Raw genomic sequence first — 50,998 nt, 5'->3', positions numbered from 1 at the left:
GGGGTGGGCGCGACCTGCGCGTTCGTCAGCCAGGAGGATCCCATGGCCACACTCGACAACGCCCAGTTGCTCGCCGTCCTCGAGCCGACGGTCGAGGAGAACCTCAATCGTCATTTGGCGGCTGCCCAGGAGTGGATGCCGCACGAGTACGTCCCGTGGTCGATGGGCCGCGACTTCGCCGAGCTGGGGGGCGAGGCGTGGTCGCCAGATCAGTCGCAGCTCTCACCGATCGCCCGGACTGCGCTGGAGGTTCACCTCCTTCCTTCCGTCTAGCAAGGCGGAGCCGACATCAACGACTCGATCGAGCCCGACGCCGACCACCGTCACCACATCGAGGACTGACCCCAGCAACGCAGCCTCGATGAGCCGAACGAGCCGAAAGCATGGCCCGGGATCCGTTCTTTCGGGGGGGTCAACGCGAGTCCGCGGGCTGATGTGCCGGCCGCTGAGCTCAGTCATCGTGGTCGCACCGATCATCCGACTGAGGCGAAGGACCAACGACATGACAACCCAGAGACCAGAACTCACCGCGCTGAAGGACCCGCAAGTCCCCGTGCAGGCGAAGCTCGCCGCAGCGTGGACCAGCTTCATGTTCCTCTACATCTACGTCGACTACCTCCACCTGTACAAGCCCGGCGTCGTCGAAGACATCCTGAAGGGCGTCGTCTGGGAGTTCGACATCAGCCAGACCTTCGCGGTGAGTGCGCTCGCGAGCGTGGCCATCCCGACCTTCATGATCCTGCTCTCCACGACGCTGCCCGCCCGAGCGAACCGCACGGTCAACCTCGTCGTGGCCTCCCTCTACATCCCCTACTCGGCGTTCAACCTGGCCGGCGGGTCCTGGCTGTACTACTACGGTCTCGGCCTCGCGCTCGAAGTGATCATCCTCGCGTTCATCCTGCGCTCTGTCTGGACCTGGCGGCGCACGCCATCGGCGTCGATGCCAGACCACGCCGCACCTCACCGGGCGTCGATCCAGACGGGACGGTAGACCCTTGTCGGTCAGCCCCCGATGGCTGGCGATCGGGTCGTTCCTTCGGCGGGTGCGCCGATCAGTCCCGATCCCTACCCTTGAGCAGTGACTGCTGTCTGGCGCTCCATCTGGCGAGAGCCACGGCCCGGCCACCCCTCGCCGGTGGGTCGGCTCGACTGGCTGCTCGTCGGCGGGTTCGAAGCCGCCGCGCTGGTGGAGGGCATCGCGCGTCCGGGCCTGAGCTGGCGGCCGTTCGTCACGGTGCTCGCCATGACCCTGATGCCCGTCCTCCTCTGGCGCCGGAGTCGTCCACTGCTGGCCTGCGTGGTCGGCTTCGGCGTCGCCGGGCTGCTTTCCGTCCTCCAGGTGTCCACACACAGCGGAGACCTTGGCCTCTACTCCATGATGGCCGTCCTGATCCTGCTCTACTCCCTGGTGCGTTGGGGCTCGGGGCGAGAGGTGGCCATAGGGATTCTCTTCGTCACGGCGATCGTCGTGCTGGGTATGTACGTCGCCTCGGCAGGCCTGGCCGACCTCGTGGGCGGGAGCCTGTTCCTGCTGCTGTTCGTCGCCCTCGCGGCAGTGTTCCGCTATCGCGCCGACCTCTGGCAGCGCCACCAGCTCGAGGTCCGCAACCAGGAGCGCCTCTCGTTGGCCCGCGAGCTGCACGACACCGTGGCGCACCATGTCTCAGCCATCGCGGTGCAGGCGCAAGCCGGCGGTGTGGTTGTTGGCACGCAGCCCAAGCAGGCGGCCGAGATCCTCGCCGCGATCGAGTCCGAGGCGTCGCGCACCTTGGCGGAGATGAGGGGCATGGTGCGGGTGCTCCGTGAGGACGGCTGGGACGCCTACGCACCCCAGCCCGGCGTCGCCAGCCTGTCAGCGCTGGCGCGCGACGACGCCAGCCCCGCGGTCGAGGTCTCGCTCGCCGGTTCCTTGACCCAGCTGCCTCCACCCGTGGACGCCGCGGTCTACCGGCTCGCGCAGGAGGCCCTGACCAACGCCATACGGCATGCACGCAGCGCGACCCGCGTCGGCATCGAGGTGCGCCGAGTCGGCGACGTGGTCAGGCTGCGTGTCGCCGATGATGGACTGACCCATCCCCGCCAGGGTGTGGACCCTGGCTTCGGCCTGACCGGCATGGCCGAACGCGCCCAGCTCCTCGGCGGGTCCTTCTCCGCCGGGCCCGGGCCCGAGGGTGGCTGGGTGGTCGAAGCCGTGCTCCCTGTCGGTGGACCGACGTGACCATCCGCGTCGTGGTGGCCGACGACCAGGACCTGGTCCGGGCCGGACTCGTGATGATCCTCGATGCCCAACCCGGCCTCGAAGTGGTGGGGGAGGCAGCTGACGGGCCAGGGGCGCTCGACGTGGCGACCCGGCTGCGTCCCGATGTCCTCCTCGTGGACATCCGGATGCCCGGGCTCGATGGCGTGGAGGTGACGCGGCGCCTGGCCGGGCCGGGCGTCGCCGACCCGATGGCGGTCGTGGTCATCACGACCTTCGATCTCGACGAGTACGTCCTCGGCGCCCTTCGCGCAGGTGCTCGCGGGTTCCTGCTCAAGGACGCCGGGCCGGAACTCCTCGTCCAGGCCATCCACGCCGCAGCCAACGGGGACGCGCTGATCGCCCCCAACGTCACCCGACGGCTGTTGGAGACCTTCGTCGACCGAGCGCCGGAGACGCTGACCCAGCCCATCGAGCCGCTGACCGAGCGCGAGGAGGAGGTGCTCATGCTGGTCGCCCGCGGCCGCACCAATGCCGAGATCGCCGCTGAGCTCTTCATCGGCTTGAGCACGGTCAAGAGCCACGTCGCGTCCTTGATGGCCAAGCTCGAGGTCCGCAACCGGGTCGAGGTCGCCATCTGGGCCTACCACACCAAACGCGTGTGACCCTGCCAGGTGAGTCCGGTGAGCGCCCCGAAGATTACGCGTGGAGGACGAGACGCAACGTCTCGAAGGTGACCGGACTCATGGCGCGTCCGCCTGCCCCGCCGTCGTCGAGCTACCCGCGGCGGCCTACGCCTGCACCACGGTGACGGGCATCGAAGAGTCCGCGGGGAGGTCGAGCTCGGACGGCGCGCGTCCCTTGAGCACCATCTGCGCGCCCAGCGAGGCGACCATCGCGCCGTTGTCGGTGCACAGCCCCGGCCGCGGCACGCGCAGGGTGATGCCGGCGGCGTCACAGCGCTCCTGCGCCATCGCCCTCAGCCGGCTGTTGGCGGCGACGCCACCGCCGATCTGGAGGTTCATCACGCCGTGCTCCTTGCAGGCCAGGACGGCCTTGCGGGTGAGCACGTCGGTGACCGCCTCCTGGAACGACGCGGCGACATCGGCAACCGGCACCGGCTCCCCCGACGCCTCACGCGCCTGCACCCACCGGGCCACCGCGGTCTTGAGCCCGGAGAACGAGAAGTCGAACCGGTAACGCTCCATGTCGCGCCCGGTGGTGAGCCCGCGCGGGAAGTCGATGGCCACGCGGTCGCCCTCGCGCGCCATCCGGTCGATGTGCGGCCCACCGGGGAACGGCAGCCCCAGCACGCGCGCCACCTTGTCGAAGGCCTCACCCGCGGCGTCGTCGATCGTCGACCCCAGCGACCGGATGTCGTGGGTGACGTCGGGCACCAGCAGCAGGGACGAGTGGCCGCCGGAGACGAGCATCGCCAGGGTCGGCTCGGGCAGCGGTCCGTGCTCCACGATGTCGACGGCGACGTGCGACGCGAGGTGGTTCACGCCATACAAGGGGACGCCGAGGGCGACGGCGAGCGACTTGGCCGCCGCGACCCCCACCATCAGCGCCCCGGCCAGCCCGGGTCCGGAGGTCACGGCGATCGCGTCGAGGTCCGAGAGCTTCACCCCGGCGTCTCGCGTGGCCCGCTCGATGGTCGGCACCATGGCCTCGAGGTGCGCCCGGCTGGCCACCTCGGGCACCACGCCACCGAACCTGGCGTGTTCGTCGACGCTGCTCGCGATGGCGTCGACCAACAGGGTCTCGCCCCTGACGATGCCAACGCCGGTCTCGTCGCACGACGTCTCGAGCCCGAGGACGAGCGGCTGGTCGGTGGTCTTCGGTGCGACGCTCATGACGCCACCTCCTGCAGCGACAGCCGCATCACGTGGGCGTCCACGTCACCGGGCTGGTAGTAGCGGCGGCGAATCGTCAAGGTCTCGAATCCCCTTGCCCCATAGAGCTTCCGGGCCGGTTCGTTGTCGGCACGCACCTCGAGCATGAGGTATGCCGCGTGGTCGGCCGCCGCGCGGCCGACCAGCTCCTCGAGGAGCCGGCGACCGAGTCCCTGTCCCTGCGCAGCCGGTGCGACCGCCATGGTCATGATGTCGGCGACCTCACCGCCGAGGTCGACGCCGCCGTAGCCCGCGAGCCTGCCGTCGGGCTCCTGCGCGACGACGTACGAGCGGCGCGGGCGGGCAGCCAGCTCGGCCCACAGGGAGGCGGGCGTCCAGGCGTCGTCGGGAAACAGCTCGCTCTCGAGCGCGGCCACGTCGTCGATGTCGGTCCAGTGCAGGTCCCGCAGGGTCGCTGTCACGGCTTGGCCCGCTCTGCGGTCGTGAGGGCGTCGGGCCGCCGCAGGTAGAGCGGCTCCACCGGCAGGTCGAGCCCCGCCTCGAGGCGTTGCAGCGCAACGTCGCACAGCACCCCGGCGGACACGTCGAGGACGCCGATGGGCTGCGGGAAGACCTCGGGATACAGCACTGGGCCGCGACCCGCGGTGGGCAGCGACCGGACCGCCTCGGGCAGGTCCGCCGGGCGGGCGACCGCTGGGTCCGTGAGCCGCACGGCCCGGTCTCGCTCGGGACGGTCGGGGTCGATCCGGTAGCGGGCCCAGTAGACCTCCTTGCGCCGCGCATCGGTCGCCACCAGGAACTCTCCCTCGCGGACGTGCTCCACCGCCTGCTGCGCGAGGGCGTCGAGGCTGCACACGCCGTGGACGGGCACACCACGGGCGTGCGCGAAGACCAGCCCACTGACGATGCCGACCCGCAGGCCGGTGAAGGGACCCGGGCCGTTGCCCACGACCACGTCGGTGACGTCAGCCGGGGTGACCCCCGCCCTGGCCAGGAGGTCGTGGATGAGGGGCGCCACGCTCTCGGTGTGGCCGCGCGGGTCGTCGGACCCGCCCATGGCCCAGTCAGGGCCGGCCGAGACGGCGACACTCACGGACGTGGACGTGTCGATGGCCAGGACGACACGGCTCATGCCAGCACCTCCAGCTCGCTGAGGTCGGCGGCGGCCCACCGAAGGCCGTGGGTCTGGACGCTGGCCCGGCGGGTGTCCTCGCCCGACAGCGTGACCTCGAGCCGGTCCTCGGCGAGGTCCTCCGCGAGGCCGTGTCCCCATTCCACGACGGTCACGGACTCCTCCAGCGAGGTGTCGAGGTCGAGGTCGTCGAGCTCCGCGAAGCCGCCGAGCCGGTAGGCGTCGACGTGCACGAGAGCCGGCCCGCCGACCAGCGACGGGTGGACCCGCGCGATCACGAACGTCGGCGAGGTGATCGGCCCACGCACCCCGACCCCCTCGGCCAGTCCCTGGGTGAGCGTGGTCTTGCCCGCACCGAGACCGCCGGTGAGGACGACGAGGTCACCCGCGGACAGCAGGCGACCCAGGCGGACGCCCCAGGCCCTGGTGTCCTCTGCCGTGGGCAGGTCTGGGCTGGTCAGCTCAGGCACGGCCTTCTCCGCGCCGCGCCCTGGCGACCTTGCGACGCTTGGCGAGGTCGGTGACCGTGCGCCGGACGCGCGGCTTGCGCGCGACCTTGACGCCCTCGGCGGCGGCCCGCATGGCGCGGTCGATGAGCGCCTCGAACTGCTCGTTGAGCACCTCGGGGTGCTCCAGCATGATGATGTGCCCCGCCTCCTCGATCACCACGTGCTCGGCGCCGGGGACGAGCCGGACGATCTCCTCGCTGTGCTCGGGAGGGGTGAGGACGTCGTGGACTCCGTTGAGCACCAACACCTCCACGCCGTGGAAGTGCACGAGCGCATCGCGCTTGTCGTGACGGTCGAACGTCGGGAGGAAGTCGGCCATCACGTCGAGCGGGGTGCCGAAGATCATGTCGCCGGTGAGCCGGACCGCCGCCGGAGGCACCGGCGAGGCGAAGCTCCAGCGCTCCACGAGGAACTCCTCGATGTCACGACCTGCCCGCAGCGCCGTGCGCACCAGACCCGGTCGCGCCGAGAGCCGGTCGAGCACGGAGGGACCGAAGCGTCCGACGAGCTTGCCGAAGTACTGCCCGAAGCCGAGCGACACCAGCTGGGCGCCACCGGCACTGGTCGCCACGAAAGCGGTGGCCACGACCCGGTCACGCACCAGGTCGGGGTGCTGGTCGGCGAGGGCCATCGTCGTCATGCCCCCCATGGAGTGGCCCACGAGGACGAGCTGTCCCTCCGGCGCCGCCTCCTCGATGACGCGGTGGAGGTCGCGTCCGAGCTGGTCGATGTCACACGAGGCCTCGCTGCCGCGGCCGGAGCGGCCGTGCCCGCGTTGGTCCCAGGCCACGACGCGGAAGCCGTCCCTGACCAGCGCCTTGCGCTGCAGCACCCAGCTGTCGAGCGTCAGGCAGAAACCGTGGGAGAACACGACAGTGGGCTTGCCCGCGGACGCCGAGTCGGCGGAGGGCTCGTCGATCTCGACGTGCAGGGGCACCCCGTCGTCGGCGACGACCACGAACTCCTTGTCAGGGGTGTGGGCGTATGCGCCAGCGGGCGCCAGCACCGAGAGGCGGGCGTGCCGTTCCTTGCTGACCCGCCCGGCGGCGATGCCCGCGGCGGTCGCCACCCCGGCCGCGGCCAGCCCGATGCCGAGGCCCGCGAGGCTCCGGTTGGTCGGGCTCACTGGTCGCCCCCGACGTGGATGCGCGGCACCCGTGCGCCGATCCGGGTGACGATCTCGTAGTTGATGGTGTCGATGGCCGCCGCCCAGTCCTGCGCGGTCGGCTCACCGGCCGCTCCGACGCCGAACAGCACGACCTCGTCGCCGGCCTCGGCGGTCGAGTCGGCACCGAGGTCGAGCACGAACTGGTCCATGCAGACCCGGCCGGCGACGGCATACCGACGGCCACCCACCTGCACCGGTCCGACACTGGTGGCGTGCCGCGGCACTCCGTCGCTGTAGCCCATCGGCACGAGGCCGAGCTTGGTCGGCGCGGTGGTGGTGTAGACGTGACCGTACGAAACCCCTTGTCCCGCAGGGGAGTTCTTCACACTTGAGAGTCGCGAGAGCAACCGCATCGCCTCACGGAGCCCGAAGTCCTCAGGCGCGCCGAGGTCGGGGACGGGCGACAGGCCGTAGACGGAGACGCCTGGCCGAACGAGGTCGTAGTGCGCCGAGGGGTTGGTCAGGGTGGCCGCGGAGTTGGCGAGGTGCCGCACCTGCGGCTGGACGCCCGCGCGGGCGGCCTGCTCAAGGATGCCCTCGAACCGCTCCTGCTGCGCGCGCACCGTGGGGTGCTGCGGGGCGTCGGCGTAGGCGAAGTGGCTGAAGATCCCGATGACCTCGACCGCGCCGTCGGCCTGCGCGGTGCCCAGCGTCGCGAGCAGGTCAGCGAGATCGGCGTCCCAGGCGCCGTTGCGGCCGAGACCGGTGTCGACCTTGAGGTGCACCCTGGCCGTGCGACCCATCGCCGCAGCGGCGTCGAGCACCTGGTCGAGCGACCACGTCGTGGAGACGCCGAGGTCGATGCCCAGCTCGAGCGCCTCGGCGAAGTCCTGACCGGGCACGTGCAACCACGAGAGCAGCGGAGCCTCGACCCCGGCTCGCCGCAGCTCGACGGCCTCGGGCAGCTGGGCCACCCCCAGCCAGGTCGCCCCACCGCGCAGGGCGGCCTGGGCGCTCGGCACGAGGCCGTGGCCGTAGGCGTCGGCCTTGACGACGGCCATCACCTCGGCGTTCCCGGCCCGCTCCTTGAGCGCGGCGACGTTGCTGCTGATGGCCGAGAGGTCGACCTGGGCACACGCGGGCAGCCCCGGCGGGGCCGGGGCTGGGGTGGTGCTGGTCGTGGTGGTGCTCATCGTCGTCCAGTCTTTCACGAGCGTTCAGGTCAGCGAGCGAGCAGGTGGGCCACAGCCCCTGGTATGCCGTGTGCCACCGCCAGGGCGCGCACCGGCCCACCCGGGTTGRCCAGGTCGGCGGCGACCCCGTGCACCAGCGCGCCGAGGCTCCCGGCGTCGAGGGGGCCCAGCCCGGTGGCGAGCAGTGCCCCGCAGACCCCAGCGAGCACGTCACCGGCCCCTGCCGTCGCGAGCCACGGCGGGGCGTCGTTCTGTGAGCGCACCGGCCCACCGTCGTCGGTCGGGGGGACGACCAGGGTCGTGGCGCCCTTGAGCAGCACCGTGGCCCCCGTCCGGTCGGCGGCCCGCCGGGCGAGGCCGACCGGGTCGCGGTGCACCTCCTCGCGACCGACCTCGTCGCCGGTGAGCCGCGTGAGCAGGCGTGCCAGCTCGCCGGCGTGGGGGGTCAGCAGGGTGGGCCCGCCGCGCGTTCCGTCGACGAGGTCGAGCCCCCCGGCGTCGACCAGCACGGGGAGGTCGGACGCGAGCGCAGCGCGGGCGGTGTCGAGCTGGGCCTTGGCGCCCTTGTGCCGGGAACGGATGTCAAGACCGGGTCCGACGACCCAGGCCTGCACCCGGCCCTCGCCGTGGACCGCCTCGGGGACGGCGGCGCGCAGCAGGGCGGTCGGCGTGGGGGTCCCGACGTAGCGGAGCATGCCGACCCCGGCCCCGACCGCAGCCGTGCAGCACAGGAGCGCGGCCCCGGTGTAGTCCTCTCCCCCGGCCACCACTCCCAGCACGCCGCGCGAGTACTTGTCGTCCCCGGCACCCGGCACCGGCCAGAGCGTGGCGACGTCGGCGAAGTCGAGCCGCTCCACGTCCGCGGGACCCTCGAGGGAGATCCCGATGTCGATGATCGTCAGCCGGCCCACCGCCGCCTCACTGGCCGGCAGCAGGTGCACGGGCTTGGCCACCCCGAAGGTCACCGTCTCGTCGGCGAAGACCCCGTCCTCGGCACTGGTGCGACCCGCGGGATCCTGCCCCGAGGGCAGGTCGACCGCCACGACGTACGCCGACTCCGGGATCGCGTCGACCCAGGCCCTGGCGACCTCGGGTAGTCCCGGCCGTCCCCCGATCCCGAGCACGCCGTCGACGACCAGGTCGGCGTCGGCCAGTCGTCCCGCCCACTCCCCACTCGGAGCAATGACCTCGACGCCCTCCGCTTCCCAAGACGCCGCGTCACCGATGGCCAGGGGCCAGTCTCCTTGCAGCGCAACGCAGTCGWAGCCCTCGCCCGCGAGGTGCACCGCGGCATACAACGCATCTGCGCCGTTGTTGCCCGCCCCTGCGAGGACGACGACCCGGTGGCCACCGGACGCCCTGAGGCGCGCGCTGCAGACCGCGGCGAGGCCCTCGGCTGCACGCGCCATGAGCTCGCCCTCGGCGAGGTCGGCCATCAGCGTCTCCTCGGCGGCGCGTACCCGCTCTGCGGACCAGGCGCGGAGCACCGCTCAGCCCTCGGCGATGACGACGGCCGAGGCGATGCCGGCGTCGTGCGAGAGGGAGACGTGCATCTGGTGGACGCCCAGCGCCTCGGCCCGGGCCTCCACCGTGCCGGTGACCTGGAGGTGGGGGCGGCCGTCCTCACCTCGGCGCACGGTGGCGTCCTGCCAGTGCAGGCCGACCGGTGCACCCAGCGCCTTCGCCAGCGCCTCCTTGGCGGCGAACCGCGCGGCGAGGGAGTTGAGGGGCAGCGAGCGCTCCTCGGCGGTGAAGAGGCGCTCCAGCAGGCCGGGGGTGCGTTCGAGCGACTGCCCGAAACGCTCCACGTCGACCACGTCGATCCCGACCCCGACGATCACCGGATGTCAGCGATCACTCGACGGTGACGCTCTTGGCCAGGTTGCGCGGCTGGTCGACGTCGAGGCCCTTGGCCGTGGACAGGTGCAGGGCGAAGACCTGCAGCGGCACCACGGTGAGCAGCGGCGCGAGCAGCGGCGACGTCGCGGGCACGCGGATCACCTCGTCGGCGAACGGCAGCACGTCCTCGTCGCCGTCCTCGGCGACCACGATGGTGCGAGCGCCACGGGCCCGGATCTCCTGGATGTTGGAGACGACCTTCTTGTGCAGCTCGTGGGGGGTGCCCGGACCGGGCACGACGATGAAGACCGGCTGGCCCGCGTCGATGAGCGCGATGGGGCCGTGCTTGAGCTCGCCGGCCGCGAAGCCCTCGGCGTGGATGTAGGCGAGCTCCTTGAGCTTGAGCGCACCCTCCATGGCCACGGGGTAGCCGACGTTGCGACCGAGGAAGAGCACCGAGCGGGTGTCGGCCATGAACCGCGCGATCTCCTTGACGCGGTCCATCCGGCCGAGCAGCTCCTCGAGCTTGGCGGGGACCTCGTGCAGCTCCTTCATCACCGACTGCGCGTCGTCGGCGAAGGTGCCACCCCGCAGCTGGGCGAGGTAGAGGCCGAGGATGTAGCAGGCGGTGATCTGGGCGAGGAACGCCTTGGTCGAGGCGACTGCGATCTCGGGTCCGGCGTGGGTGTAGAGGACGGCGTCGGACTCCCGCGGGATGGTCGACCCGTGGGTGTTGCAGATGCTCAGTGTGAGCGCGCCGAGCTCGTGGGCGTGCTTGACGGCCATGAGGGTGTCCATGGTCTCGCCCGACTGGCTGATCGAGACGACCAGCGTGCGCTCCGTGGCGATCGGGTCGCTGTAGCGGAACTCGTGGGCGAGCGCGACCTCGACCGGGATGCGGGTCCAGTGCTCGATGGCGTACTTGGCGACCATGCCGGCGTAGGCCGCGGTGCCGCACGCCACGATGATGATGCGGTCGACGTTGCGGAGCTGGTCCTCGGTGATCGACATGTCGTCGAGCACGAGCCGGCCGTCGACGTCGGTGCGCCCCAGGAGGGTGTCGCCGACCGCGTGCGGCTGTTCGTAGATCTCCTTCTCCATGAAGGTCGCGTAGCCGCCCTTCTCCGCGGCGGCAGCGTCCCAGGTCACCTCGTAGCGCTTGCCATCGGCCGGGCTTCCGTCGAAGTTGATGACCTCGTAGGAGTCGGGCGTGATGGTGACGATCTGGTCCTGGCCGAGCTCGAGCGCGTGGCGGGTGTGCCCGATGAACGCTGCGACGTCGGACCCGAGGAAGTTCTCGCCCTCGCCCAGGCCCACGACGAGCGGGCTGTTGCGACGGGCACCGACGACGACCCCGGGGCTGTCGGCGTGCACGGCGAGCAGGGTGAAGGCTCCCTCGAGGCGGTTGACGACGTTCAGCATCGCCTTCGTGAGGTCGCCGGTCTTGTCGTACTCGCGGGCCACGAGGTGGGCGGCCACCTCGGTGTCGGTCTCGCTGGAGAAGGTCGCGCCGTCGGCGAGGAGGGCGTTCTTCAGCTGGTGGAAGTTCTCGATGATGCCGTTGTGGATGAGGGCGAGCTTGCCGTCCTCACCGGCACGGTGCGGGTGGGCGTTCTGGTCGGTCGGCCCGCCGTGGGTGGCCCAGCGGGTGTGACCGATGCCGGTGGTCGCGCCCGGCAGGTGGTCGGCGTCGAGGGCGTCCTGGAGGTTGACCAGCTTGCCGGCGCGCTTCTCGCTCGCCACGCCGTCCCCGGTCACCAGCGCGACCCCCGCGGAGTCGTACCCCCGGTACTCGAGGCGGGCCAGGCCCTCCATGACGACGTCCAGCGCTTTGCCATCGGCGTTCGGGCCGACGTATCCGACGATTCCGCACATGGGAGGCAGCCTAACGGCCGAACGCCCCGGGGACGGCATCCGAGGTCGCGCGGGCGGGTGAGCAAGAATGGCGCCCGTGAGCCACCCCGCGAACGGCAACGGCGCCCTCCCCTCGCCCTACGTCGAGCTGGACCGAGCCGCGTGGGCGCGCCTGCGGGAGAACCAGCCGCTGAGCCTCGACGCCGCCGACCTCGCCCGGCTCCAGGGCCTCGGCGAGCGGATCGACCTGACGGAGGTCGAGGAGGTCTACCTGCCGCTGTCGCGACTGCTCAACTTCTACGTGGGGGCCACGGCCGGGCTGCACCGCGTCACCGGCGAGTTCCTCGGGGAGAGCCCGGCCAAGACACCGTTCGTCATCGGCGTGGCCGGCTCCGTGGCCGTCGGCAAGTCGACGACCGCGCGACTCCTCAAGGAGCTGCTCTCGCGCTGGCCCGGCACACCGGAGGTCGAGCTGGTCACCACCGACGGGTTTCTCTACCCCAACGCCGAGCTAGAGCGCCGCAACCTGTTGCAGCGCAAGGGTTTTCCCGAGTCCTACAACCGCCGGGCGTTGCTGCGGTTCGTCGCCGAGGTGAAGTCCGGCAAGGCCGAGGTCAGCGCGCCGGTCTACTCGCACCTCACCTACGACATCGTGCCCGGCGAGCAGATCGTCGTGCGCCAGCCCGACGTGCTGATCGTGGAGGGCCTCAACGTCCTGCAGGCCCCGCGGCTGCAGGAAGACGGCCGCACCGGCCTCGCCGTCAGCGACTTCTTCGACTTCTCGGTCTACGTCGACGCCCACCTCGACGACATCCGCCACTGGTACGTCGAGCGGTTCCTGCGCCTGCGCGAGACCGCGTTCGCCGATCCCGACTCCTACTTCCACCGGTACGCCGCGCTGTCCGACGAGCAGGCGCGCGACACCGCCGCCCGGATCTGGCGCGAGATCAACGAGGTCAACCTCCGCGAGAACGTGCTCCCCACCCGGAGCAGGGCGACCCTGGTGCTGGCGAAGGGCAAGGACCACAGCGTCCGCCGGATCCGCCTCCGCAAGCTCTGAGCCGCCCCGTGTGGCTGGCCCCGCGGCATACCCCGCCCCACCCCCCGCCCCACCCCGTCCCATCCCCCGCAAAACGTTGGTTGCTCGACGAAACGGGATCTGTGGCGCCCGTTTCGCCGAGCAACCACCGTTTTGCGCGAGGGTGCGCGGGCATGATGGGGGTATGCCGTCTGCTTCCGACCGCGCGCACGCCACCACCCCTGCCACCCGCACCGAGCACGACTCGATGGGAGACGTGGAGGTGCCGGCCGACGCGTTGTGGGGCGCCCAGACCGCCCGAGCCGTCGAGAACTTCCCGATCTCGGGGCAGCCGGTGCCCGTCGGGGTGGTGCACGCCCTGGCCCTGCTCAAGGCAGCCGCGGCCGAGGTGAACGCCGAGCTCGAGGTCCTGAAGAGACCGATGGCCGCCGCAGTCGCGACCGCCGCGACCGAGGTGGCGGAAGGTCGGCACGACGACCAGTTCCCGATCGACGTGTTCCAGACCGGCTCGGGCACCTCCACGAACATGAACGTCAACGAGGTAGTCGCGCGGATCGCCCACCTGGCGACCGGGGAGGCGGTCCACCCCAACGACCACGTGAACGCCGGTCAGTCGAGCAACGACACGTTCCCGAGCGCCCTGCGGATCGCCGCGACCCTGGCGGTCCACCGCGACCTCGCGCCGAGCCTGCTCCACCTGGCCAAGGCCTTGCGCGCCAAGGAGACGGAGTTCGCCGACGTGGTCAAGGCGGGACGCACCCACCTCATGGACGCCGTGCCGGTGACGCTCGGGCAGGAGTTCGGCGGCTACGCCCGGCAGGTGGAGCTCGGCGCCGAGCGGGTGCTGGTGGCCGCCCAGGCCACCGCGGAGCTGCCGCTGGGCGGCACCGCGGCAGGCACCGGCCTCAACGCGGCTCCCGGGTTCGCAGCGGCCGTCATCGAGCGAGTCAGCGCCCGGACCGGCGTGACCTTCCGCGAGGCCGTCGACCACTTCGAGGCGCAGTCGGCCCAGGACGCCGTCGTCGAGCTCAGTGGGGCGCTCAAGGTGGTCGCCGTCAGCCTCACCAAGATCTGCAACGACCTGCGGTGGATGTCGTCGGGCCCGCGTTCGGGGCTGGGCGAGATCCACCTGCCCGACCTCCAGCCCGGGTCGAGCATCATGCCCGGCAAGGTCAACCCCGTCCTGCCCGAGGCCACGCTCATGGTGTGCGCCCAGGTCATCGGCAACGACACGGCCATCACGGTGGCGGGGGCGTCGGGCGCGTTCGAGCTCAACGTGATGCTGCCCGTCATGGCCCGCAACATCCTCGAGTCGGCGACGCTGCTGTCGGCGGCCACCCGGCTGCTGGCCGACCGCTGCGTCGCCGGCATCGAGGCCGACGCGGAGCGGTCGCGCGAGCTGGCCGAGGGCTCCCCGTCGATCGTCACCCCGCTGAACCGGTACATCGGCTACGAGGCGGCCGCCGCGGTCGCCAAGCAGTCGATCAAGGAGCGTCGCCCGATCCGCGATGTCGTCATCGAGCGCGGGCACGTCGCCAGTGGCGAGCTCACCGAGCAACAGCTCGACGAAGCCCTCGACGTGCTGGCCATGACCCGCCCGCCTCGCTGACCCGCCCGCCTCGCCGACCCGCCCGCCTCGCCGACCCGCCCGCCTCGCCGACCCGCCCGCCTCGCTGCGGCGCAAACGCGAGATCCCAGCTCTCGGCGTGTTCCCGGGGGCGGGAAGGCCGAGAGCTGGGATCTCAGAGTCAGCGGCGGGTCTGGCGGCTCAGTACCAGTGCGGTGAGCGGCTCTGCCACGCGTCCCAGGCGCCACACGGGGTGCCATAGGAGCTCTTGATGTACTGCAGACCCCAGCGGATCTGCGTCACCGGGTTGGTACGCCAGTCGGAGGCGACCGTGGCCATCTTGGAGCCGGGCAGCGACTGCGGGATGCCATAGGCGCCGGACGAGGAGTTCTCGGCGGTGTAGCGCCAGCCGCTCTCGCCCATCCAGAGCTTGTCGAGGCAGCCCCACTGTCCGTCGCCGAACCCGAACTCGGGCAGCAACGCCTGGGCCGCGGCCCGCGGGTCGGCCTGCGCGTTGGCCAGGATGGCCTGCTTCTTGGCGGCGAGCGCCTTGCGGGCCTTGTCGCGGGCGACCTGCAGCGCGAGCTCGCGACGGGCCTGGGCGGCGGCCTCAGCAGCGGCGACGGCGGCGACGCGGTCCTTCTCCTGCGCCGCGGCGATGCTGGCGTTGGTGTTGTTGCGGTCGGCGGCCAGCCGGGCGGTGTCCTCGATCTGGGCGTCGGCCAGCTCGTTGGCCTGCGCGATCGCCTCGGTGCTCACGGTGAACGCGGCGGCTCCGGTCTGGCGGGCGTCAGAGGCTTGGTAGCCAGCGGCCGTGGTCGCGATGACCGCGAGCAGCACGCTGGAGGTGACGGCAGGGCGACGGATCGCCTTGGTGAGACCGGAGGAGCGAGAGGCTTTCCTGCCGTGGCGCGACACATTGCGGTGTCGACCCTGGTAGGGCTGACTCATACGGGTTCCTCCAAAGGAAAGGCCACCGCGCGTGTGGTGGCCTCAATCGGTGCCGGGGGGATGTATTTGGCCGAAGTCGCCCAACAGGCTTGAACAGCCCAACAGAACAGCGTCCCGGCACGTTATGAATTCGAGACCTTACCCGACGGAGGAAGGCGAACTCCAATCGTCAAGGACTTTCTGGGGCTGGTGTGACGGATGTGACGACAGAGTCATCCTTTCGGTGGAGGCGCCGCCGTGGTCCAGGGGGAAAATGCGCGCGTTTCCGCGCCCTCGCCCGGCCCGACCACAGCGGCGCCGCCGCCCGAAGGAACGAGCGTCACACCTCGAGTCCCTCCAGCAGGTCGGTGACCAGGGCCGCGATGGGGCTGCGCTCGCTGCGGGTGAGCGTGACGTGGGCGAACAGCGGGTGACCCTTGAGCGCCTCGATCACCGCGGCCACCCCGTCGTGCCGACCCACCCGGAGGTTGTCGCGCTGGGCGACGTCGTGGGTGAGCACCACGCGGGAGTTCTGGCCCACGCGCGACAGGACGGTCAGCAGCACGTTGCGCTCGAGGCTCTGCGCCTCGTCGACGATGACGAACGCGTCGTGCAGGGAGCGTCCGCGGATGTGCGTCAGCGGCAGGACCTCGAGCATGCCGCGGTCCATGATCTCCTCGACCACCTCGTGCGACACGAGGGCTCCGAGGGTGTCGAAGACCGCCTGCGCCCAGGGGCCCATCTTCTCGGACTCGCTGCCCGGCAGGTAGCCCAGCTCCTGGCCGCCCACGGCATACAGGGGTCGGAAGACGACGACCTTGCGGTGCTGGCGACGCTCCATGACGGCCTCGATGCCGGCGCACAGCGCGAGCGCCGACTTGCCGGTGCCGGCCCGCCCGCCGAGCGACACGATGCCCACATCGGGGTCGAGCAGGATGTCGAGCGCGATCCGCTGCTCGGCGCTGCGGCCGTGCAGGCCGAACGCGTCACGGTCGCCGCGCACCAGGCGCACCTGCTTGTCGGAGCCGACCCGCCCGAGACCGCTTCCCCGCGGCGAGAGCAGGACGACACCCGTGTGGCACGGCATCTCGGCCGCGGTGGCGTTCTCGATGCGCCCGTGCTCGTAGAGGGCGTCCATCTCCTCGACGGTCACGTCGAGCTCGGCCATGCCGGTCCAGCCGCTGTCGACCGCGAGCTCGGCGCGGTACTCCTCGGCCTCCAGGCCGACCGCCGAGGCCTTGACCCGCATGGGCAGGTCCTTGCTGACGACGGTGACGGCGAAGCCCTCCTCGGCCAGGTTCTTCGCGACCGACAGGATGCGCGTGTCGTTGTCCCCCAGCCGGAAGCCGGCGGGCAGCGAGCTCGGATCCGTGTGGTTGAGCTCCACCCGGAGGGTGCCGCCGTCGTCGCCGACGGACACCGGCGCATCGAGCCGACCTTCACTGATCCGCAGGTCGTCGAGCAGCCGCAGCGCCTGCCGCGCGAAGTACCCCAGCTCGGGGTGGTGCCGCTTGGCCTCGAGYTCGGTGACGACGACCACCGGCAGGACCACCTCGTGCTCCTTGAACCGCAGCATGGCTCGCGGGTCGGACAGGAGGACGGACGTGTCGAGGACGAACGTCCGGAAGGCGGGGGCCTTGGTCTTGCCCTTGGCCTTCGGAACCGGCATGGCGCGTGACGCGACCGCAGTGCTGGAGGAGGTACGACGGGTGGTGTCGTGGTTCGAGGCCAATGTCTCTCCTTGGCACAGCGCGCGCTTCGGCGCAGTGCGCCTACTCGCGAACGAGGTGCCGGGACCAGGCCTTCCCACCGCGGGTGAGCCGGTTCCGGCCCTCCGCTCGGAGCTGGATCTGCTCCATAGGTTGGCCTCCCCGAACGCGGGACGGGTGCCCCGCGTCACTACGGACGGTACGACTCACCCGACCGCGCGGAAGGCAGGCTCGCGGCGTGTCACCCAGAGTTAACCCGTTGGCCCGATGCGCCACTCAGACGTTGGTATGCCGCGTGCCCCGGTTCGCTGCCGACTTCGGGCCACCCGTGCGGCACGACCCGCTGCCAAGGGCCCGCGCGTGCGGCACGGGTGGCCAGAAGTCGCGGTGACTCGCGGTGACTAGCTGCCGAACCTGCGGTTGCGCTCGGCGTAGGCGCGCAGCGCGCGGAGGAAGTCGACGTGCCGGAAGTCGGGCCAGTAGGCCTCGCAGAAGTAGAACTCGCTGTGCGCGCTCTGCCAGAGCAGGAACCCCGACAACCGCTGTTCCCCCGACGTGCGGATCACGAGATCTGGGTCGGGCTGGCCCTTGGTGTAGAGGTGCTCGGCGATGTGCTCCACCTGGAGGGTCTCGGCCAGCTCCTCGATGGTCGTGCCGTTCGCGGCGTGTGACATCAGCATCGACCGGACGGCATCGGTGATCTCCTGGCGTCCGCCATAGCCGACCGCGACGTTGACCGTCATCCCCTGGACGCCCTCGGTGAGGTCGGCGGCCTCCTTGAGCCGTCGGGCGGTCTCGGCCGGCAGCAGGTCGAGCGACCCGACCGGGTTGATCACCCAGCGCTTGGTCTGGGCCAGGTCGCTGACCGCGGTCTCGATGATGGACAGGAGGGGGACCACCTCGGCGGCCGGCCGGTTGAGGTTGTCGGTGGAGAGCAGCCACAGGGTGACGACCTCGACCCGCGCCTCCTCGCACCAGTCCAGGAACCCCGCGATGTTGTCGGCGCCGGCCTGGTGGCCTTCCTTGGTCCCGTGCCCGCGGGCCTTGGCCCAGCGGCGGTTGCCGTCCAGCATCACGCCGACGTGTCGCGGGAGGGTCTCCTTGGAGAGGCGACGGCTGAGCCGCCGCTCGTAGGCGGCATACAGGAGGTCGGACAGCGCCACGGCTACCACGCTACCCCCGTCGGGTGGGTGCGGTCCGGCAGGATGGCGACCATGTCGCGCTCCCCCGACGCCTTCTACGTGCTCGACGACACCGCGGCCGGGGCGAGCACCATGAGCTCCACCGGCCACACCGCCGGGCCGTGGTCGCCGGACGCCCAGCACGGCGGCCCACCGATGGCCCTGATGGCCCGCGAGGTGCACCGGCTCGGCGACGGCAGCCGCGTGGTCGCCCGACTCACGTGCGACCTGCTCGGGCCGGTGCCGGTGGGCCGCCTGCGTGTCGAGGCGCGGGTGGCGAGGCCGGGTCGCAGTGTCGAGCTCGTCGAGTGCGAGCTCACCGACATCGGCTCCGGGCGCGTCACGGCGCGGGCCAGCGCCTGGCTGGTGCCCCGCGTGGACTCCGGCCCGGTCGCGGGGCTCCCGACGCCGCCCCCAGGCCATCGCCAGGGACACGAGCGGACGGTGCCACAGGGCTGGCACCCGGGCTACCTCGACGCGATCGAGTGGTCGTGGGTGGCGGGGTCGCTCGAGGAGACCGGCCCGGCGACGGTCTGGATGCGGCCCCGCGTCAGGCTCGTGGAGGGCGAACCGATGGCGCCCCTCGAGCGGCTGATGACCTGCGTCGACTCGGCGTCGGGCGCGAGCGCGGCCCTCGCCATCAGGGACTGGCAGTTCATGAACACCGAGCTCACCGCCCACCTCGTCCGTGAGCCCACCGGCGAGTGGGTGGGGCTGCGCGCGGTGACGACGCTCGGGGGTGGCGCCGCCGGCCTGGCCCAGGCCGAAGTGTTCGACGAGGGCGGGTTCGTGGGTCGGACCGCCCAGGCGCTGCTGGTCCGTCCGACGCCCAGTGGGTGACGGCCGGTGACGGCCGGTGACGGACGGTGACGGCCGTGACCCCTGGTGCGGCTGTCCGGGTTCCCGGCCGTCGTGAGGCGATCCTCACAGCCTACGCTCAAGTAACCTACGCAACCGTAGGTTACAGTGGTGCCATGACCACAGCACCCGATCCCCGTCCGACGCAGGGACCCCTCGAGTCTGTCGTTTCGGCCATGAAGCCCCACCTGCGCGGCTGGCTGCACGCGGGCATGGTCCCGCTCGCCCTCGCGGCAGGCATCGTCCTGATCGCGCTGGCCCCCACCACGTCGTCGCGGATCGCGGCCACCGTCTTCAGCATCACCGCCTGGCTGCTCTTCGGCACGTCCGCCGTGTATCACCGCGGCAACTGGTCGCCCCGGGTGGCCGGGATCCTGAAGCGGATGGACCACTCCAACATCTTCCTCATCATCGCCGGCACCTACACGCCCTTCGCCCTGCTGCTGCCGAAGCACGACGCCCGCACGATGCTGCTCATCGTCTGGATCGGCGCGATCGCCGGCGTGCTCTTCCGCGTGTTCTGGGTCAGCGCGCCGCGCTGGCTCTACACCCCGGTCTACGTCGCCCTCGGCTGGGTCGCGGTGTTCTACCTCGGCCCGTTGCTCAAGTTCGGCGGACCCGTCATCGTCACCCTGATCGCCGTGGGCGGCCTGCTCTACACCGTGGGCGCCCTGGTCTACGGCATCAAGCGCCCGAACCCCTCCCCGCGCTGGTTCGGGTTCCACGAGATCTTCCACACCCTGACGGTCGCGGCCTTCACGGTGCACTACATCGCGGCGTCGATGTCGGTCTACGGAGCCGGGTCGCCGTCCTGAGGCTTCGCCTCACCCTGCTCGTCCCGCGGACCATCGCGCTCGGCGTCACCCCGGGCGGTCAGCTCCTCGGCCTCCCGCTGGCGTTCCTCGGCGCGGTAGGACATCCGACGCATCCGTGCGTTCATGTTGCGCATCAAGAGGTAGAGCGCCAGGGCCAGCACGAAGAATGCCACGAAGCCCCAGAGCCCGGGCGAGACCATCGCCGAGGGCGCGCCGTTCACGCCTTCGCCTCCTTGCGTCCGTCGTAGGCGATCGCCAGGTCACGACTGGTGGCCAGCTCGTCGCCGGTCGCCGCGTCGGGGATGCCGGCGAACAGGTCGTCCTCCACGGGTTCGACGGGCACGTACGACAGCGCCGCCTCGAAGTCCTCGGTCGGCCAGACGCTGACCTGCATCTCGCGCGGCACCTGGAACCACGCGCCGTCCGGGTCGATCTGGGTGGCGTGGGCGAGCAGGGCCTGGTCACGCTGGTCGAAGAAGTCGGCGCAGTGCACGCGGGTGGTGATCGTGCGGGCCGCGGCCGGGTCCCAGTCCTTCAGCCAGTCGGCATACGGGCTCTCGACGCCCTGCGCGAGCAGCGCCTCGTGGAACGCGGCGTACTTCGCCCGGTTGTGCGAGTTGTAGTAGATCTTCAGCGGCTGCCACGGCTCACCCGCATGGGGGTATGCCGCGGCGTCACCCGCCGCCGCGAAAGCGGCCATCGACACGGTGTGGGTCATGATGTGGTCGGGGTGGGGGTAGCCACCGTTCTCGTCATAGGTCGTCATGACATGGGGACGAAAGCGCCGGATCTCGCGGACCAGCGCCTCGGTCGTGACCTCGATCGGCTCGAGGGCGAAGCAGCCCTCGGGCAGCGGGGGCAGCGGGTCGCCCTCCGGCAGCCCCGAGTCGACGAACCCCAGCCAGGTGTGGTCGACGCCGAGGATCTCCTGGGCGCGCTTCATCTCCTCGCGTCGCACCTGCGCCAGGTCACGCTCGATGTGGGGGTCACCCTTGAGCCGCGGGTTGAGCACGTCTCCGCGCTCGCCACCCGTGCACGAGACGACGAGCACGTCGTAGCCCGTGCCGGCGTACTTCGCCATCGTCGCCGCGCCCTTGCTCGACTCGTCGTCGGGGTGCGCGTGCACCGCCATGAGCCGCAACCGGTCAGCCACCTGCACAACCTCACTCGTCCATCGTCGACAATCATTGTCCAGAGTCGTCAGACACTCGGACCGCCAGCCATCCTCTCACCCGCAGAAGGTCACTCATGCCGCTCCCCCGTCCCGCCCCCGGCACCGGCCGCTGGTGGGTCATCGGCACGATCGGCTGCACGATCGGGATCGCGCTGGCGGTGTGGCTCGGGCTGGCCAACAGCCTGGGCGCGATCACCTGGACCGACACCGACTACAAGGTGATCGACGACACCAGCGTCCAGGTCGGCTTCGACGTCCACCGCTCCCCGGACCAGGCCGTGACCTGCACGGTGCAGGCGCAGGACACCGCGCACGGCGTCGTCGGGCTGCTGCAGGTCACCGTGCCGCCATCGGCCGAGCGCTCAGTGCACCAGCAGGTCGTCGTCCGCACTGCCTCCCGCGCGGTCGGTGGAAGCGTGCGCAGCTGCGCCGCCGCGTCGACCCCTGGTTCGAGGTGAAACCCGACCGGAATCCGGTCGGGTTTCACCTCGAACGGGAGGGGGTGACGGCCACCGCGCGCCGGATGGCCAGCACGCCGACCGTGCTCGTGACGGCCAGCAGGAAGTACTGGTAGGCCGCCAGCGCAGGGGTCAGCTCGTCGTTGCCGAGGCCTCCGTCGAAGAACCCGGACACGACGCTGACGAGGCAGGCAGCCGCCAGCAGCCCGGCGGCCACCAGCGCAGCCCGGCCGGCGCGGCGGGTGGCCAGCCAGACCAGCAGGAGCTGCGCCGCGATCATCGGCACCGGGGCAGCCAGCAGGGCCTCGGGACCCCAGGCCTCCCCCCAGGTGTTCACGCCGGCCCGGACCGCGAGCACGCCGCCCACGACGTCGGTGGCAACCAGCACGCCCATCGCGAGCCGGAGCGCTCCGGTCGCGCTGCGGTCGGTCACCGCAAGGGCCGTGGGCGTCGAGGCACCGGTGGGGCGGTCAGGGGTGGTGGCGGACATGCTGGGCTCTCCTCGGGTGGTCGTGTGGGCTCCCGCGCCCTGGGGTGGCCGTCTGGGCCGCCAGGCGCTCGGGTGGTCGTGTGGGTCGAGGATGCCTCCCCCGACTTGGGACTGACTTGGGGCGTCGAGGCACCCCGCGTCAGCCGGCCACGCGGCATACCTGAGGGGTGGTCCAGGTGCTCGCAGCGGCGTTCTCCCAAGGCCCAAGGGGACCCCGAGGCGCTGCGGGAGGTAGGCTTGTCCTTTCACCGAGCGGTCTGGACCAGCCACTGCGACGTCACACGCGGACGTGGTCGGGGTCCGGGCCGCTGCGCGTACCACCCTCTCCGAGACGCAGCCGCGTCCGACGGGGACCCGAGCAAGGAGTATCACCGTGAGCGAGACCGCGACCCCCACCGCGAGCTACCTGACCCAGGAGGCCTTCGACCGTCTGAAGGCCGAGCTGGACCAGCTCTCCGGCGAAGGCCGTACGGAGATCGCCAAGAAGATCGAGGCGGCCCGCGACGAAGGCGACCTCAAGGAGAACGGCGGCTACCACGCAGCCAAGGAGGAGCAGGGCAAGATGGAGGCCCGCATCCGCCAGCTGACGCAGCTGCTCGAGAACGCCACCGTGGGCGCCAAGCCCGCGGACGACGGCATCGTCGAGCCCGGCATGGTCGTCACCGTCGACATGTTCGGCGACGACGTGACGTTCCTCCTCGGCTCCCGTGAGATCGCCGGCGACAGCGAGATCGACGTCTACAGCGAGAAGTCCCCGCTCGGCGCCGCGATCAACGGCAAGAAGATCGGCGACAAGGCCTCCTACAAGGCTCCGAACGGCAAGACCATCGAGGTGTCCGTGAAGGCCGCCACGCCGCACGGCGGCTGAGCGACCAGCACCACGACAAGGGCCGCCCCTCGGGGCGGCCCTTTGTCGTCTGGGTCGGCCGAGCGTGCCCCGTGACCGAGCGGCGGGCGGCAGGGCGCGTCGGCGGTATGCCGGTCAGCCGAACTTGAGCTGGTAGCCCTTGGCTCGCAGGGTCCGCAGGACCTCTTCGCAGTGCTGCTTGCCGCGCGTCTCCAGCTGGAGCCCGATCTCGACCTCGTCCACGGTGATCGTCGTGCCGGTGCGGATGTGCTCGACCTCCAACACGTTGGCATCGACGGCCGCGCAGTCGGCGAGCAGCCGGGCCAGGTGGCCGGGGCGGTCGGAGATCCGCACCCGGAACTGCAGGTAGCGTCCGGCCGCCGCCATGCCGTGCCGGATGATGCGCAGCAGCAGGAGGGGGTCGATGTTGCCGCCGGAGAGCACCGCGACGACGGGGCCGTCGAGCTGTTGCTGGCCGGCTCGCTCGAGCAGGTGGGCCACCGCTGCTGCGCCAGCCGGCTCGACGACGAGCTTGGCGCGTTCGAGCACGAAGAGCAGCGCCCGGGACAGCTCCTCCTCGCTGACCGTCTCGATCGCGTCGACCAGGTCGCGCACCAGCGCGTAGGGCACGTCGCCGGGCATCCCGACGGCGATGCCGTCGGCCATGGTCTGCATGTTCTCGAACGCGACCGGCTTGCCCGCCGCCAGCGACAACGGGTAGGCCGCGGCCTGCTCGGCCTGCACGCCGATGATCCGCACGTCAGGCCGCGCCGCGCGGACGGCCACGGCGATGCCGGCGAGGAGCCCGCCTCCGCCGGTGCTGACCACGATGGTCCTGACGTCCGGGCACTGGTCGAGGATCTCGAGACCGGCAGTCCCCTGCCCCGCGACGATGTCGCGGTGGTCGAACGGGTGGATGAGGACGGCGCCGTTGCTCGACTCCCACTCGCGGGCCTTGACCAGGCACTCATCGATGGTTGTCCCGACCTGTTCGATGGTCGCGCCGTAGGCCTGCGTCGCCAGCAGCTTGGGCATCGGGGCGCCAAACGGCATGTAGACCTTGACGTCGATCCCGAGCAGCTGACCGGCCAGCGCCACCCCTTGGGCGTGGTTGCCGGCGCTCGCCGCGACGACACCACGGGCCTTCTCCTCGTCGGAGAGGCGAGCCATGCGGGTGTAGGCGCCACGGATCTTGAACGAGCCCGCCCGCTGGAGGTTCTCGCACTTGAGGAACACCTCGGCACCGACCCGGTCGGTCAGGGCCCGGCTGTACTCCAAGGGGGTGGGACGGACGACACCGCTGAGCAGCTCCTGCGCAGCGCGCACGTCGGCGAGGGTGACAGACAGCGTCGGTGATGCCATGGCCGGAAGGCTAGTCCCTCCGGACGAGCCCCGGAGACGCCCCTGCCCTACCCCTCGGTGCGTCTGGCGAACGCCCGGATCGCCAGCGGGGCCACGACCAGCGTGAGGCCGAGCGTCCAGATCAGGGTCGTGATGATCGGGTGGTGGAGCGGCAGCTGCGCGTCCGCCGGCACGGGCAGGTCGTTGCCCCACAGCTGGCGGACTGCCTGCACGAGCGACGAGATGGGGTTCCACTCGGCGATGACCCGCAGCACGTGCGGCATGCGGTCGGTGGGGGCGAACGTGTTGGCCAGGAACGTGATCGGGAACATGGTCGTGAACATCAAGCCGTTGACGGCCTCCACCGAGCGCATCGCCGACCCCACGAGGATGCCGATCCAGATCATCGCGAAGCCCCACAGCAGGAGCAGGGCGTACGCCAGCACCGCCTCGGCGAAGCTGCCCCGGATGCGCCAGCCCACGAACAGTCCGGTCACCGACATGACGAGGATGCCGATGCTGGAGTGCATGAGGCTGGAGATGCTGCGGCCCACGAGCACAGCCGAGGGGTTGATCGGCAGCGACCGCATGCGGTCGACGATGCCCTTGTCGATGTCGGCCGTCAGCCCCACCGCGACGATGAAGGACGCGAAGGCGATGGTCTGCCCCATGATCCCGCCCATGAGCCACTCGCGGTAACCCGCCGGTGAGCCCTTGACGGCGATCGACCCGCCGAAGACGTAGGCGAAGAGCAGCACGAACATCACCGGCTGGATGGTGACGTCCATCAGCATCTCGGGCATCCGCTTGATGTGGATGAGGTTGCGCCGGGTGATGGCCAGCGACTGACGCAGCAGACCGGTCGGCTTGATCTCGGGTCGGGCGATCCCGCTGGCCGACCGCCGGGTCGTGGTGTCGGTGGTCATGACGCCTGCTCCTGCTCGGTCTCGGTGGCGGTGCTGGTGTTGCCGGGGTGGTCCTCGGCGCGGTGGCCGGTCAGGTGGAGGAACACGTCGTCGAGGCTCGGGCGCTTGAGCCCGAGGTCGTCGAGCTCGATGGCGCTGTCCTCGAAGACCGCCGCGATGCGGGTCATGTCACGCAAGCCCTCGGCCGGCGCCGTCAACTGGCGCGCCGCCTCGTCGACGTGCACCTCGGAGACCCGCTGGCGGAGCATGTCGGCTGCGGTCTGCAGGTCCTCGGCCCGCGACACGGTCAGCACCAGGCTGGCCTTGCCGCTGCGGTCCTTGAGCTCGAGCGGGGTCCCCTCGGCGATGATCTGGCCGCGGTCGATCACGACGATGCGGTCGGCGAGCTGGTCGGCCTCCTCGAGGTACTGGGTCGTGAGGAGCAACGTCGTGCCGTCCTTGACCAGGCCACGCAGCACCTCCCACAGCTCCACGCGACTGCGCGGGTCGAGACCGGTGGTCGGCTCGTCGAGGAACAGCACGGGCGGGGTGGCGATGAGGCTGACCGCGAGGTCGAGCCGGCGGCGCATGCCACCGGAGTAGGTCTTCACGGTGCGGTCGGCGGCCTCGGTGAGGGAGAACCGCTCCAGCAGGTCTGCCCCGGCGGCCTTCACGTACCTGCTGGACAGGCCGTAGAGCGACCCGATGAGCCGGAGGTTCTCCCGCCCGGTGAGCAGCTCGTCCACGGTGGCGGCCTGACCCGTCAGTCCCATCGACCTGCGCACGGCGTCGGGCTCGCGCAGGACGTCGTGCCCGGCCACCCGGGCGGTGCCGCTCGTCGGCTTGGCCAGGGTGGTCATCATCCGCACCGTCGTGGTCTTGCCGGCGCCGTTGGGGCCCAGCAGGCCCAGGACCGACCCCTCGGGCACGGAGAAGCTGACATCGTCGACCGCGAGCTGGTCACCGAACTTCTTGACGAGGTGCTCGGCTTCGATCGCGAGGGAGGTCATGCCTCGAACCTAGGTCGCCGGCCGGTCGCCGATCCATCCATTTTCGCCACTTCCAATCACGTTATATCGCGTCTGCCAGAACACGTTGTATCGCGTTTCGCCCGGGCAGCACAAGCCCTCGGGGTCAGGGGCGACCGACGAGGCAGAACGGGTGGCCGGCGGGGTCGAGGTGCAGCTGCTGCGGGTCGAGGACCACCAGGTCGAGCCTGGGCTTCGGGACGGCGTCGTCACTCATGACCCACGCTACGGTCGACCACCGACAGCCGCACCGACCCCGCCTTGAGGCCTGCTTAGGGTCGCCTTGAGGTCACGACCGCCCGGGCGGTCCTACAGTCCCTGTCGTCGCCCCCCACGACCAAGGAGCCCGCGTGGCCTTCCCGATCCGGGGCCGACGTCCCGGAGCCTGGAGGGGTGGAGCCACTCGACGCCGGCTCGCCCCCACGGTGTGGTTGCTCGTCATCGCCGCCGCGCTGGTCGTCCCGTGGTGGATCCTGCTGACCATCCAACGCGCCGAGGAGCAGGGCGCTTGGCGGGTGCTCTCCCTGGCGACGGCTCTCGCGGCAACCTCGCTGCTGGCCGCCGCCTTCGTGCTGCCCTCGCGGTTGCGTTCGCTCACGTCGCACCTGGGGGTCGAGCGACTCCTGCGGCAACACCGTGCGCTCGCCGTGATCGCGGTGGGTCTCGTCGCAGCCCATGTCCTCTTCGTCCTGGCCCACTCCGAGAAGGGGGTCGGGGTGTTCGACCTCCGCACCGCCCCTCCCCGGGTGTGGGCCGCCAGCGTCTCGACGCTTGCCCTGCTCGCGCTGGTCGGCCTCGCCATCAGTCGCCGGAACCGCGGCCCACGCTACGAGGGCTGGCGACTCGTGCACGTCCTGCTCGCCAACACGGTTGTGTTGGCGACGACCTTGCACGTGGTGTGGCTGCACGACCTGACCCGCCACGACCTGGGCCGGCTCTGGTTCGAGGGTCTGGGCGCCGTCGTGCTCGCCGTCATCGTCTACCGGTGGGTGTGGCGCCCGCTGCGGGCCCAGCGGAACGCGTACGTCGTGGACCAGGTCATCGACGGGCCCGGCGCCACCTCGGTCGTGCTGCACGCCTCGGGACACACCGGTGTGCCCTTCCGCCCCGGTCAGTTCGCGTGGCTCAAGATCGGCGCGTCGCCCTTCGTCTTCGAAGAGCACCCGTTCACCATCGCCTCGGCAGCCACCGAGCCGTGGCGCAAGGAGTTCGCGATCAAGCCCCTGGGCGACTTCACCGAGATCCTCGCCGGCTTGCGACCCGGTCGCCGGGTCTACCTCGACGGCCCCCACGGCTCGTTCACGCTCGACGGCCTGCGCTCGTCGTCCTTCGTGTTCATCGCCGGTGGGGTCGGGGTCACCCCGATGCTGAGCATGCTCCGGACCCTGGCCGACCGCGGCGACCCGCGCAGGGCCGTGCTCATCGTCGCCGGACGCACCGCGGACGACCTGCTCCACCGCGCCGACCACGAGCACCTCGAGGCGCGGCTCGACCTGCACGTGGTCGAGATCCTCGAGGAGCCCCCGCAGGACTGGCAGGGCGAGGTGGGATGGCTGACCCAGGCGGTCCTCGAGGCGGCGATCCCCCAGCACCGTTCCCCCGGAAGGGTCGACTTCTTCATCTGCGGCCCGGCGCCCATGGTGGCCGCGTCGGTCCACATCCTCGACGGGCTGGGGATCGCCCCACGCCGGGTCCACACCGAGCTCTTCGACGTGGTCTGAGCCCTCAGGCCCGGTCGAGGGACCGGTCGGGGGACCGCTCGGGGGCCTGGTCGACGGACGGGTCGCCGACCACCGTGCGGGCCAACGCCCGCGCCACGTCGGGATGCGCGTCCCGCAGCAGCCCCACCGCGAACAGCAGGTATGCCGTGTCCGTCACCAGTGCGCCGTCACGGGGGACCTTCCAGCCACCGGCGTGGTCGGTCGCGACTGCGCGGAGCACCTCGTCTCGGCCCGGGACGCTCGCGTGGCGCAGCACCCCGCCCGAGCCCACCACGACCTGCACGTCGGCCAGCGGCCTCGCCCCGGCCCCCGGCGCGGGCGGGCGCGCGTGCCGACGGACGGCCACGACGGCGGCGGCCCGCGCCAGCGCGAGGTCGAACCCCCACTCGGCCTCGTCGACCGGGAGGTGACCGGTGTCGCGGACGACGCGGGCGGCATACGCGGCAGTGCCGTCCGGAAGGGGCACGTGCTCACGGCCGGCCGCCTCGACGATCCCCTCGGCGTTCCAGCGCATGCCGAGGTCGGCCTCGACGGTGCGCGCGTGCCACAGGGGCGCCACGACGTCCTTGGCCAGGCCGGAGTCCTCGCCCTGGGGTCGCAGCGCCGAGTAGACGTCGGTCGTCGCCCCGCCGATGTCGACCACCATCACATCGCCGTCGAGGTGCTCGGCCAGCACGGCCACCCCGTCGAGCACTGCATCGGGGGTCGGCGCCTGCACCATGGCACCGAACTCCGGCCCCCGGGAGAGTCCCTTGCCACCGATCACGTGCTCGAGGAAGACACGGCGGATGGCGGCCCGCGCCGACTCGGGGGCGATCACCCCGATCGACGGCAGGACGTTGTCGGCGACGGTGAACGACCGCCCGGTGGCGGCCAGGGCCGCGGTCGCCCCCGCGCGTGCGTCGAGGTTTCCGGCGACCACCACGGGCGCGCCGATGCGGGCCTTCGCGAGGCGAGCTGCGTTGTGCAGCAACACGTCTGCGTTCCCGCCATCGGTGCCGCCCACGAGGAGCACGAGGTCGGGCCGACTGTCGCGCAGGGCCTTCACGTCAGCACCGGAGAGCGGCCCGGAGGTCACGTGGGCGACCCGCGCGCCGGCACTGAGGCCGACCCGGAAGCCGGCCTGGGCCGTGACGTCGCGCTCGTAGCCGACGACCGCGAGCCGCAGCCCTCCGCCGGCGCTGGAGCAGGCCAGCACCTCGTCGACCGCACCGTGGTGGCGCAGCTCGTCACGCAGCGCGTGGTAGCCGTCGAGGACGTCGGTGGTGACGGTGGTCGGTGTGGAGGCCGTCGCCACCACCGCGCCATCGCCGTCGACGAGCACCGCCTTGGTGAAGGTCGACCCGAAGTCGACGCAGAGCAGCCGCACCTGGGGTCGCTCGGCTCAGCCGAGCCGGTCGAGGGCCTGCGCGAGGTCGGCGATGAGGTCCTCGACGTCCTCGATGCCGACGGACAGGCGGATGAGGTCAGCGGGCACCTCGAGCTCCGTGCCGGCGACCGAGGCGTGGGTCATCCGCGCGGGGTGTTCGATGAGCGACTCCACGCCACCGAGCGACTCCCCGAGGGTCCAGAGCTGCGTCTCGCCGCACACCTTGACCGCGACGTCCTCGCCGGCGCGCACCTGGAACGAGATCATCCCGCCGAACCGCTTCATCTGGCGCTTGGCGACCGCGTGGCCGGGGTGGCTCTCCAGCCCGGGGTAGTGCACGGCGCTGACGGCCGGGTGTGCCGTGAGGAACTCGACCACCCGCTCGGCGTTGTCGCTGTGCTTCTCCATGCGCAGGGCCAGGGTCTTCAGCCCGCGCAGGACCAGCCAGGCGTCCATCGGCCCGGCGACCGCACCCATCGAGTTCTGGTGGAAGGCAACACGATCCACGGCGTCCTCGAAGCCCGGCACGGTGATGTCGTGGCCCACGACGACGGCCCCGCCGACGACGTCGGAGTGGCCACCGCAGTACTTCGTCGTCGAGTGCGTGACGATGTCGGCGCCGAGGGCGAGGGGCTGCTGGAGGTACGGCGAAGCGAAGGTGTTGTCGACGACGAGCAGCGCGCCCGCCTCGTGCGCCAGCTCGGACAGCGCGGCGATGTCGGCGATCCCGAGCAGCGGGTTGGTCGGCGTCTCGACCCACAGGATCTTGGTGCTGCCGGGGCGGATCGCGGCCCGCACGGCGTCGAGGTCGCCCATCGGTGCGATGGTGTGCTCCACGCCCCAGGTGGTCAGCACCTTGTTGAACAGCCGGTAGGTGCCGCCATACGCGTCGCTGGGGACCACCACGTGGTCACCCGGCGCCAGCAGCGCCCGGAGCACGGTGTCCTGACCGGCCAGGCCCGACGAGAACGCGAACCCGCGCGCGCCACCCTCGAGGGCAGCGAAGCACTCCTCCAGCGCGGTGCGGGTCGGGTTGGCCGAGCGGCTGTACTCGTAGCCACCGCGGAAGCCGCCGATGCCGTCCTGCTTGTAGGTGGACACCTGGAAGATGGGGGTGATCACGGCCCCGGTGCCCGCGTCGGGCTCCTGCCCCGCGTGGATCGCACGCGTCGAGAAGCCAGGTGTGGACAGGCCCGGGTCGCTGCTGTGCTGGTCGCTCATGGCGGCAAGGCTAGCCCCCGCTCAGGAGCCCTCCCGCACCACCGGGTCGCCCACCCGGATGACTCCGCCCTCGAGGATCCGGAAGACCGTGCCGCCCCGCGCGTGGAGCGCCTTCATGGCCCCGGGGCCGATGAGGTCGTCCATCAGCCGACAGGGTGCAGCGGGTCGCACGACCTCGAGCAGCGCCTCCCCCATCCGCACCCTGGTGCCCGGCCTGCCGGGGACCGGCCCGCCCGAGATCGTGACGTTGCGGCGGGTGGCGCCGGCCTCGACCTCCGCCCCGAGGGCTCGACCTGCGTCCACCAGCGAGGGGGCTGACTGCACCGTGACGTGCCGGTGCTTGGAGCCGTGGTAGCGGTCACCCACCAGCCCGGCACCGGCCTCGGCGACGACCGACTCGACCGGACGCATGGGCAGCTTGGTGGCCTTCGCGACGTGGATCGAGAGCACCGTGCCGAGGTCAACCTCGAGCGGGTCGTCCATCACGGCGACGCCACCTTCTGCCACTCGCGCATCATCCCGTCGTTGACGTAGCCGAGGGCGCGGTTGACGGCGAGCATCGCCGCGTTGTCGTCCGCGTTCCAGGTGCGGACGCTCGTCGTGGCTGGCGACTCCTGCATGAGGGCCAGTGTCCCAGCCGCCTTCATCCGCAGGCCGAGCCGGTGACCGCGGTGCTCGCGCATCACCAGGGTGTCCTGCTGGAAGGCCACCTGCGGCTTGGCCCGTGGCACCTGCACCTGGGTGTAGCCGACCAGCTCCCCCGTGGCCTCGTGCACGGCGAACGTGTCGACGACCCGGCGGCCGAGCGCCGCGATCCTCTCGTAGTCCGCCTGCACCCGCGCCTGGTCCCAGACCTCCTCCTCGAGGACGAGGTCTCCCATCGGGATGTCCGTGCTCATCCGTCGGCTCAGCTCCGCGCGCCCCGCCAACCACGCCCCCGGTATGCCGTCCCAGCAGGTCCGCACGACGTAGCCGTCCGCTGCGTCCCCGTCCACCGCCGCCTCCAGCGCCTCCCGGTCCGCAGGCAGGGGCAGTGAGCTGCGCAGCACCGTCTGCGCACCGGCATACCCGTGGAGCGCCGCGAAGCCCTCGCCGCTCTCGTCGCGACCGCCGACACGCCACTGCGTCTCCCCGAGGAGGATGCTGCGGCCGTGCTCGGTGGCAGCCGCCTCGGTGTGCTGGAGGAGCGCCGTGCCCACCCCTCGGCGGCGGTGGTCGGGGTGGACGATGACCAGGACCAAGGCCTGCGAGAGGTTGTCGTGCTGCGGCATCATCAGGGCTGCGGCGCCGACCACGCTGCCGCCGGGGTCCACGGCCGCCCACGCGATGCGGCGCCGGGCAGTGCTGCGCCCCAGCTCGCGCAGCTCGTCGACCGAGTGGGCCGAGTGGTCCGGGCCGAAGAGGTCTCGACCGTCCGCCGCGAAGACCTCTGCCCAGTCGTCGAAGAGCTGCCGCTGGGCGTCGTCCGGGTCGTCGATCAGGGTGATGGTGACCATGCCCCCACCCTGCCGGGACCGGCACCGCCCGCGCCAACGGTTTGGCATGGGCGGGGACCGACATCCTGGTCGCGGCGCGGAACAGTCGTGGGGCGAGCCGCGTTGGACCACTCGTGATATTCGGATCGCGCGCCAAGACCACCCTGCCCACCGCCGAGAACGCCCTGCGCGGACGCGAGACGCGTCCGTTCCACATCGCTGACGAGCACGTCGTCCTGCACACGCCGCTGGAGGGCCCATGGCCCGACGGCACCGAGGTGCTCTACATCGCGATGGGCTGCTTCTGGGGCGCGGAGCGCATCTTCTGGCGGCTTCCGGGTGTCGTCACGACCGCAGCGGGCTACATGGGCGGGCTCACCCCGAACCCCACGTACGAGGAGACCTGCACCGGGCTGACCGGTCACGCCGAGGCGGTGCTCGTCGCCTACGACCCGGAGCAGACCAGCCCCGAGCTGCTGCTCAAGGAGTTCTGGGAGAACCACGACCCGACCCAGGGCAACCGGCAGGGCAACGACATCGGCACGGCCTACCGCTCGGCCATCTACTGGACCACGCCCGACCAGCAGCGTGCGGCCGAGGCGACGCGCGAGGCGTTCCAGAAGGTGTTGACCGACAACGGTTTCGGCACCATCACCACCGAGCTGCGCTCAGCCGAGGACGCCGGCCCGTTCTACTACGCCGAGGACTACCACCAGCAGTACCTCTACAAGAACCCCGGCGGCTACTGCAACCACGGTCCCAACGGCATGACCTGCCCGGTGGGGATCGTCAAGCAGGACCAGCTTCCCTCGCAGGAGAGCGTGCTGCGCGTCAACGACTCCAGCGACCTGGGCGGCTGACCCGCGGTCACGCTACTGACCGGCGCCGGTTCCTGACCGGCGCCGAAGCAGGCGACCCAGCCACGACGACCCGTGTCGGTAGGCGGCCTGCGGGTCGGCGGGGAGTGTCACCGCCTCGGCTGCCTTCGCGGCCTCGCGGAGCTCGCGCCACTGCTCGACCATGGCATCGACGTCGACCAGGGGCGCCCAGATCGGGAAGCTCGCGCCGACACCAGGACGAAGCCGGTCCATCTTGACGCGGTGGTTGTAGTCCTCGAGCACCGCACGGACGCTCGCCTCGGTGCGCAGGTCGAGTAGCGAGCCCGGGAAGGTGGCCGCCTCCTTGCGCAGCGCCAGCGGCGGCGACAACGCGCCGGACAGGTCGAGGTGCTCCCGCTCGGCGAACCGCTTCACCCACCAGTCGGGGTCCTCCCGCTCCGGGTCGCCGAGGCTGCGCAACGGCTTCCCCGCCCCGGGCAGGTTGTCGAACTCCCCGCGCTCCTGCGCCTCGCGGATCGCGCGCTCCACCGGAGATTCCCAGTTCTCCATGGTGCCAACCTAACCCGCGCCCCGGCGGTGACGGTATGCCGCGTCGCCGGCCACGCGGCATACCGTCTCTGGGTGGTTCGGGGTGGCTCAGTCCCGGGCGACCGGCGCGCCCGGCCGCCTCGGTGACGTTGCGCGGCCGCCGAGGCCATCGCGGGGCCACCTGCGTAAGGTCTGGGCATGCGCATCGTCTCCTTGCTGCCCTCGACGACGGAGATCCTCTTCGCCCTCGGAGCCGGTGACCAGGTGGTCGGCGTGACCTTCGAGTGCGACACCCCGGCCGAGGCCCGCGAGCGCACCATCGTCTCGACGACGGCGATCCCCGAGGGACTCTCGGCCAGCGACATCGACGCCTTCGTCAGCAGGGCCATGGCCGCCGGGGAGGACCTCTACCACCTGGACGCCGGAGCCCTCGGCGCTCTCGACGCCGACCTCGTGGTCACCCAGGACCTGTGCGCTGTCTGCGCCGTGGACGTCTCCGTCGTCGACGACGCCCTGGCCTACCTCGGCTGCCGGGCCGAGGTCCTCACCATCGACCCGCACACCCTCGACGAGGTGCTCGGCTCCATCACCACCCTGGGGTCCGCGACGGGCACCGTCGAGCGGGCAGCGGCCCTCGTGGCCGACCTCCACGACCGCCTGTATGCCGTGGAGTCGGCGGTGCGCGCCGCTCCCCGTCCGCGGGCGCTGGTGCTCGAGTGGACCGACCCGGCGTTCGCGCCCGGGCACTGGGTGCCGGAGATGGTCACCCGGGCCGGCGGCACCAACGCACTCGGGGAGGCAGGCGAGAAGTCGGTGCGCGTCACGTGGGAGGCGGTTCGCGACAGCACTCCCGACGTCATCGTGTGCGCCCCCTGCGGCTACGACCTCGAGGGGTCGACTGCGTTGGCCCACAAGGCGATCGCCGCCGGGCAGCTACCACCCGGCATACCCGTCTGGGCGGTCGACGCGAACGCCAGCTTCGCGCGCCCAGGTCCTCGCCTCGTCGACGGCGTCGAGGCGCTGGCCGGCATCCTGCACCCGGACGCGACGCAGCCGCCGCGCCCGGACATGGCGCGACGGCTGCGTTGAGCGGCGCGGTGCGCCGGCCGGGGCCTGGCGGCCCGATCTCCTAGTCCACCAAGGCGATCAGCAGATCGGCGCGGGTCAGCACCCCGACCGGCTTGCCGTCCTCGACGACCATGATCGCGTCGTGCTTCTCCAGCTCGTGCCGCGCAGACGTCACCGGCTCACCGGCACCGACCAGCGGCAGCGACGGCTCCATGTGCTTGTCGACCGAGTCGGTGAGGTGCGCGGTGCCGTTGAACAGCGCCTCGAGCAGGGCGCGCTCGCTGACCGACCCCGCGACCTCGCCGGCCATCACCGGCGGCTCGGCCTTGACGACGGGCATCTGCGAGACGGAGTACTCGTGGAGGATCTCGATCGCGTCGCGGACGGTCTCCGTGGGGTGGGTGTGCACGAGGGCCGGGATGTCGCCGGCCTTCTTGTGCAGCACCTCGCCGACGGTGGTCTCGGTGTGGGTGTGCATGAAGCCGTAGGAGTTCATCCAGTCGTCGTTGAAGATCTTCGACATGTACCCGCGGCCGCCGTCGGGCAGCAGCACGACGACCACCGCGTCGGCCGGGAGGTCCTTCGCCGCGCGCAGGGCCGCCACGACCGCCATGCCGCAGGAGCCGCCCACGAGCAGGCCCTCCTCCTTGGCCAGGCGTCGCGTCATCTCGAACGAGTCGGCGTCACTGACGGCGATGACCTGGTCGACGACGTCGGGGTCGTAGGCCGTCGGCCAGAAGTCCTCGCCGACACCCTCGACGAGGTAGGGGCGGCCGGTGCCGCCGGAGTAGACCGAACCCTCGGGGTCGGCGCCGATGATCTGCACCCGCCCACCCTCGCGGGCCTCCGAGACCTCGCGCAGGTAGCGCCCGGTGCCGGTGATGGTGCCACCGGTACCGACCCCCGCCACGAAGTGCGTGATCGTGCCGTCGGTGTCGTCCCACACCTCGGGGCCGGTCGACTCGTAGTGCGACGCGGGCCCGTTCTGGTTGGCGTACTGGTTGGGCTTCCACGCGCCATCGATCTCGCGCACCAGCCGGTCGGACGTCTCGTAGTAGGAGTCCGGGTGGTCGGGCGCGACGGCGGTCGGGCAGACCACCACCTCGGCGCCGTAGGCCTTGAGCACGTCGCGCTTGTCCTGGCTCACCTTGTCGGGGCAGACGAAGACGCACTTGTAGCCCTTGCGCTGGGCCACCAGGGCCAGTCCCACGCCGGTGTTGCCGGACGTCGGCTCGACGATCGTGCCGCCGGGCTTGAGCTCGCCGGAGGCCTCGGCCGCCTCGATCATCTTCAGCGCGATGCGGTCCTTCACCGACCCGCCGGGGTTGAGGTACTCGACCTTCGCGAGGATCGTCGCAGCGATCCCGTCGGTGACCGAGTTGAGCTTGACGAGGGGCGTGTTCCCGACGAGGTCGGCGATGTGCTCTGCGTACTTCACCGCGCCATCCTCTCAGATCGTGGACGCCCCCTCGGACGCCCCGGCGGCCCCTCTGGAGCCTCTCCGCCAACTGGGGGATGCCAAGAACGGGGGGCCGGTCGCACCATCGAGGGGAGGGGGGCACACCATGTCTGCATCGGGCGTTACCGTCAGAGGAGCCACGGACGAGAGGGGATGGCCCATGAGCCGGGCACGACGAGCCCGCAAGATCGCCGCCACCGCCGCGTACGGTGGGGGCGGGCTCGCTGCTGGGATCGGTGCGCTGGGCGCTCTCGGCTACGGCGTGCTCAAGGCGGAGGCGATGGTGGCCCGCCGGATCGTGGGCCAGCCCTTCGACGGCTCCCCCGACGACAACGGCCTGTATGGCGCGGGCGTGGGCGACCCGGTCGAGCTCGTCGTCCTGGGCGACTCGTCCGCCGCGGGCATGGGCGCCGACCACCGCTACCAGACCGTCGGCGCCATCATCGCCAACGGCGTCTCGGCCCTGACCGGCCGCCCGGTGCGCCTCACCAACACCGCCGTCGTGGGCGCCGAGTCGTCCGGCCTCGAGCTCCAGCTCGCCAACGCCCTCGACCAGGTGCCCCGGCCGCACGTCGCCATCATCATGATCGGCGCCAACGACGTGACCCACCGGATCAACAAGGCCGTGGCCGTGCGCCACCTCGAGATGGCGGTGCGGTCCCTGCGCGCCCTCGACACCGAGGTCGTCGTCGGCACCTGCCCCGACCTCGGCACGATCCAGCCGATCCCCCAGCCGCTGCGCCTCATCGGCCGCCGCTGGTCGCGTGACCTGGCCGCGGCCCAGACCGTCGCCGTCGTCGAGGCCGGCGGCCGCACGGTGTCCCTCGGCGACCTCCTGGGGCCCGAGTTCGCCGAGCGCCCACACGAGATGTTCAGTGCCGACCGGTTCCACCCCTCGCCCGCCGGCTACGCCCGGGCCGCCGCCGCACTGCTGCCGAGCGTCTATGCCGCCCTCGGCGTCTGGACCGGCGAACCGAGCGAGGAGCGCGCTCCCGACATGCGCCGCGGCGAGGGCGTCGGTCCGGTCGCCGTGGCAGCCCAGTACGCCGTCCGCGACCCCGGCACCGAGGTCTCGGCGACCAAGATCGCCGGTCAGACCCGCGGACCCCGAGGTCGCTGGGCGATGCTCCTGCGCCGCCCACGTGACACCGTGCCCGGCCGCACCGATCAGCCCACCAAGGTCGACGACGCGGCGCAGCTCGCGCCCGCCGGCCCGGCACTCCCGACTGCCGAGACCGGACCGGTGGAGGCAGGCCCGGTGAAGCCCGCCCCCGTGAAGCCCGGACCCGTGAAGCCCGGGCCGGTGGAGACCAGCCCTGCTGAGGTCGACCGGGAGGTGGGCGAGCCCGACGAGAGGAACGCCACACCCGCGGACCCAGCCGCACGGCATACCATCGAGGCTGACTAAGCGGCCGCTTATCTCGCGGCCCCTCGCACCTGTTGCACGAGGAGGACCCCGTGACCGAAGCCGTCATCGTCTCGACCGCCCGCACGCCCATCGGGCGCGCGTTCAAGGGCTCGCTCAAGGAGATGCGCCCCGACGACCTGTCGGTGCAGGTGATCTCGGCCGCGCTGGCCAAGATCCCCGAGCTCGACCCCACCCTGGTCGAGGACCTCTACTGGGGTTGTGCCGAGCCGTCCGGCCGCCACGGCTCCAACATGGCGCGCGTCGTGGCCGTGCTCGCGGGGTTCGACGGGCTCCCCGGGTCGACGATCAACCGGTTCTGCGCCTCCTCCGTGCAGACCACCCGCATGGCGTACCACGCGATCAAGGCCGGTGAGGGCGACATCTTCGTCTCGGGTGGGGTCGAGTGCGTCTCGCAGTACACCAACTGGGCTGGGGCTGGCGGCTCCTCCGGCGACGACCAGAACCCCAAGTTCGCCGGGTCCGCGGCTCGCAGCGAGCAGATCGCCGCGAGCAACGAGACCTGGACCGACCCGCGTCAGCAGGGTCTGCTGCCCGACGTCTACCTGTCGATGGGCCAGACCGCCGAGAACGTCGCGACGCTGCGCGGGATCTCGCGCGAACGCCAGGACGAGTGGGGCGTCTCGTCGCAGAACCGCGCGGAGAAGGCCATCGCCGACGGCTTCTTCGAGCGCGAGATCGCGCCGGTCACCCTCGGTGACGGCACGGTCGTCAGCAAGGACGACGGCCCGCGCGCCGGAGTGACGCTGGAGGCGCTGCAGGGGCTGAACCCGGTCTTCCGCGAGCAGGGCACCATCACCGCCGGCAACTGCTGCCCGCTCAACGACGGCGCCGCTGCCGTGGTGGTCATGAGTGACACCAAGGCGAAGGAGCTCGGCCTGACTCCGCTCGCGCGGGTGGTCTCCACCGGCGTCTCCGGGCTCTCGCCGGAGATCATGGGCCTCGGCCCGGTCGAGGCGTCGCGCCAGGCGCTGGCACGGGCCGGCATGACCATCGGCGACATGGACCTCTACGAGATCAACGAGGCGTTCGCCGCGCAGGTGCTGCCGTCGGCCGACGATCTCGGGATGGACTTCGACAAGCTCAACGTGCACGGCGGCGCGATCGCGCTCGGCCACCCGTTCGGCTCGACCGGGGCGCGCATCACGACCACGCTGCTCAACGGCCTCGCCGCCCGCGACGGCCAGTTCGGCCTCGAGACGATGTGCGTCGGCGGCGGCCAGGGCATGGCCATCATCTACGAGCGGCTCAGCTGAGCCCTTTCGTCGAGACCCGTTCGAGGTGATATCCGACCAGTTTCCGGTCGGATATCACCTCGAACCGGGTCAGGCGGCTCGCGCCCGGAGCAGCGCATGGGCCCGCACCACCTGGTCCATGAACAGCTGGGGCTCGAGCCGCAGCCCGACGAGCGTGATGCGGAGCACGCGCTCATCTCCCAGGACGAGCTCGTTCTGGCGCAGGTGGTCGTCGGTCAGGGCCAGGCCCCAGGTGTGCTGGGAGCCGTCGATCTCGACGACCAACCCGATGTCGTCCCAGCTCACGTCGAGGTAGACCGCACCGCGGAGCCCCCGCCGAACGGACTGACGGGTGGGCTCGGGCAGCCCACGCGAGCGACACAGGGCCGCGAAGTCCAGTTCGCCGAGCGAGTGTGCGCCGTCGGCCACGTCGTGGGCCACCCGTCGTATCAAGGCCCGGCGGTTGCGACCGCGGATCACGCCGGTGGTCTCCCACAGCGCCTCGCCACTGACCAGCCGTTGCTGCACCGGCATGGTCAGCACGAGCGCAGCCTGCCGGTCACTCACGGCCCAGTGGGCGGCCCGGACAGCCGCAACAGCGGGTTTGGTCCGGGGCAGGCCCTGCGTGGCCAGTTCGTCGTCGACGCGACGGATCACCTTGTGCAGGACGACTCCGGCGGGAACCACCACCCTGGCCGTGTGCTTCACCGACACGTGGATCCGGTCATCGGAGTAGCCCTTGAGACCGGCCACCTGGAGCGCCGTCACGCCATCGAGCGCGGCCACCCCCGGGCCGACCTCCCAGATCGCGCTCCACCGTCGGGCCGCCAAGGACAGCGGCGCGGTGTGGAGGGCCACCGTCTCGTCCCCGTGGACGCGCCACCGGTCGGCGGACACCTGGCGGTGGACCGCGCGGCGGTCCCACCCGAGCTCACGCAGGCGAGTGCGGCTCAGGACGCCGTCCGGCGCGAGCTCGACGAGCTGGTGCCGCGGAGTGCGGGAGGTGGTCATCTCGCCAGCATGGTCGGGCCCCCCGCTCGCCTCGGCCGTTCATCCACAGGCGCCGCCGTTCGAGGTGATATCCGACCGGTTTCCGGTCGGTTATCACCTCGATCGGGGTATGCCGGTCAGGCGAGCTCGCGGCGCAGGTCACCCAGGCGGCGGGCCAGGTCGTGCGACGCTCCGCCGCCCGCCCCGCCCTCAGCGCAGGCGTCGTAGACGAGGACGGTCAGCTGGTCCATCAGCACCGCGGGACCGAGGTCGGGCACCCGCCCGGTCGGCGACGACAGGTCATCGAGCAGACGTCGGACGACCGGCGCACACGACAGCGCGTGGTCCAGCGGCAGCTGCTGCCACCGCCGGACCACGCGTTGCAGTTCGGCCGAAACCTCCTGCGGAACAGGCGATCTCGGGGTCACGCTAGTTGCTGCGCAGACGCCCGAGCAGACGCAGGATCTCGAGGTACAGCCACACCAGGGTGACGATCAGGCCGTGGGCGAGCAGCCAGGAGTACTTCTCCGGAGCGCCCGCCGCGATCGCCCGGTCGATCGAGTCGAAGTCAACGGCGAGCATCGCCGAGGCCAGGCCGATCGCGAAGAGCGAGATGCCGATGCCGAGAGGGCCGGTCCCACCGATGCCGAAGGCGTGGTTGCCGATCACTGCGTAGAGGAAGTTGACCAGCGCGAAGATGGCGTAGCCGATGACCGCCATGGTCACGATGCGGCGGAACTTCGCCGTCACCTTGATCAGGCCGGTCTTGTAGGCCAACAGCATGCCTGCGAAGACGGACAGGGTGGCGAGGACGGCCTGCGCCACGATCCCCCGGAAGATCTCGGTCTGCCCGGGCGGGTCGAACGCGATGCTGTAGTAGCTGCTGATGGCGCCGACGAAGAGACCCTCGGCCACGGCGTACAGCACGATCAACGGGACACTGATGGTCTTCTTGAACGCGATGACCAAGCCCACGACGAGGGTGAAGGCGATCCCGCCGTAGACGGCGATGGGGCCGAAGCTGGTGGGCGCCAGCTGCCAGCCGACGGCCGCGAAGACGAGCACGATGGCGAACAGCCCGGCCGTCTTCATCACGACGTCGTCGATGGTGAGGCGCTTGGTCTGGACCGGGCCGGCGGAGGGCTGGTTGTAGAGGTCCTGGAGCTGCTGGCTCGTCATGCCGTCGGTGGACGCCATGCCGGCCGTCGGCTGCTGGGACGGCGCACCGCTGCGACCGAACCCGGCATAGCCCTGGCGGGACTCCTTCTCGATCCGGTCGAACACCGGGTTGCTGGCCATGCTGTCTCCTTGGAGGCGTAGGGCGGCCCTGCGGTCGGCCGCTCACCCCAGACTACGTGCGGAAAGGGGGTGAAAGTTCCCGCATGGCCCACCTGTGGACGACGAAGTCGACCCCGGGCCAGCACTGGTGCGTCAGTGCAGCGCGCGGGAGTCTGGTGTCGTGCGGATCGCGAGCTTCAACGTGGAGAACCTGTTCGACCGCGCGAGGCTGCTCGCGGCGGATGACTGGGCGACCCACCGCGCCCTCCTCGACACCTACGCCAAGCTGACCCGCACCCTCCAGCACGCGGCATACACGGCGACCGACAAGGCCAACATCGTCAAGTGGCTCGTCGCGCTGGGGCTGGAGAAGGCCGACTCGGGGACCTACGTCGTGCTGCGGCAGAACCGCGGCCGCCTGGTCACCAGGCCGAAAGCCGGGGGCATCACGGTGGTGGCCGACGGTCGGCCCGACTGGGTGGGCTGGCTCGAGCTCAGGACCCAGGCGGTCACCGAGCTCGCGGTCCGCCACACCGCGCAGGTCGTCCACGACGTCGGGGCCGACGTGCTCGGGGTCGTGGAGGCGGAGAGCCGGATCGCGTTGCAGCGGTTCAACGTCGACCTCCTGCGGCCGATCAGCGACCGCATCTACGGCCACATCATGCTCATCGACGGCAACGACGACCGCGGCATCGACGTGGGCATCATGACCCGTGGCGACCACGTCATCGAGCGGATCGTCAGCCATGTCGACGACGCCGACCTGGCCGGGCCGATCTTCGGCCGCGACTGCCCCGAGTACACCCTGACCCTGCCCAGCGGCGCGTCGCTGCTCGTGATGGTCAACCACTTCAAGTCCAAGGGCTACGGCACGGCGAACGACTCCAACCGGCGCCGCGAGCGACAGGCCGAGCGGGTGGCCGAGATCTACCGCGCCCGGCGTGCCGAGGGCATCGAACACATCGTCATCCTCGGCGACCTCAACGACACGCCTGACTCGGGACCCCTGGCTCCCCTGCTGGTGGGGTCCGCGGCAGGGCCGACCGACCTGCGTGACGTCGCCACCCACCCCAGCTTCGACGACGGTGGCTGGCCGGGCACCTACACGACGGGTCGAGCCGGCAACAAGATCGACTACCTGCTCTGCTCGCCCACCGTCTTCGCCGCGGTCACCGCGTCGGGCATCTTCCGCAAGGGCGTGTGGACCGCGTCCGGCCGCTGGGAGATGTACCCGACCCTGACGCGGGAGCAGGACGCCGCCTCCGACCACGCCGCGATCTGGGCCGACCTCGACCTCTGACCCACCGTGCACGAAGACCCTTGCGGCCGTGCACCGCCGGGCCTGCGCACAGACCGCGCCCGGGTCCCGGTCCTACGGCAGCTCACACGAGAGCAGGGACAGTCGCTGCTTCACGCCTTCCTGTCCGGGCATGACGAAGCCAGCCTCCATCGCCACGAGGAAGGACAGCCTGTCAGGGCCCTTCACGATCACTCCGTACATCGACGTCCTGCGCCCGCCCAGCTCGATGTCTTCCTTCTGCTCGACGTCGCGCGCGACGAGGTCCGGCCGGACCTCGTACCCCGCCGCGCCGAGGCACTCACCCAGCGACTGGCTGCCGTCGGCAAGGCGTGAGCCCAGGACGAAGGACGCGGCTCGCTCCATCCCCGGCGTGGGCTCGCCGGTGCCGCACGCAGAGGCCAGCAGGGCCATGGAGGCCGCGAACACGAGCACCTTGCATCCCCCACGAGCGTTCATGTCCGCGAGGGTAGCGACCACAGCGCCTTCCACGACCCGAAACCGGGCGTCGCCGCACCGGCAGGTCGGTCTGGTGCCCCCGACGGGGGTCGAACCCGCACCTGTGGCGATTTTAAGTCGCCTGCCTCTGCCAGTTGGGCCACGGGGGCGGCCCAAGTATGCCGCGCGCGCACCGCATTCGTGCCACCCTTCACTGGTGCCACGCGTCAGTCGTGTGCGCCACCCCGCGCCCTGGTGCGTGCTGGCACACACGACTCGGGAAGGGAGGGGTGTCGGTGGTTCCCACGGTGTTCGGGGTCGACACGCATGCCGTGTTCGTGGCGCTCGGCGTCCTCACGGCCATCGGGGTGTTCGCCCTGGAGGCCCGGCGGCGTGGGACGACGGACGAGCGGTTGCTGATCGTGGTCACCGGCGGGCTCGTCGGCGGAGCGGTGTTCATGCGGCTCGGCACCTGGCTCCAGCACCTCGACCTGCGCCAGAACGCCTCGCTCGCCGAGCAGTGGGCCTACGGCAACCGCAGCATCCTGGGCGGCCTGGTCGGGGCCTGGGCCGGCGTGCACGTGGCCAAGCGCCTCAGCGGCTACCGACCCCGCACGGGTGACCTGTTCGCCCCCGCCGTGGCACTTGGCATGGCGGTGGGCCGGGTGGGCTGCCTGCTCACCGAGCGACCTGGCAGCCCCACGGGGACGTCCTGGGGGATCACCCTCGACGACGCCGCGGCTGCGCGCACGGGTGCACCCGCCGGCATACCCCTGCACCCGTCGTTCGTCTACGAGATCCTTTTCCACGCGGCGGCGTTCGCCGTCATCTGGTGGTGGCTGCGCCACCGCCCCGTGCCCAGCGGCGAGCTGCTGGTCTGGTACCTCGGCGCGTACGGCGTCGCGCGCTTCCTCCTCGAGTACGTCAGGGGCAACGAGGTCGCCTGGCTGGGACTGACCCGTCCCCAGCTCTTCCTCGCGGTGACCGTGCCGTTGATCCTCGCGCGAGTGGCGGTGCAGGCGCGTCGCGGCGCCTACCGCGGGCTGCGGCACGAGACAGTGGTCGCGTGAGCACCCGCACCGGACCGGGTATGCCGTTGCGCGGCGACCGCATCCACCGTTACGTCAACGCCTTCTGTCCCTTGTGCCACGAGGAGCGACCCGACCGTCCCCTCACGGAGGTGCACCGCCTGTCGGGCTGGCTCGTGGAGCGCGAGGGACGGATCTGGCTCGAGCGCGGGTGCGCCACCCACGGGCTGGTGCGCACGCTGTACGACGAGTCGCCCGAGATCCTGAGCTACCTCGAGGAGTGGACCGCCCCGACCAAGGTGCACACCCCCGACCTGGCCGGGAACTTCGCGCCGGTGCCGGCGGCCTACGCTGATGGGCTGCCCGAGATGCAGACCCAGCACACCTGCATCCTGCTCGAGGACCTCCTCGACCACTGCAACCTCAAGTGCCCGACCTGCTTCGCTGCGTCGGCACCGGCCCTGGCGTCGGTCGTGCCCCTCGACCAGGTGCTCGCATCGGTCGACGCGAGGCTCTCCCGGGAGAACGGTCGGATCGACGTCCTCATGCTCAGTGGTGGGGAGCCGACGCTCTACCCGTGGCTGGGCGAGCTGCTCGACGCGGTCGCCGCCCGTCCGATCGTGCGAGTCCTGGTCAACACCAACGGCCTGGCCATCGCCAAGGACGACGCGCTGCTCGACCTCCTGCGGCGTCACCGTGACCGGGTGGAGGTCTACCTGCAGTACGACGGAGAGTCGGCGCAGGCCTCCACCCACCACCGGGGTGCGGACATCCGCAGGTTCAAGGAGCAGGCGATCGACCGCCTGTCCGCGGCCGGCATCTTCACCACGCTCACGATGACTGCCGCCTTGGGCGTCAACGACGACGAGATCGGGTTCGTGGTCAAGCGCGCGCTCGACACCCCCTACGTCGGCGGCGTGACCATCCAGCCGGTGTTTGGCTCCGGTCGCAGCACCGGGATCGACCCGCACGACCGGCTGACCCACACGGGGGTCCTGGCCCGCCTGGAGGGGCAGACGGCCGGGCAGGTGACGTGGCGCGACCTGACCGCGCTGCCGTGTTCGCACCCGCACTGCTGCTCGGTGGGCTACCTCCTGCGCGACGACTCCGGCACGTGGCGCTCGCTCGTCTCGCTGGTCGGGCCCGAGCGTCTCAAGCAGTGGCTCGACCTGGAACCCGACGTGCTCGCCAACCGCATCGCCGACGACGCCCTCCCCGCCTCGCTCCGCTCGGCCGTCAAGCAGTCGCTGCTCGACCTGCTGTCGGAGCAGTCGTCGCTCTCGCACCCSTCGATGGCAGGGATCTGGCGCGACGTCTGCAGTGGGTGCGACCTGGGCATCGGCACGCTCGCGACGCTCGCGGCGGGCCGCCTCCCCAGCCAGCGCGAGAAGCTCCGAGCCCTGTTGGGAGAGCGCGTGCTGCGGATCACCGTCAAGCCCTTCATGGACATGAACACGATGATCGAGGAGCGCCTCACGCAGTGTTGCGTCCACGTGGCAACGGTGGGCGACGAGGGAGCCCACCAGTGCGCGCCGTTCTGCGCCCTACAGGCCTGGGCGCCGTTGTCGAGGCAACGCATCTCGACCGCGGTCGGCCTGCCCCTCGTCGCCAAGGCCACGTCGTGAGCGGGCCGGACCCGCGCCAGGTCACGCCGCCGCATGCCTCGCAGGGCGACCACGAGTCGGCCGCGCCCTACGACCCGTTGCGGCTGTGCGTCTTCGCGACCGTCGCGCTGCTGGGCTGGGCGCTCGGCCCGGTGGCCCTGCTCGGCTTCGCGGTGCTGGCCATCGTCGGTTACGCCAAGGCCCGTCGGGGTGGCTTGTTGCGGTCGCGCTGCAAGCTCGGGGACACCCGACTGGTGCTGCTCTACCTCACCGTGCTCGCCGCCGCCGCGTGCGTCGGCATCTACCTCTGGATCAGCTGAGGGGAACGCTCATGACACAGCCAGGCCCGACACCGCCAGCGAAGCGGCGGGTACGCTCCAACGTCGCGAAGTTCTGGATCGGGGTCGCCCTCTGCATCCCCGCGCTCGCCGTCGTGGGGGCGGTGGAGTCCCTGCCCACCGTCGTCGGCAACAGACTCAACCTCCCCAGCGAGGTCGGCGCGATCGCGACCATCGGCCTCAACCTCGGGCTGTTGGGCGCGTTCATCGTCGGACTCGTGCGGGAGAGCACCCGCTTCATCATGGTGGGCCTGCTGGCCGGACTGGCGATCCTGTTCGTGCTGGCTGCCGGCGCGTGCGTCGTCCTGTTGGCCGGGGTCGGGCAGAACTGACCGACCGGCCCGGCCCGGGGTTAGCGGGCGATGGGCCGACTTCCCAAGGGATCCGGAACGCCGTGGCCGTGGAAGCGGGCGATGGGCCGACTTCCCAGGGGAAACCGCGACGCAGCGGCCGTGGAAGCGGGCGATGGGCCGACTTCCCAGGGGATCCGCAGCGCCGTGGCCGTGGAAGCGGGCGATGGGCCGACTTCGTGCGGGCGACGACCTCAGCGCCTGGCGGCCTTGGCGGCAGCCCGTGCGTTGAGCCGGCGGTGACCGGTCGCCTGACCCTGGATGACCGCCCTGGCCACCGGCGGCGCATACCGCAGCAGACGCCAGGTGAAGTGCGCGAGGAACCCCACCGGGATGACCGCCTTGTTCGCCGCGAGCCCGTCGACTGCCGCCTTCGCGGTCTGCTCAGCGGTGAGGAACCGCGGTTGCAGCAGCCGCACGCGAGCCCGCACGCTGCTGCCCCCGAAGCTGTCGGGCGCGGCATACACGTCGTCGAGGAGCGGGGTGTCGACGAAGCCGGGGCACAGCACGCTCACCTGCACGCCCTGGCTCGCCGCCTCGGCGCGCAGCGCCGTCGAGAGCCCCACGACGGCGTGCTTGGTGGTCGTGTAGGGCAGCATCGCCGGGGCCGGGATCAACCCGGCGAGGGAGGCGGTGTTGAGGATGTGCCCGCTGCCCTGGGCGCGCATGACCTCGTATGCCGCCGTGACCCCGTGGACCACGCCACGCAGGTTCACGTCGATCGCCTTGGCCCAGTGCCGCTCGTCGAGCTCCTCGAGCAGCCCGCCGATGGCGATGCCGGCGTTGTTGACCATCACGTCGAGGCGGCCGTGCTCGTCGGCGACCTTCCGGACCAGGGCCGTGACGGCTGCGGCATCGGCGACGTCGAGCGTGGCCGGGCTGGCCAGCGGACCGAGCTCTCCCGCCACCCGGACGGCTCCCTCGGCGTCGAGGTCGGCGACGACGACATGGCTGCCGCGGGCGACGAGCTGTGCAGCGATGGCGCGCCCGATACCGGACGCGCCGCCCGTGACGATGGAGACCTTGGGCTCAAATGCCTTGCGCATCAATGGATTCCTTCGTGGTGGTGGGGCGTCCGCTGCGGACTTGCTCGAACTGGGACTCGGTCAGCCTGCGGGTGCGCAGCCAGTAGCCGATGGTCGAGCCGGGCCAGAGGGCGGTGTTGTTGCCGAACCGGTCGAGGTACCAGCTGCGGCACCCGGTGGCCCAGATCGTGTGGCGGGAACGCCGCACCATCTCACGGGTGAACGCGTCCTGGGCCTGGTGGGTCACGACCCGCGGCCCAGCCCTGCCCCGGTCGATCGCCTTGAGCACGTAGTCGGTGGCGAACTCGATCATCGTGACGACGCTGTTGTGCCCGAGGCCGGTGTTCGGGCCGAGGAGGAAGTAGAGCTCCGGGAAGCCCGCGACGGTGATGCCGAGGTTGGTGTGCATCCCACCGCTCCAGGCGTCGGCGAGGGTGCGACCACCGAGCCCACGGATGTCCATGCGGTCGGTGCTGCCACTCACGTCGAAACCGGTGCCGAGGACGAGCACGTCCACCTCGTGCCGTGCGCCGTCGGCGGTGACGACCGCGTCGGGCTCGACCCGCACRATCGCCTCCGTCACGAGGCTGACGTCCCCGCGCGCGAAGGTGGGCCAGTAGTCGTTGGACAGCAGGATCCGCTTGCAGCCGATCCGGTAGTCGGGGGTCAACGCGGCCCGCGTGGCGGGGTCGGGGACCGCTGCGGCCAGCTCCCGCAGGGCGACCCGCTCGACGAACCGGGCCAGACCCGGCAGCCGGACGAACAACGGCGCCCTCGCCTCCAGCGCCCAGTACGTGCGCCAGCGCACCAGGCGCTGCAGTGCCGGCCAGCGCGCGAACAGGCGCTGGCGGGTCGGGCTCCACGCCTGGTCGTGCTTGGTCATCGTCCAGGCCGCAGTGCGCTGGAAGACGGTGGTGTGGTCGGCCACCGGGGCGACCTCTGGCACCAGTTGCACGGCACTCGCCCCCGTGCCGACGACGCCGATGCGTCGGCCGGCCAGGTCGGTCCCCTCCGGCCAGCGGGCGGTGTGCACCACCTCGCCCGCGAACGACGCAAGCCCCTCGATGTCGGGGAGCCTGGGCTCGTGGAGCGCCCCCGCTCCCAGGACGAGGGCGTCGCAGGTCCACTGCCGACCGTCGGCGGTCGTGAGGTTCCAGCGCCCGGCCCCCTCGTCGAACTCGGCCGCCCGCAGGTCGGCGCCGAACTCGATCCGGTCGCGCACGGCATACCGGTCGGCGACCTGGCGCAGGTAGGACCAGATCTCGCCGGCCGTGGCGAAGTCACGCGACCACTGTGGGTACTGGGCGAAGGAGAAGGAGTAGAGGCGCGAGGGGACGTCGCACGCGCAGCCCGGGTAGCGGTTGTCCCGCCACGTGCCGCCGACCTCGTCGGCCTTCTCGAGGACGACGTAGTCGTGCTCGCCCCGCTGGGCGAGGCGGATCGCCATGCCGAGCCCGGAGAACCCGGTGCCGACGATGACCACGCGGTGGTGAGGTGCCGCCATGACGCAAACTTACCATCAGTAAGTTGGCCCGCGTCCGGGGTACAGTTGCCGCGTGCCGCCGAGTCCCCAGCAGCCCGCCGCCCCTCCCGCTCCCCGGGTGCGGATGCCCCGCGCCCAGCGGGAGGAGCAGATCCTGCGCATCGCCGAGGAGTTCTTCGCCGAGCGCGGGTTCCAGGCGACGACGATGGAGGACATCGCCGAGCGGGTGGGGGTGACCAAGCCCCTGATCTACGAGTACTTCGGCTCCAAGGAAGGGCTGCTCTCGGCCTGCATCACGAGGGCGCGCACCCAGCTGAGGGTGGCGACCGAGGCGGCCTGGCTCGAGGTCGGCACTGACGCCCCGCTCGAGGAGGTCTTCCGCGCCGGCGTCGCCGCCTTCTTCGAGTTCATCGACGAGCACGCCACGGCCTTCGTGCTCATCCAGCAGGAGGGTGCGGTCGCCTCCCAGGCCAGCCCCCTGATCGAGAGCATCCGCGAGCAGCAGTCAGCCGCGACCATGGCGACCTTCCGCAAGGCGCCGGCCCTGGCCACCGTCCCCGACGACCTGCTCGAGGGGTACGTCGAGGTCATCATCGGCGCGTGCGAGCGGGTCGCCGTGTGGCGCATCCGCCGGCCCGACGTCTCGACGCGGGCGGCGACCGACATCGTCGTGTCGACCGTGTGGACCGGGCTGGCCGCCCTACTCCCCCGCAGCTGAGACCGCCGGCGGCGGCCCACCCGCCGCCGAGAGCGCGATGCCGTCGAGGATGTCGTGCTCGGACGTGATGACCCGGTGCACGCCCAGACCGGCCAGCCGGGCCACCACCTCGTGCCAGACCAGGGCCCCCGCGCCGATGACGTCGACCCGCCCGGGGTGCATGAACCCCAAGGCCGCCCGCTCCGCACGGGTCAGGTGCAGCAACGACTCGCAGGCCGCCAGGACCTCGTCGGAGTGCAGCTCGGTGAGGTGGATGCGCTGCGGGTCGTACGCCGTCAGGCCCAGCGCGTGGGCGGTGATCGTCGTGACGCTGCCGGCCAGGCCCACGAGCGCACCGACCCCCGTGAAGTCGACCCGCTCGGCAGCGCTGTCGATCGCGGCGTCGATGTCGCGCACCGCGCCGGCGACCTCGGCGTCCGTGGGTGGGTCCGAGTGCAGGTGCCGTTCGGTCATCCGCACGCACCCGACGTCGACCGAGCGGGCGGCCTCGACGACCTCGGTGCCGCGGACGAACTCGGTCGACCCGCCTCCGAGGTCCACCACCAGATACGGACCGGGTATGCCGCGCGCCCGCAGCTCGCCGGTGGCGCCCCGGAACGACAGGGCGGCTTCCTCGTCACCCGAGATGACCTCGGGTGCGATCCCGTAGTGGGAGAAGGCAGTTCGCACACCGGTCACGAACTCGTCGGCGTTCGAGGCGTCCCGCGAGGCGGAGGTGGCGACGAACCGCACACTGGTCGCGCCCAGCTCGCGGCACTGCGCGGCATACTCACCGGCCATCGCCAGTGTGCGCTCCATGGCGACGGGGTCGATGCGGCCGGTGCGGTCGACGCCGTAGCCGAGCCGCACCACCTCCATCCGCCGCAGCACGTCGACGAGCGTGCCTTGCAGCGGGTCGACGTCGGCGACGAGCAGGCGGATCGAGTTGGTGCCGCAGTCGATCGCCCCGACCCGGGTGGTGGTCACAGGGGCACCGTGGGTGCCGGGTCGGGGACACAGGAACCGAATGCCCACCAGTCGTCGAGCAGGGCGAGCGCCTCGTCACCGAGCGGGTTGACGCCGGGTCCGACGGCCAACGAGTGGCCGACCAGGACGTGCAGACACTTCACGCGGGTGGGCATGCCGCCGGCCGAGATGCCGTCGATCTCCTCGACGTGACCGAGCTCGGCGCGACGGGTGAGGTAGTCCTCGTGGGCGGCGGCGTAGGCGGCGGCGAGGTCGGGGTCGTCGGCAAGGCGGTCGCTCATCTGCTTCATCAGCCCGGTCGACTCGAGGGTGGAGATGGCGCCGGTGAGCTTGGGGCAGGTCGCGTAGAACGTCGTGGGGAACGGCGTGCCGTCGGGCAGCCGTGGCTCGGTCTTGAGCACGTCGGGGTGCCCGCACGGGCACCGATGGGCCACCGCGGCGACCCCCCGCGGGACGCGCCCCAGCTGGGCCTGCACCGCGTCGAGGTCGGCCTGGGTCGGCTGGTCGCTCACTTGGCCGGAGCGGTCGCGCCGGACGAGCCGGACGAGCTGGACGAGCCGGACGACGCTGGTCCGGCGTCGGCGACCTGCACGGACTCCCACAGCTGGCCGTACCACGGGTGGTCGCTCGAGGCCGCCGAGGCCTTGGCCACGGCAGTCGCTGCCGGGGTCGAGGGCTTGCCGTCGATCACGGTGTAGGACTTCTCGCCGACCTTGACGAACTTGAGGCGTTCGCGAGCCTGCTGCATGACATACGCGTCGTCGTTCCAGCGGGCCTGCTCCTTCTGCAGGTCGCTCACCCCCTGGCGCTGCTCGCTGACCTGGCCCCGCAGCGCGTCGATCTCGCCCTGCTGGCGCAGGTAGGAGCGCAGGGTCGGGACGAGCGTGACGGCCAGGAGCACGAAGATCGAGGCGAGCACGACGACACGCATCACGCCGCGGGAGCTGCGCCGTTCGGGCGGGACCGGAGACCCGGCCACCTTGCGCGTCACCCCCGGGGCCGTGGCCCGCGAGCGACCCGGCCCAGCCCCCGGACGAGCCGACGCCGAGCGCGCCGCGCCCGGTCGTCCGGTGCCGGCGCGGGGTGCGGCCGAGCGGGGTGCGGCCGAGCGG

General features: G+C 71.4%; 54 protein-coding genes and 1 tRNA gene. 21 read left to right on the top strand and 34 right to left on the bottom strand.

Annotated features, from left to right (window positions below; all coding sequences use genetic code 11):
* The 4 genes from AC1DX8_RS18260 to AC1DX8_RS18245 form a co-directional block, all read left to right on the top strand.
* Positions 1–273: acyl-ACP desaturase (locus AC1DX8_RS18260; RefSeq protein WP_477631373.1), on the top strand; the 273-nt coding region annotated here is incomplete at its 5' end.
* A 229-nt stretch (positions 274–502) separates the two neighbouring features.
* On the top strand, positions 503–991 hold the full coding sequence (locus AC1DX8_RS18255; RefSeq protein WP_477631372.1) for a DUF6326 family protein: 489 nt from the start codon (positions 503–505) through the stop codon (positions 989–991).
* 87 nt (positions 992–1,078) lie between these two features.
* Positions 1,079–2,218, top strand: a complete 1,140-nt coding sequence (locus AC1DX8_RS18250; protein ID WP_477631371.1) for a sensor histidine kinase — start codon at positions 1,079–1,081, stop codon at positions 2,216–2,218.
* On the top strand, positions 2,215–2,862 hold the full coding sequence (locus AC1DX8_RS18245) for a response regulator (RefSeq protein WP_477631370.1): 648 nt from the start codon (positions 2,215–2,217) through the stop codon (positions 2,860–2,862). The genes AC1DX8_RS18250 and AC1DX8_RS18245 overlap by 4 nt, the downstream gene beginning before the upstream one ends.
* A 126-nt stretch (positions 2,863–2,988) precedes the next feature.
* Here AC1DX8_RS18245 and tsaD read toward each other — a convergent pair whose 3' ends face one another.
* The 9 genes from tsaD to glmS are packed head-to-tail and all read right to left on the bottom strand — an operon-like array spanning position 2,989 to position 11,709.
* Positions 2,989–4,053, bottom strand: a complete 1,065-nt coding sequence (gene tsaD, locus AC1DX8_RS18240) for a tRNA (adenosine(37)-N6)-threonylcarbamoyltransferase complex transferase subunit TsaD (RefSeq protein WP_477631369.1) — start codon at positions 4,051–4,053, stop codon at positions 2,989–2,991.
* Positions 4,050–4,514, bottom strand: a complete 465-nt coding sequence (rimI, locus tag AC1DX8_RS18235) for a ribosomal protein S18-alanine N-acetyltransferase (RefSeq protein WP_477631368.1) — start codon at positions 4,512–4,514, stop codon at positions 4,050–4,052. Before rimI ends, tsaD begins: the two co-directional genes overlap by 4 nt.
* Positions 4,511–5,185 carry a tRNA (adenosine(37)-N6)-threonylcarbamoyltransferase complex dimerization subunit type 1 TsaB gene (gene tsaB / locus AC1DX8_RS18230; protein WP_477631367.1) on the bottom strand — a complete coding sequence of 225 codons (675 nt, stop codon included), beginning with the start codon at positions 5,183–5,185 and terminating at the stop codon, positions 4,511–4,513. Before tsaB ends, rimI begins: the two co-directional genes overlap by 4 nt.
* Positions 5,182–5,655, bottom strand: a complete 474-nt coding sequence (tsaE, locus tag AC1DX8_RS18225; protein WP_477631366.1) for a tRNA (adenosine(37)-N6)-threonylcarbamoyltransferase complex ATPase subunit type 1 TsaE — start codon at positions 5,653–5,655, stop codon at positions 5,182–5,184. The genes tsaB and tsaE overlap by 4 nt, the downstream gene beginning before the upstream one ends.
* Entirely contained in the window at positions 5,648–6,820 is a 1,173-nt protein-coding gene (locus AC1DX8_RS18220) for an alpha/beta fold hydrolase (RefSeq protein ID WP_477631365.1), read from the bottom strand. The genes tsaE and AC1DX8_RS18220 overlap by 8 nt, the downstream gene beginning before the upstream one ends.
* Positions 6,817–7,995 carry an alanine racemase gene (gene alr / locus AC1DX8_RS18215; protein WP_477631364.1) on the bottom strand — a complete coding sequence of 393 codons (1,179 nt, stop codon included), beginning with the start codon at positions 7,993–7,995 and terminating at the stop codon, positions 6,817–6,819. Before alr ends, AC1DX8_RS18220 begins: the two co-directional genes overlap by 4 nt.
* Positions 7,996–8,024: 29 nt before the next feature.
* On the bottom strand, positions 8,025–9,431 hold the full coding sequence (locus tag AC1DX8_RS18210) for a bifunctional ADP-dependent NAD(P)H-hydrate dehydratase/NAD(P)H-hydrate epimerase (protein WP_477631363.1): 1,407 nt from the start codon (positions 9,429–9,431) through the stop codon (positions 8,025–8,027).
* Positions 9,432–9,485: 54 nt separating this feature from the next.
* Positions 9,486–9,836 carry a holo-ACP synthase gene (locus AC1DX8_RS18205; RefSeq protein ID WP_477631362.1) on the bottom strand — a complete coding sequence of 117 codons (351 nt, stop codon included), beginning with the start codon at positions 9,834–9,836 and terminating at the stop codon, positions 9,486–9,488.
* A 13-nt stretch (positions 9,837–9,849) separates the two neighbouring features.
* Positions 9,850–11,709 carry a glutamine--fructose-6-phosphate transaminase (isomerizing) gene (gene glmS / locus AC1DX8_RS18200; protein ID WP_477631361.1) on the bottom strand — a complete coding sequence of 620 codons (1,860 nt, stop codon included), beginning with the start codon at positions 11,707–11,709 and terminating at the stop codon, positions 9,850–9,852.
* A 67-nt stretch (positions 11,710–11,776) separates the two neighbouring features.
* On the opposite strand from glmS, the gene coaA reads away from it, so the two are divergent.
* Together coaA and AC1DX8_RS18190 are read left to right on the top strand one after the other, a co-directional pair.
* A complete protein-coding gene (coaA, locus tag AC1DX8_RS18195; protein WP_477631360.1) occupies positions 11,777–12,748 on the top strand; it encodes a type I pantothenate kinase in 972 nt (323 codons plus the stop codon).
* Positions 12,749–12,911: 163 nt separating this feature from the next.
* A complete protein-coding gene (locus tag AC1DX8_RS18190) occupies positions 12,912–14,336 on the top strand; it encodes a class II fumarate hydratase (protein ID WP_477631359.1) in 1,425 nt (474 codons plus the stop codon).
* Between the two features lie 159 nt (positions 14,337–14,495).
* Here AC1DX8_RS18190 and AC1DX8_RS18185 read toward each other — a convergent pair whose 3' ends face one another.
* The 3 genes from AC1DX8_RS18185 to AC1DX8_RS18175 form a co-directional block, all read right to left on the bottom strand.
* Positions 14,496–15,245 carry an aggregation-promoting factor C-terminal-like domain-containing protein gene (locus AC1DX8_RS18185; protein WP_477631358.1) on the bottom strand — a complete coding sequence of 250 codons (750 nt, stop codon included), beginning with the start codon at positions 15,243–15,245 and terminating at the stop codon, positions 14,496–14,498.
* A gap of 319 nt (positions 15,246–15,564) precedes the next feature.
* A complete protein-coding gene (locus tag AC1DX8_RS18180; protein WP_477631357.1) occupies positions 15,565–16,893 on the bottom strand; it encodes a PhoH family protein in 1,329 nt (442 codons plus the stop codon).
* Between the two features lie 441 nt (positions 16,894–17,334).
* On the bottom strand, positions 17,335–18,096 hold the full coding sequence (locus AC1DX8_RS18175; RefSeq protein WP_477631356.1) for an isoprenyl transferase: 762 nt from the start codon (positions 18,094–18,096) through the stop codon (positions 17,335–17,337).
* 51 nt (positions 18,097–18,147) lie between these two features.
* Here AC1DX8_RS18175 and AC1DX8_RS18170 point away from each other — a divergent pair, with 51 nt between their 5' ends.
* Together AC1DX8_RS18170 and trhA are read left to right on the top strand one after the other, a co-directional pair.
* The gene (locus AC1DX8_RS18170) at positions 18,148–18,954 is read left to right on the top strand and encodes a thioesterase family protein (RefSeq protein ID WP_477631355.1); all 807 of its coding nucleotides are present in this window, start codon (positions 18,148–18,150) and stop codon (positions 18,952–18,954) included.
* A 134-nt stretch (positions 18,955–19,088) separates the two neighbouring features.
* Positions 19,089–19,787, top strand: a complete 699-nt coding sequence (gene trhA / locus AC1DX8_RS18165; RefSeq protein ID WP_477631354.1) for a PAQR family membrane homeostasis protein TrhA — start codon at positions 19,089–19,091, stop codon at positions 19,785–19,787.
* Here trhA and AC1DX8_RS18160 read toward each other — a convergent pair.
* Complete coding sequence (locus AC1DX8_RS18160) at positions 19,763–20,008, bottom strand: hypothetical protein (RefSeq protein WP_477631353.1); 246 nt, start codon at positions 20,006–20,008, stop codon at positions 19,763–19,765. The two genes, trhA and AC1DX8_RS18160, sit on opposite strands and share 25 nt — an antisense overlap.
* Positions 20,005–20,940, bottom strand: a complete 936-nt coding sequence (gene mca, locus AC1DX8_RS18155) for a mycothiol conjugate amidase Mca (protein ID WP_477631352.1) — start codon at positions 20,938–20,940, stop codon at positions 20,005–20,007. The genes AC1DX8_RS18160 and mca overlap by 4 nt, the downstream gene beginning before the upstream one ends.
* Positions 20,941–21,035: 95 nt before the next feature.
* Here mca and AC1DX8_RS18150 point away from each other — a divergent pair, with 95 nt between their 5' ends.
* The gene (locus tag AC1DX8_RS18150) at positions 21,036–21,419 is read left to right on the top strand and encodes a DUF4307 domain-containing protein (protein ID WP_477631351.1); all 384 of its coding nucleotides are present in this window, start codon (positions 21,036–21,038) and stop codon (positions 21,417–21,419) included.
* A gap of 25 nt (positions 21,420–21,444) precedes the next feature.
* On the opposite strand, the gene AC1DX8_RS18145 is transcribed toward AC1DX8_RS18150, so the two are convergent.
* Entirely contained in the window at positions 21,445–21,909 is a 465-nt protein-coding gene (locus AC1DX8_RS18145; protein WP_477631350.1) for a hypothetical protein, read from the bottom strand.
* A 373-nt stretch (positions 21,910–22,282) separates the two neighbouring features.
* Here AC1DX8_RS18145 and greA point away from each other — a divergent pair, with 373 nt between their 5' ends.
* Positions 22,283–22,777 carry a transcription elongation factor GreA gene (gene greA / locus AC1DX8_RS18140; RefSeq protein WP_477631349.1) on the top strand — a complete coding sequence of 165 codons (495 nt, stop codon included), beginning with the start codon at positions 22,283–22,285 and terminating at the stop codon, positions 22,775–22,777.
* Between the two features lie 114 nt (positions 22,778–22,891).
* Here the strand turns inward: greA and ilvA are convergent, their stop codons facing one another.
* Genes ilvA through AC1DX8_RS18125 form a run of 3 tightly spaced genes read right to left on the bottom strand, consistent with a single transcriptional unit; the run spans position 22,892 to position 26,012 of the window.
* A complete protein-coding gene (ilvA, locus tag AC1DX8_RS18135; protein ID WP_477631348.1) occupies positions 22,892–24,118 on the bottom strand; it encodes a threonine ammonia-lyase in 1,227 nt (408 codons plus the stop codon).
* Positions 24,119–24,165: 47 nt separating this feature from the next.
* On the bottom strand, positions 24,166–25,023 hold the full coding sequence (locus tag AC1DX8_RS18130) for an ABC transporter permease (RefSeq protein WP_477631347.1): 858 nt from the start codon (positions 25,021–25,023) through the stop codon (positions 24,166–24,168).
* Positions 25,020–26,012, bottom strand: coding sequence for an ATP-binding cassette domain-containing protein (locus AC1DX8_RS18125; protein ID WP_477631346.1), 993 nt, complete (start codon positions 26,010–26,012; stop codon positions 25,020–25,022). Before AC1DX8_RS18125 ends, AC1DX8_RS18130 begins: the two co-directional genes overlap by 4 nt.
* 368 nt (positions 26,013–26,380) lie before the next feature.
* Here AC1DX8_RS18125 and AC1DX8_RS18120 point away from each other — a divergent pair, with 368 nt between their 5' ends.
* Positions 26,381–27,751, top strand: a complete 1,371-nt coding sequence (locus tag AC1DX8_RS18120) for a ferredoxin reductase family protein (RefSeq protein ID WP_477631345.1) — start codon at positions 26,381–26,383, stop codon at positions 27,749–27,751.
* Between the two features lie 4 nt (positions 27,752–27,755).
* On the opposite strand, the gene AC1DX8_RS18115 is transcribed toward AC1DX8_RS18120, so the two are convergent.
* From AC1DX8_RS18115 to AC1DX8_RS18100, 4 genes are read right to left on the bottom strand one after another with little or no spacing between them, the layout of a single operon-like run.
* Entirely contained in the window at positions 27,756–29,120 is a 1,365-nt protein-coding gene (locus AC1DX8_RS18115; RefSeq protein WP_477631344.1) for a glutamate mutase L, read from the bottom strand.
* A gap of 15 nt (positions 29,121–29,135) precedes the next feature.
* A complete protein-coding gene (locus AC1DX8_RS18110) occupies positions 29,136–30,341 on the bottom strand; it encodes a cystathionine gamma-synthase (protein WP_477631343.1) in 1,206 nt (401 codons plus the stop codon).
* A 21-nt stretch (positions 30,342–30,362) separates the two neighbouring features.
* A complete protein-coding gene (locus tag AC1DX8_RS18105; protein WP_477631342.1) occupies positions 30,363–30,848 on the bottom strand; it encodes an MOSC domain-containing protein in 486 nt (161 codons plus the stop codon).
* Positions 30,824–31,837: a GNAT family N-acetyltransferase gene (locus AC1DX8_RS18100; RefSeq protein WP_477631341.1), complete on the bottom strand. Its 1,014-nt coding sequence runs from the start codon at positions 31,835–31,837 to the stop codon at positions 30,824–30,826. The genes AC1DX8_RS18105 and AC1DX8_RS18100 overlap by 25 nt, the downstream gene beginning before the upstream one ends.
* Positions 31,838–31,953: 116 nt before the next feature.
* On the opposite strand from AC1DX8_RS18100, the gene msrA reads away from it, so the two are divergent.
* Complete coding sequence (msrA, locus tag AC1DX8_RS18095) at positions 31,954–32,676, top strand: peptide-methionine (S)-S-oxide reductase MsrA (RefSeq protein ID WP_477631374.1); 723 nt, start codon at positions 31,954–31,956, stop codon at positions 32,674–32,676.
* 12 nt (positions 32,677–32,688) lie between these two features.
* Here msrA and AC1DX8_RS18090 read toward each other — a convergent pair whose 3' ends face one another.
* On the bottom strand, positions 32,689–33,204 hold the full coding sequence (locus AC1DX8_RS18090; protein WP_477631340.1) for a DnaJ family domain-containing protein: 516 nt from the start codon (positions 33,202–33,204) through the stop codon (positions 32,689–32,691).
* A 177-nt stretch (positions 33,205–33,381) separates the two neighbouring features.
* Between AC1DX8_RS18090 and AC1DX8_RS18085 the strand changes: the two genes are divergently transcribed.
* Positions 33,382–34,272 (top strand): cobalamin-binding protein, encoded by an 891-nt coding sequence (locus AC1DX8_RS18085; protein WP_477631339.1) that lies wholly within the window; start codon positions 33,382–33,384, stop codon positions 34,270–34,272.
* A gap of 40 nt (positions 34,273–34,312) precedes the next feature.
* Here the strand turns inward: AC1DX8_RS18085 and AC1DX8_RS18080 are convergent, their stop codons facing one another.
* On the bottom strand, positions 34,313–35,689 hold the full coding sequence (locus tag AC1DX8_RS18080; protein WP_477631338.1) for a cystathionine beta-synthase: 1,377 nt from the start codon (positions 35,687–35,689) through the stop codon (positions 34,313–34,315).
* A gap of 181 nt (positions 35,690–35,870) precedes the next feature.
* Between AC1DX8_RS18080 and AC1DX8_RS18075 the strand changes: the two genes are divergently transcribed.
* Together AC1DX8_RS18075 and AC1DX8_RS18070 are read left to right on the top strand one after the other, a co-directional pair.
* On the top strand, positions 35,871–37,118 hold the full coding sequence (locus AC1DX8_RS18075; RefSeq protein ID WP_477631337.1) for an SGNH/GDSL hydrolase family protein: 1,248 nt from the start codon (positions 35,871–35,873) through the stop codon (positions 37,116–37,118).
* A gap of 50 nt (positions 37,119–37,168) precedes the next feature.
* Positions 37,169–38,392, top strand: a complete 1,224-nt coding sequence (locus AC1DX8_RS18070) for an acetyl-CoA C-acetyltransferase (RefSeq protein WP_477631336.1) — start codon at positions 37,169–37,171, stop codon at positions 38,390–38,392.
* 69 nt (positions 38,393–38,461) lie between these two features.
* Here the strand turns inward: AC1DX8_RS18070 and AC1DX8_RS18065 are convergent, their stop codons facing one another.
* From AC1DX8_RS18065 to AC1DX8_RS18055, 3 genes are all read right to left on the bottom strand, one after another.
* Entirely contained in the window at positions 38,462–39,382 is a 921-nt protein-coding gene (locus AC1DX8_RS18065; protein WP_477631335.1) for a hypothetical protein, read from the bottom strand.
* 116 nt (positions 39,383–39,498) lie between these two features.
* Complete coding sequence (locus AC1DX8_RS18060) at positions 39,499–39,789, bottom strand: hypothetical protein (RefSeq protein WP_477631334.1); 291 nt, start codon at positions 39,787–39,789, stop codon at positions 39,499–39,501.
* 1 nt (position 39,790) lies between these two features.
* Complete coding sequence (locus tag AC1DX8_RS18055) at positions 39,791–40,660, bottom strand: Bax inhibitor-1/YccA family protein (protein WP_477631333.1); 870 nt, start codon at positions 40,658–40,660, stop codon at positions 39,791–39,793.
* A gap of 160 nt (positions 40,661–40,820) precedes the next feature.
* Here AC1DX8_RS18055 and AC1DX8_RS18050 point away from each other — a divergent pair, with 160 nt between their 5' ends.
* Positions 40,821–41,939, top strand: coding sequence for an endonuclease/exonuclease/phosphatase family protein (locus AC1DX8_RS18050; protein ID WP_477631332.1), 1,119 nt, complete (start codon positions 40,821–40,823; stop codon positions 41,937–41,939).
* A gap of 72 nt (positions 41,940–42,011) precedes the next feature.
* Here AC1DX8_RS18050 and AC1DX8_RS18045 read toward each other — a convergent pair whose 3' ends face one another.
* Both AC1DX8_RS18045 and AC1DX8_RS18040 read right to left on the bottom strand, forming a co-directional pair.
* Positions 42,012–42,395, bottom strand: coding sequence for a hypothetical protein (locus AC1DX8_RS18045; protein WP_477631331.1), 384 nt, complete (start codon positions 42,393–42,395; stop codon positions 42,012–42,014).
* A gap of 71 nt (positions 42,396–42,466) precedes the next feature.
* Positions 42,467–42,544 (bottom strand) — tRNA-Leu (locus AC1DX8_RS18040).
* Positions 42,545–42,670: 126 nt separating this feature from the next.
* Here AC1DX8_RS18040 and AC1DX8_RS18035 point away from each other — a divergent pair.
* From AC1DX8_RS18035 to AC1DX8_RS18020, 4 genes are read left to right on the top strand one after another with little or no spacing between them, the layout of a single operon-like run.
* Positions 42,671–43,444, top strand: coding sequence for a prolipoprotein diacylglyceryl transferase (locus AC1DX8_RS18035; RefSeq protein WP_477631330.1), 774 nt, complete (start codon positions 42,671–42,673; stop codon positions 43,442–43,444).
* Complete coding sequence (locus AC1DX8_RS18030) at positions 43,441–45,027, top strand: radical SAM protein (RefSeq protein WP_477631329.1); 1,587 nt, start codon at positions 43,441–43,443, stop codon at positions 45,025–45,027. Before AC1DX8_RS18035 ends, AC1DX8_RS18030 begins: the two co-directional genes overlap by 4 nt.
* Positions 45,024–45,326, top strand: coding sequence for a hypothetical protein (locus AC1DX8_RS18025; protein ID WP_477631328.1), 303 nt, complete (start codon positions 45,024–45,026; stop codon positions 45,324–45,326). Before AC1DX8_RS18030 ends, AC1DX8_RS18025 begins: the two co-directional genes overlap by 4 nt.
* 11 nt (positions 45,327–45,337) lie before the next feature.
* Positions 45,338–45,676, top strand: coding sequence for a hypothetical protein (locus AC1DX8_RS18020; protein ID WP_477631327.1), 339 nt, complete (start codon positions 45,338–45,340; stop codon positions 45,674–45,676).
* Positions 45,677–45,888: 212 nt separating this feature from the next.
* Here AC1DX8_RS18020 and AC1DX8_RS18015 read toward each other — a convergent pair whose 3' ends face one another.
* Both AC1DX8_RS18015 and AC1DX8_RS18010 read right to left on the bottom strand, forming a co-directional pair.
* Positions 45,889–46,740, bottom strand: coding sequence for an SDR family NAD(P)-dependent oxidoreductase (locus tag AC1DX8_RS18015; protein WP_477631326.1), 852 nt, complete (start codon positions 46,738–46,740; stop codon positions 45,889–45,891).
* On the bottom strand, positions 46,724–48,223 hold the full coding sequence (locus AC1DX8_RS18010; RefSeq protein ID WP_477631325.1) for a flavin-containing monooxygenase: 1,500 nt from the start codon (positions 48,221–48,223) through the stop codon (positions 46,724–46,726). The genes AC1DX8_RS18015 and AC1DX8_RS18010 overlap by 17 nt, the downstream gene beginning before the upstream one ends.
* A 52-nt stretch (positions 48,224–48,275) precedes the next feature.
* Here AC1DX8_RS18010 and AC1DX8_RS18005 point away from each other — a divergent pair, with 52 nt between their 5' ends.
* Complete coding sequence (locus AC1DX8_RS18005; protein ID WP_477631324.1) at positions 48,276–48,920, top strand: TetR/AcrR family transcriptional regulator; 645 nt, start codon at positions 48,276–48,278, stop codon at positions 48,918–48,920.
* Here the strand turns inward: AC1DX8_RS18005 and AC1DX8_RS18000 are convergent.
* The 3 genes from AC1DX8_RS18000 to AC1DX8_RS17990 form a co-directional block, all read right to left on the bottom strand.
* The gene (locus AC1DX8_RS18000) at positions 48,903–49,886 is read right to left on the bottom strand and encodes a Ppx/GppA phosphatase family protein (RefSeq protein ID WP_477631323.1); all 984 of its coding nucleotides are present in this window, start codon (positions 49,884–49,886) and stop codon (positions 48,903–48,905) included. The genes AC1DX8_RS18005 and AC1DX8_RS18000 overlap by 18 nt on opposite strands.
* Entirely contained in the window at positions 49,883–50,398 is a 516-nt protein-coding gene (locus AC1DX8_RS17995) for a DUF501 domain-containing protein (RefSeq protein WP_477631322.1), read from the bottom strand. The genes AC1DX8_RS18000 and AC1DX8_RS17995 overlap by 4 nt, the downstream gene beginning before the upstream one ends.
* Positions 50,395–50,998, bottom strand: a 604-nt coding sequence (locus AC1DX8_RS17990) for an FtsB family cell division protein (protein ID WP_477631321.1), incomplete at its 5' end; no start/stop codon positions are given. The genes AC1DX8_RS17990 and AC1DX8_RS17995, both read right to left, overlap by 4 nt.

It is taken from the genome of Pedococcus sp. P2_A3, assembly GCF_056405035.1.
Note: the sequence above shows the minus strand (reverse complement) of the source record. Positions and strands in the feature narration are given on the sequence as shown.

Coding starts and splice junctions, on each gene's coding strand:
- AC1DX8_RS18255 (WP_477631372.1), top strand. CDS start 503: ATGACAACCCAGAGACCAGAACTCACCGCGCTGAAGGACCCGCAAGTC.
- tsaD (WP_477631369.1), bottom strand. CDS start 4,053: ATGAGCGTCGCACCGAAGACCACCGACCAGCCGCTCGTCCTCGGGCTC.
- tsaB (WP_477631367.1), bottom strand. CDS start 5,185: ATGAGCCGTGTCGTCCTGGCCATCGACACGTCCACGTCCGTGAGTGTC.
- alr (WP_477631364.1), bottom strand. CDS start 7,995: ATGAGCACCACCACGACCAGCACCACCCCAGCCCCGGCCCCGCCGGGG.
- glmS (WP_477631361.1), bottom strand. CDS start 11,709: ATGTGCGGAATCGTCGGATACGTCGGCCCGAACGCCGATGGCAAAGCG.
- coaA (WP_477631360.1), top strand. CDS start 11,777: ATGGCGCCCGTGAGCCACCCCGCGAACGGCAACGGCGCCCTCCCCTCG.
- AC1DX8_RS18190 (WP_477631359.1), top strand. CDS start 12,912: ATGCCGTCTGCTTCCGACCGCGCGCACGCCACCACCCCTGCCACCCGC.
- AC1DX8_RS18185 (WP_477631358.1), bottom strand. CDS start 15,245: ATGAGTCAGCCCTACCAGGGTCGACACCGCAATGTGTCGCGCCACGGC.
- AC1DX8_RS18170 (WP_477631355.1), top strand. CDS start 18,148: ATGTCGCGCTCCCCCGACGCCTTCTACGTGCTCGACGACACCGCGGCC.
- trhA (WP_477631354.1), top strand. CDS start 19,089: ATGACCACAGCACCCGATCCCCGTCCGACGCAGGGACCCCTCGAGTCT.
- AC1DX8_RS18150 (WP_477631351.1), top strand. CDS start 21,036: ATGCCGCTCCCCCGTCCCGCCCCCGGCACCGGCCGCTGGTGGGTCATC.
- AC1DX8_RS18145 (WP_477631350.1), bottom strand. CDS start 21,909: ATGTCCGCCACCACCCCTGACCGCCCCACCGGTGCCTCGACGCCCACG.
- ilvA (WP_477631348.1), bottom strand. CDS start 24,118: ATGGCATCACCGACGCTGTCTGTCACCCTCGCCGACGTGCGCGCTGCG.
- AC1DX8_RS18130 (WP_477631347.1), bottom strand. CDS start 25,023: ATGACCACCGACACCACGACCCGGCGGTCGGCCAGCGGGATCGCCCGA.
- AC1DX8_RS18125 (WP_477631346.1), bottom strand. CDS start 26,012: ATGACCTCCCTCGCGATCGAAGCCGAGCACCTCGTCAAGAAGTTCGGT.
- AC1DX8_RS18110 (WP_477631343.1), bottom strand. CDS start 30,341: ATGAGCGACCAGCACAGCAGCGACCCGGGCCTGTCCACACCTGGCTTC.
- AC1DX8_RS18100 (WP_477631341.1), bottom strand. CDS start 31,837: ATGGTCACCATCACCCTGATCGACGACCCGGACGACGCCCAGCGGCAG.
- AC1DX8_RS18090 (WP_477631340.1), bottom strand. CDS start 33,204: ATGGAGAACTGGGAATCTCCGGTGGAGCGCGCGATCCGCGAGGCGCAG.
- AC1DX8_RS18085 (WP_477631339.1), top strand. CDS start 33,382: ATGCGCATCGTCTCCTTGCTGCCCTCGACGACGGAGATCCTCTTCGCC.
- AC1DX8_RS18075 (WP_477631337.1), top strand. CDS start 35,871: ATGAGCCGGGCACGACGAGCCCGCAAGATCGCCGCCACCGCCGCGTAC.
- AC1DX8_RS18065 (WP_477631335.1), bottom strand. CDS start 39,382: ATGACCACCTCCCGCACTCCGCGGCACCAGCTCGTCGAGCTCGCGCCG.
- AC1DX8_RS18055 (WP_477631333.1), bottom strand. CDS start 40,660: ATGGCCAGCAACCCGGTGTTCGACCGGATCGAGAAGGAGTCCCGCCAG.
- AC1DX8_RS18045 (WP_477631331.1), bottom strand. CDS start 42,395: ATGAACGCTCGTGGGGGATGCAAGGTGCTCGTGTTCGCGGCCTCCATG.
- AC1DX8_RS18020 (WP_477631327.1), top strand. CDS start 45,338: ATGACACAGCCAGGCCCGACACCGCCAGCGAAGCGGCGGGTACGCTCC.
- AC1DX8_RS18015 (WP_477631326.1), bottom strand. CDS start 46,740: ATGCGCAAGGCATTTGAGCCCAAGGTCTCCATCGTCACGGGCGGCGCG.